Below are 57,671 nucleotides of genomic sequence, written 5' to 3' on the forward strand. Positions count from 1 at the left end.
TAATTTTAGCGCATTACTATCAAGAAGATGACATACAAGACATAGCCGATTTTGTAGGAGACAGTTTAGCTTTAGCTCAAAAAGCAGCTACTACTAAAGCAGATATTATAGTTTTTGCTGGTGTACATTTTATGGCTGAAACAGCTAAAATATTAAACCCTAAAAAGAAAGTTTTATTACCCGATTTAAAAGCAGGTTGCTCATTAGCAGACTCTTGCCCTCCAGCAGACTTTGCTGCTTTTAAAAAAGAACATCCAAACCATTTGGTAGTTTCTTATGTAAATACTTCTGCAGAAATTAAAGCTTTAACCGATATTGTTTGTACATCGTCAAATGCTGAAAAAATAATCAATTCTATTCCAAAAGACCAACCAATTATTTTTGCTCCAGATAGAAATTTAGGCGCTTGGTTAGTTAAAAAAACAGGTAGAAATATGGTACTTTGGGATGGCGCATGTATGGTACATGAAGCTTTTTCAATTGATAAAATATTACAATTGCATGCTGAAAATCCTGATGCTGAAATTATTGCTCATCCAGAATCTGAAGCACATTTATTAAAAGTAGCCAAATATGTTGGTTCAACATCTGGCCTACTTAAATATGTAAAAGAAAGCAAAGCTAAAAAATTTATTGTTGCTACTGAAGTTGGAATTCTACATCAAATGCGTAAAGATGCTCCAGATAAAATACTAATTCCTGCACCAGTTGATGATGATAACTGTAACTGTAGCGAGTGTTTTTACATGAAAATGAATACCATGAAAAAATTATATCTATGTTTAGAACATGAATTACCTAATGTTGAAGTAGATGCTGAATTAAGTAAAAAAGCGTTGGTTTCAATTGAAAGAATGCTAGAACTTTCTAAATAAAATAATTGAATGAACGCCGAAAAAAAAATACAACATACCGATTTTTTAGTTATCGGATCTGGTATTGCAGGACTTTCATTTGCCTTAAAAACGGCAATACAATTCCCTAAAGCTAGAGTAGTAATTGTAACTAAAAATGAAAAAAACGAATGTAACACCAAATATGCTCAAGGTGGAATTGCTACAGTATGGGATAAAACTGTAGATTCTTTTGAACAACATATCGAAGATACTCTTAGAGCTGGTGATGACATTTGCGACGAAGAAGTAGTCAAAATGGTTGTTAAAAATGCACCTGCTAGATTGCAAGAATTAATTAATTGGGGAGCACAATTCGACAAACTAAAAGACGGAAGTTATTCTTTAGGTAGAGAAGGCGGACATTCACAAGATAGAATTTTACATCATAAAGATATTACTGGAGCTGAAATTGAACGTGCTTTACTAGAACAAGTTGAACAAAAAGAAAATATTGATTTCTATGATTTTCATTATTCAATAGATTTAATTACAGAACATCAAGTTAAAAAGAAACAAATAAAACGTTTAGAAAAAATCACCTGTTTTGGTGCTTATGTTTTAGATGTAAAAAAGAATATTGTTAAAACATTTTCTTCAAAAGTAACTATGCTTGCTACAGGAGGAAATGGTCAAGTATACAATACAACTACAAATCCTGTAATTGCTACTGGAGATGGAATTGCTATGGCTTATAGAGCGAAAGCTGAAGTTTCAGAAGTAGAATTCATTCAGTTTCATCCTACTGCACTTTTTAATCCTGGTGAATATCCAGCATTTTTAATCTCAGAAGCTGTAAGAGGTGAAGGAGCTATTTTAAGAGATTTTAATGGTAATAGATTTATGAAAAAATATGATGAACGAGAAGAATTAGCCTCTCGTGATATTGTAGCTAGAGCCATAGATAACGAATTAAAAATGAGTGGAGATCCACATGTTTATTTGGATTGTACACATATTGCGTATGATGAATTTAACAAACATTTTCCAAATATTAATGAAAAATGTTTAAGCCTCGGTATTGATGTTCGCAAAGACTATATTCCTGTTTCACCTGCTCAACATTATATTTGTGGTGGTGTTGATGTAAATAAAAAAGCAAAAACATCTATAAAAAATTTATACGCTTGTGGTGAAGTTACCAGAAGTGGTTTACATGGCGCAAACCGATTGGCTTCAAACTCGTTATTAGAAGGAATAGTATTTGCACACAATGCAGTTGAAAACCTTTCGAAAAGATTCCATAAAATTAATAGACCTACTAATGTTCCTGTTTGGAATGATAGTGGAATAGTTAAAAATATGGAGAAAATATTAATTACACATGATAGAAACGAAGTTAAAACTATTATGAGTAACTATGTTGGAATTGTTCGTTCTAATGAACGTTTACTTCGAGCTGAAAGAAGATTAAAAGGTCTATACGAAGACAATAAACGATTGTATGACCACTCTGAATTATCAGTTGACTTATGTGAACTCCGAAATTTAATAACAACCGCATATTTAATAACCCAATTTTCAAAAAATAGAAAAGAAAACAAAGGTGGATTCTATAGTGCAGATTTAGTATAACATTTGTATAGTTCTATTTGCTAAATTATTTTTTAAATTAATTGCTTTATTAAACTCTTCTAATTAAGTTTGTTTACATTTATAAATGTAAAATTTACTTTTATTAAAAAACAAACAATAGTAATGAGCATATTCACAAGAAATTTAGCAATTCTATTTGCTTTCCTCTTTATTAATAAATCTATAATTATTTCTCAAAATATTGAGAACGAACAATCAAAAGTATTAGAAAAAATATACTTACATACTGATAGAAACTACTATAACATAGGAGAATCTCTTTGGTATAAAGCCTACAGCTTAAACGCCCAAACAAATAAACCACATAAACTTAGTAGAATACTACACGTTGAATTAATTTCTCCCGACAAAGAAATTATCTCAAAAAGAAAAACCTATTTAGATAGTGGTATGGGAAATGGAGATTTTAAACTCACCGATTCAATTGGTATAAAAAAACCCGGAACGTATCAATTAAGAGCATACACAAATTGGATGCGTAATTTTGGTGATCACTTTATTTTTACTAAAAACATTGAAATTATTAATATAAACGATAAAAATAAAGCTATTGTTAATGTTAACGAAAAGAAAATAAAACCTAAAAAAAATATAGATAAAGAAACTAAAATTGAAGACTTTATAGATGTACAGTTTTTTCCTGAAGGAGGTTCTTTAATTGAAAATGTTTACAGCGTAGTTGCTTTTAAAGCTACAAAAAATGGAATTCCATTAGAAATTGAAGGAAAAATAAAAAATAGTAATGGAGAAATATTAGCATCATTAAAAACTGACCATGATGGAATGGGACGCTTTAATTTTCAACCAAAAAATGGAAATAAATATATTGCAGAAGTTACTATAAATAATAAAGTTAAAGAATTTGAACTTCCTAAAGCTTATATAACAGGGTTTACATTAGGAATTAAAAAAATTGAAAATAAACTTGTTGGAATTATTAATACTAACCCACAAACATTAGCAGAAAAACCTTCTACTAATTTTAAAATATTAATAAAAACACGCGGTATTATTTACTTTGAAGGGTTGGTTAAATCAAATAAATACTCTACTCCATTCTTAATTCCTAAAGATGTTTTACCTGAAGGAATTGCACAAGTAACAATTTTAGATGAAAAAGGAAAACCTTACGGTGAACGATTAATTTATATTGAAAAAGAAAAAAACTTTGCTATTAACTTACAAACTAATAAAACAAACTATAACCCAAAAGAAAAAGTTACTTTAACTGTAAACGCTAAAGATGAAAATAATGAACGTTTATTTTCTAATTTTTCATTAGCTGCAGTAGATGAAACTAGTAATGGAACTAATTCAGATAACTTTGAAAACATTTGTTCTTATTTTTTAATGCAAGCAGATATTAAAGGTTATGTTAACAATGCTGGCTATTATTTTAACCCTTCAAACAAAAAAAGATTAGAGCACCTAGATTTATTACTACAAACCCAAGGTTGGAGAGATTTTTTATGGAAAAAAGAACTTGAAACTACTAAAAGAAAGTTTGATCTAGAACTAGGTATTAACGTTACTGGACAAGTAAAAAAATTATTTGGAAGTGGACCAAAACCTCATAGCAAAGTACTTATGTATTATATAAATAAAGAAAAAACTGCTATGAATGTTGGTGAAGCTGATGAAAATGGTAAGTTTGCTTTTGAAAACTTAATAATATTTGGTGAAACAAAAATAATGTTAAGTACTAAAGATAAAAACAATAAATCTAAAGGTGAAATTGTTTTAGACTCTTTAGAAATAGCTCCACCAGCCATTCGTTTTGACATTCCTAAAATTAGTTCAGAAGAAAAAACAGCAACTGAAAAAGTAAAAGAAAACATTTTTAAAAAATTTATTGAATTTGATGTTCCTATAGAAAATCAATTAGACGAAGTTTTAATTCTTGGAAAAGCTAAAAAAGAAAAAGAAGCTAACAAGTTTATTAGCTTTAATCAAACATTTGTAGCTAATGAAAACAATACAAACTTTAATAGTGTTCAAGATTTAATTCAGTTTTCTATACCAAATATTCAAGTTGTAAGTGATACTATTAGTTTTACTAGACATAGAGGAAATCCAGCTTTAATTGTATTGAATGATATTGAAATTGAACTTAATGAGGTTTCTTCAATAATTCCGGAAAGCATTGATCGAATTGAAGCTATAAGCGACGGTTCTATGAGCAATTATACTAATGCAGCACATGGTGTAATTTTAATTTACACAAAAAAAGGTGTTAATGCTATTAGAGAAAAAAGAAAATTCCACACTTCAAAAAACATGATATTAGGAATTTATAATTGGAGAGCATTTTATTCTCCAAATTATGAGGAGAAAAAAGAAAAAGCTTGGAATGATTTTGCTGATATTAGAAACACACTTTATTGGAATCCTTATGTAATTCCAAATGAGCAAGGAACAACAACTATGTCTTATTTTAATAGTGAAGTTCCCACAAAAGTAAATATTACTTTAGAAGGAATAACCGCTGATGGAATTCCGGTTTGTATTAAAACCAATTACAAAATTGAATAAAAAAAAAGCCAACGATTAATCGTTGGCTTTTTTTTGCTATTTACCAAATTCTAACTCTATCATCAGGTTGTATAAACATTTTATCTCCTTCAACAATATTAAATGCAGTATAAAAGGCATCTACATTTTGTAAAGGCATATAAGCTCTATACATTCCAGGAGAATGTGGATCTGTTTTAATTAAATTACGTAAAGCATCTTCTCTCATTTTAGTTCTCCAAATAGTTCCCCAACTCATAAAAAAACGTTGTTCTGCTGAAAACCCATCAATAGGTTCTGGCTTTCCATTTTTTTCGTAAAACATTTGAAGACCTTCAAAAGCAGTATTTATACCACCTAAATCTCCAATATTTTCACCTAAAGTAAACTCACCATTTAAATTAACATCTTCTAAAGCTTCAACCTCACTAAATTGATTAACTAGTTTTTTTCCTAAAGCAGTGAATTTTTCTAAATCTTCATCTGTCCACCAATTATTTAGGTTACCATTCGCATCAAATCTAGCTCCAGAATCATCAAAACAATGTGAAATTTCGTGTCCAATTACAGCTCCTATTCCACCATAATTAACAGCTTCATCTGCTTGGTAATTATAAAAAGGTGGTTGTAAAATTGCTGCTGGGAAAACAATCTCGTTATTTACCGGATTAAAATAAGCATTCACAACTTGAGGAGCCATTCCCCATTCTGTTCTATCTACAGGCTTGCCTAATTTAGCCATTTTTTCATCAAAATTCCATTTTCCAATATTCATAGAATTTTGAAAATATGTTCCTCCATCTTTTAATGATTTTACATCTAAAGCTGAATAATCTTTCCATTTATCTGGGTAGGCAATTTTCACAGTCATTTTATCTAACTTTTCAATTGCTTTTTCTTTAGTTTCTGGACTCATCCACTCTAATGCATTGATTCTTTTTTCAAAACCTAACATTACATTTTGAATCATTTCTTCAGCTTTGGCTTTAGCTTCTGGCGGAAATTTTTTATCTACATATAACTTACCTAAAGCTTCTCCAATATTTCCATTTAATGATGCTAATGCGCGCTCATTTCTTGGACGTTGCTGTTGCGCACCACTCAATTCTTTACTATAAAATTCCCAATTAGCAACATCAATATCACTACTTAATAAACCAGCTGCTCTATCAATTGCAGTCCAGCGTAAATACAACTTAATATCTTCAATAGTACTAGTTTTTAACAATTGCTCTACAGCCGCCATATATTTTGGTTGCATTACAATTACTCTATCTAAATTTTTAGCTCCAATTCCTTCAAAATAATTTTTCCAATTTATTGAAGGTACTATTTCTGTTAATTCTTCTATAGATTTTGGGTTGTATAATTTTCGAGTGTCTCTAGATTCTTCCTTTGTAAATCTAGGTTCAGCTAAACTATACTCATACTTAAATATTTTATCTGCATTACTAATTGCTTGTTCTTCAGAATCTCCAAAAAATTGTAACATTCTTGCAATGTGCGCAATGTATTTTGTTCTTTTCTCTTTAGTATTTTCATCTTGATCTACATAATAATCACGAGATAAACCTAAACCAGCTGGAGTTACATATCCAGCATTCATATTACTATCTTTTAAATCGTTAAAAACTGAAAAATTAAAAAATCCAGCACCACCATAAGGAGCCATTTCAGTTAATAAAACTTCTAAATCTTTTACATTTTTAACAGCATCAATTTTAGCTAAAAATGGTTTAACGGGCTCAATACCTTGCTTATCTCTTGTAACAGTATCCATAATAGATTCAAAGAAATTTACAGCCTTTTTTTGATCTGATTCAAACTCATTTCCTTGAGCATCTTTTAACATTGGAAAATTTCCTTGTTCAATAGCTTCCGATAAAATAGCTAAAACATCAGCATCTGTTTTTTTACGAAGCTCGTCAAAACTTCCCCAACGTGTCCTATCTGCTGGTATTTCTGCATGGTCTAACCACGCTCCATTTACATATCTAAAAAAATCATCGTTTGGACGAACAGAAGTGTCCATGTTTTCAACAATAATTCCTGGTATTTTTTCTTCTTCTACTTGTTTTTCACTTTTACATGAAACAGCAGAAACAGCTACTAATATAGATAGTAGTGTAATTTTTTTAATCCAATTTTTCATAATAGTTTGTTTGTTGATCGTTTAATTTATAAAATAACGCTATTTAGTTATTATTTCAGCTTAAAATATTGTTAATTTTATTATTTTAAAATACTCTCTATGTTTGGTTTAAAGTAATTTGGTCCTTTCATAACTTTTCCATCTTCTCTATAAATTGGCTTTCCATCTGTACCTAATTTACTCATATTACTTCGTTGAATTTCATTAAAAACCTCCTCTATTTTATGCTGCATTCCATGTTCTAAAATTGTGCCACACAATATATAAAGCATATCGCCTAAAGCATCTGCAACTTCCACCAAATCATTATTTTTAGCAGCTTCTAAATACTCCTCATTTTCTTCAGTCATTAAGTTAAAACGTAATTCAACCTTATCTTTTGAAAGGTTAGCCATTGGTTTTTGTTGTACTCCTAATCCAAATGAGTTATGAAATTCTTCTACAGCTTTTAATTTATTCTTCATCTTTAATTTTTTATGTACTTTTGAGGTTAAATATACACATTAAATATGTTTACAAAAGGTCAAATGATTTTTGCAGCTTTTTTTGTAGTTGCATTTACACTTGCAATGATTTGGAGTTATAAAAAGGATATTAAAATTCATAAAAAACATTATAAAAATACTTTTATAATTTTAATTGCTATTTTTCTTATAATAACTGTTTTTGCATTAATTACTTTTTCTTTACATTAATTTCTTAAATTTATACTTCAAACTTAAACAGATATGAAAGCTCTAAAATATATTTTACTTTTAGCATTGGTAGTAATTATTGGTGGATCCATTTATATTGCAACTCTAGATGGTGCATACGATATTAATGTAAAACGAACAATTAAAGCTCCAGCAGAAGTAATTTTTAATGATATTAATGATTATAAAAATTGGCAAGATTGGGGACCTTGGTACGAAATGGATTCTACAATTGTTGCTTCTTATCCGGATATAACATCAGGTGTTGATGCATCCTATACTTGGACTGGAAAAGAAGGTGGTGGCTCTATGAAAACTCTTTCTTTAATTCCAAATAAACAATTAATACAAGAAATTCAGTTTACACAAGGAAGTCCTTCAGAAATATATTGGGATATTACACGTACAGATTATGGTAACGAAGTTACTTGGGGAATGAAAGGTGAAAGTACTTTTGGAGAAAAAATATACTGGCTAACTCAAGGAGGAATAGATAAAAATTTAAAACCTATGTTTAACAAAGGTTTAGAACTTTTAGACAATCATTTACAAATAGAAATGGACAAACATTCTTTTGAATTTAAGGGTGCTGTTGACCACGGTGGCGGATTTTATTTGTACCAAACTACTGCCTGTAAAGTTGAAGAATCTGATGTAAAAATGCAAGAAATGTTAAAAGCCGTTTCAACTTTTGTAAAAGAAAACAACATTCAATCTTACGGAAAACCATTTTTAATTACTCATAAATGGGACGAAGCAAATAATACAACTATGTTTTCGGTTTGTTACCCAATTAGTGAACGGTTAGAAACAAATGGTGACGTTCTAACTGGTTATTTAAAGCCTCAAAAAACATTTAAAACAGTTTTTAAAGGGAATTACAAATATTCAGAATTAGCATGGAATTCAGCCTTTAAAGAAATGAGTAAACAAGGGTATACATTTATTGAAACTAGTGAACCTTTTGAAGTTTATATGGTAAGCCCAAGAGATACTGAAAATCCAGCACATTGGGTTACAGAAATTTATTTACCTATTGAATAAAATTTAAAAAGAGGTTTCAAAATTGAAACCTCTTTTTTTATACTTCATTATATCTAAAACAATCTGTAACGTGGTCGTTTACCATTCCAGTTGCTTGCATATGTGCATAAATAACTGTTGAACCTACAAATTTAAATCCTCGTTTTTTTAAATCTTTTGAAATTTTATCTGAAAGTTTTGTGGTTGCAGGAACTTCATCCAAGGTTTTTGCTTTATTTTTTATAGGTTTACCACTAGTAAATCCCCAAATATAATTAGAAAATGTACCAAACTCTTTTTGAACTTTTATAAAAGCTTCTGCATTTGATATTGTAGCTCTAATTTTTAATTTATTCCTAATTATTCCAGCATTATTAATTAATTCATTGAACTTATCTTCTCTATAATTTACAATTTTCTTGTAATCGAAATTATCAAAAGCCTTTCTAAAGTTTTCTCTTTTTTTAAGAATTGTAATCCAACTTAACCCAGCTTGAAAGGTTTCTAAAATTAAAAACTCAAATAATTTTGCATCATTATATACCGGTACTCCCCATTCAACATCATGGTATTCAATATAAAGTGGATCATTTCCACACCATGCACATCTGTTTTTTTTCATTATTTAGTTTTTTATAACTAATATATATTAGTACCTTTTTTTATTGAAAACACTCAAATTTAAGTTAAATAAAATTAAAAATTAACACCATTTACAATAAAAACGGAACGCTATTTGTACCTTTAAGTTATAAAACTACATAATATGAAAAATTTAATAGGTATACTTATAATTGGTTTTTTAGTTTTTGCTTGTGGAAGTAGTTCAAAAACTATAAAATTAGAAAACGACCTTCCAGAACATGCTGTTAGAATTGCAAATGATAGTTTAGAGTACGAAATAATAATTATAGATATAGGTTATGATACTTATTTAAATTCTATTGCTAAACCTATGAATTTCTATTCTCAAAGTTATTATGAAACTAAAAATCGATTTTATGTAACTGAATGGAATTTAAGAAACATGAATCCTTTAAGATACAATAGTAGTATTTACGAAAACCAAATTGATTATGATTTTAATATAGATTATGGTTTAGAAGTAAATTATAAATTATACAACTATTTTAAATTTGTTGAATACAAATACAAACAACGCTTTTTTAATTAACTTGTTTAGTTGTGGTATACCTTAATATTAAATAACCTAAAACTCCAGCTACAATAGAACCTATAATAACTCCCATTTTTGCAGCTGCAATAAAGTTTGGGTTATCGTATGCAAGGTTTACAATAAAAAGAGACATTGTAAATCCTAAACCACCTAATAAACTTACTCCAAAAATTTGTTTTAAATTAACACCATTTGGTAAATCTGCCAGTTTTAGTTTTAAAGCAATTAAACTCATTATTGAAATACCAAAAGCATTCCCAAAAATTAACGCTAAAGCAATATTTAAACTTAAATGACCTGAACCTCCAGAATCTGAAAAACTTAACACTACACCTGCATTTGCGAGTGCAAAAATTGGCATAATAACATAAGATACCCAACCATGTAAAGCGTGCTCTAAATGTTGTAATGGAGAATGAACTTCATCATTTATACTTTCAATAGTATCAATAGCATGAATTTGGTCATAAGTAAGAAGTTTAGCTTCATTTTTTCCCTTTTTAAAAACTGAAATTTCTTCGGTAATTTTAGTATAGTATTCTTTCAAATTTACACTTCGTTGAATAGGTATAGAAAAAGCCATTAAAATTCCTGCAATAGTTGGATGTATTCCTGATTTTAGAAACAATATCCAAATTACAAACCCAACCATAAAAAATAAATATTTTGAATATATATTTTTATAACTTAAAACTGAAATAAATCCAAACAAAACAAGTGCATAAGCAATTAAATCCCATTGAATATTAGCACTATAAAAAATAGCGATTACCAAAACTGCTCCTATATCATCTACTATGGCAAATGCAGTTAAAAATATTTTAAGACCTAAAGGAACTCTGTTACCCAATATTTTTAAAATACCCAATGTAAATGCTATATCTGTAGCCATAGGTATTCCCCAACCTTCACTTCCACTTTTACCATTATTTAACACTAAAAATATTAATATTGGAAATACCATACCTCCTATAGCTGCAAAAATTGGAAGCGATGCCTTACGAAGTGTAGTTAATTCACCTACTAATATCTCTCGTTTAACTTCTAAACCAATTACAAAAAAGAAAATAGCCATTAAACCATCATTTATCCAAAGTATTAATGACTTTGATAAATAAAAATTAGTGTCTGTAAATCCTACAGAAAACTTATGATTCCAAAACTGTTGATAAACATCTGAAAAAGATGAGTTTGCCCAAATTAAAGCAAGTATAGATACAGCAAAAAGGATAATACTTGAAGATGTTTCAAGTTTTATAAAATGTTTAATGGAAGAAGCTATTACTTTCATTTTATCTCAATTTTTATATAAAAATACAATTATAATTGAGGGCATAAAAAAAAGCCATTCAAAAATGAATGGCTTTCTTATTAAATAAAAACTACAATTATAATTGTGGACCAGCCGCAACTAATGCTTTACCTTCTTCGTTATCTGTATATTTCACGAAGTTTTCAATAAATAAACCTGCTAATTTAGTAGCTTTTTCAGTCCATTCACTTGTGTTTTCATATGTATCTCTTGGATCTAAAATTTCAGTATGAACTCCTGGTAAAGAAGTTGGTACTTCTAAATTGAAAATTGGAATGTTTTTAGTTTCCGCTCTTTCAATAGAACCATCTAAAATTGCATTGATAATTCCTCTTGTATCTTTAATTGAAATTCTTTTTCCAGAACCATTCCATCCTGTATTAACTAAATAAGCTTCTGCTCCATTAGCTTCCATTTTTTTCACTAATTCTTCACCATATTTTGTTGGGTGTAAAGATAAGAAAGCAGCTCCAAAACAAGCAGAGAATGTTGGAGTTGGTTCAGTAATACCTCTTTCTGTACCAGCTAATTTAGCAGTAAATCCAGATAAGAAGTGATATTTAGTTTGTTCTGGAGTTAATTTAGAAACTGGAGGTAATGTTCCAAATGCATCAGCAGATAAGAAAATTACTTTTTTAGCAGCACCTGCTTTTGAAGGAACTGCAATGTTTTCAATGTGATTAATTGGGTAAGAAACACGAGTATTTTGAGTTACAGAACCATCAGTAAAATCAATTTTACCATCAGCATCAACTGTTACGTTTTCTAATAAAGCATTTCTTTTAATTGCTCCAAAAATTTCTGGTTCAGCATCTTTATCTAAATCTAAAGTTTTTGCATAACATCCACCTTCAAAGTTAAATACACCTTCATCATCCCATCCATGCTCATCATCACCAATTAATTGACGACTAGCATCTGTAGATAATGTAGTTTTACCAGTTCCTGATAAACCAAAGAAAATAGCTGTATCACCATCTTTACCAACGTTAGCTGAACAGTGCATTGCAGCCATACCTTTTAATGGTAAAAAGTAGTTCATCATTGCAAAAATTCCTTTTTTCATTTCACCACCATACCAAGATCCACCAATCACTTGCATTTTTTCAGTTAAATTAAATACTGTAAATACTTCAGAATTTAATCCGTGCTCTTTCCATTTTGGATTTGTTATTTTAGATCCGTTTAATACTGTAAAATCAGGTTCTCCATAAACCTCTAACTCTTCAGCAGTTGGTCTAATAAACATGTTTGTTACAAAGTGAGCTTGCCAAGCAACCTCAACAACAAAACGTACTTTTAATCTTGAATCTGCATTTGCACCACAAAAAGTATCAACTACATATAATTTTTTTCCGTTTAACTCTTCAACAACTAACTCTTTTAAATCATTCCAAACAGCTTGTGTAGTTGGTTTATTATCATTAGGAGCTTGTTCAGAATTCCACCACATAGTATCTTTAGTAATGTCATCCTTAACAATAAATTTATCTTTAGGAGAACGTCCTGTAAATTTACCTGTCATTACATTAACAGCATCTAACTCTGTTAATTGAGCTTTTTCGAAACCTTCTAAAGAAGGATCCATTTCTGCATCAAATAATTCTTCGTAAGAAGGATTGTAAATAATTTCGTTCTTTTTGGTTAAGCCAATTTTTTTTAAGGCTTCTACAACTGAATCTCTTAATACTTGCATGTCGTATGTTTTTATTTATGGTTATTTTGTTTATTTCTATTACAAATTTACGCATAAAATTGCGTTGGTTAATATGATATTTATCATCAAAAGAGCACTATTTACTAAAACGTTTTCGGCTGCAATATATTGATAAACAGACAGTTAAAAGACGTTAAAATTAGCTAAAAACTCGAAAACCTTTTCGAAAAACGTCAATTTTACATTTATACTCAAAATATTACTCAATTATTTTTAATCTGTTAAATTACACATCTTAATTCAAGCTTATTTTATTAAGTTTATATTTTCAACCCCTTAAACAAGTCAAATCCTAATTTTATCCATCCTATAATAAAAAGCAAACCACCAAATGGAGTTATAAACCAAATATTTTTAGATTCAACACCTAAAGTGATTGCGTAAATAGAACCTGAAAAAAATAATATTGCTAAATAAAATATACTACTAATTATTTTTTTTGATTTTTTATTCAAAAATTGAGTTGTTAAAACAAAAAGTAAAACCAAAACATGATACATTTGATATCTAACACCTGTTTTAAAATTTATTAATTCCTCACTTGTTAGCACTTCCTTAAGTCCGTGAGCGCCAAACGCCCCTAAACCTATTGTTAAAGCACCTAATACACAAACAATTAACAAATTAACTCTCATATTTAAATTTTAGAAACACAAAGTTAGTATAATATTTGACTTTTTTGTATATTTAATAAAACCTTAAAATTATGGATGAAACTACTAACAAATTGGTAACAGTTTTAGATACTGCATTTATTCATGAAATTCAAATAGCTAAAACTTTACTCTCTAAAAAAAATATTCCTAGTTATATTTTCAACGAAAATATGAGCAATATAATAGGTACAGCAATTAGTGAAGGCTATATGCTAAAAGTTAACTCGGCAGATGAAAAAAAAGCGCGAAAATTATTGATTGTATTAACTGAAGATGAAAATTAGTTGAGACTTAACCTTTTTTATACTTTAGCTTATCTAAAATTTAACTAATGCAACATATTTTAATTATTGGCGCAGGTAAATCTGCATCATCATTAATTTCATATTTACTTAAAAAATCTGAAACGGAAAATTTTTGTGTTACTATTGGAGACCTTTCATTAGAAACTATTCAAATTATACTCAACAATCACCTTAACGGTAAAGCAATTTTATTAAATATTTTTGATGAAAATCAATTAATTAGCGCTATTGAAAATGCCGATGTTGTAATTTCAATGTTACCTGCTCGGTTTCATATGTTAGTAGCTATAAAATGTTTAAACTTAAATAAACACCTTGTTACAGCCTCTTACGTTTCAAATGAAATGAAAGCATTGCACAAAAAAGTAAAAGCTAAAGGTTTAGTTTTTATGAATGAAATTGGTTTAGATCCTGGAATTGATCATATGAGTGCCATGAAAATAATTGATGAAATTAGAGATAGTGGTGGTAAAATGCTCTTATTTGAATCTTTTTGCGGAGGATTAGTCGCTCCCGAAAGTGATGACAATCTTTGGAACTATAAATTTACTTGGAACCCTAGAAATGTTGTTTTAGCAGGACAAGGTGGAACCGCTAAATTTATTCAAGAAGGAAAATATAAATACATTCCATATCATAAGTTATTTAGAAGAACCGAAATATTTAAAATAGACGAATATGGGAAATTTGAAGCCTACCCAAATAGAGATTCTTTAAAATACATAAAAGAGTATGGATTAGAAGATGTTTTAACGCTTTACAGAGGTACAATTAGACGCGTTGGGTTTTCTAAAGCTTGGAATGTTTTTGTTCAATTAGGAATGACTGATGACAGTTATACCGTTGACGATTCTGAAACTATGAGTTACCGCGATTTTACAAACTCCTTTTTAGCATACAATCCAAACGATTCTGTTGAACTAAAACTACGCCACTATTTAAAAATTGACCAAGATGATATTATTTGGGAAAAACTATTAGAATTAGATATTTTTAATCCAACTAAAGTAGTTGGATTAAAAAATGCAACTCCTGCTCAAATTCTTCAAAAAATATTACAAGATAAATGGACTTTAAAAAAAGAAGATAAGGATATGATTGTTATGCAACATCTTTTTGGGTTTGAAAAGGATGGCAAAAAACAACAAATTAAAAGCAGTATGGTTTGTGTTGGAGATGATCAAACTTATACTGCAATGGCAAAAACAGTAGGTTTACCTGTTGGTATTGCTGCATTAAAAATATTGAAAGGAGAAATTAATAGTCCAGGTGTTCAAATTCCAACTAAAAAGGATATATATGAACCTATTCTAGAAGAATTAACAAAAAATGGAATTATTTTTAAAGAAAAGTATGTACAATATTTTGGGTATAATCCAGAACAAATTCATGGCTAGTTTTATTTAAAAAACCCAATTCTATAAACCATAGTTAGATAATAATTAAAAAATATTATATATTGAAGGAGATATATCCTTACAATTCTAACTATGAAAAATAGAAAAAGAGCATCTCTTTATTGGGGTAGTTTAATAGTATTAATATTAACTTTTAGTCCGTATTTATTATATATTTATAGATTAATACCTGAAGATATAGAAAGTTATCGTACTATTTTTGGTGAAATTAAAGCAGGATATTTTGGTGATGTTCAATTATATGTGCATTGGGTTTTTAATAAATTTGTACCTCTTTTATTATTATCTATACTTTATATAACCAATAAAAAATGGTGGAGTCTTGCAATTCTAATTCCAATCTCCGTTTATTTATTTCAATTAATTGGAGTTTTAAATGATGGTAATGAATTTGTTGATGAAATTGAATTTATTTACACTATTCCAATATTAATTATTGTATCGTTAATTTTATTTCTTATAAGAAAAAAACTATTAATTTATACTAAAGCTATAGATTTAAAAACTGAAATGGATGAATTAATGAAGAAAACTGAAAATGAAACAAAATAGCCTAATTTATTACATTTTTAAATAAAAATCTTTTACCAATTCTGTATATTCATCAGTATAATTATGCCTACTAATTTCAATACATAGCTCACTTAATTCAACTTTTGTTTTAGTAAAAGAGAACTGTACTAGACTTCTTTTAATTTCTGAATTTATTGAACCTTTAACTCTTGCTATTCTTTGAGGAAACAATAAATAAGTTTCTGCAATTTCAATAAATGTTTCTTCTTCTGAAAAAGGAATTACCACTGAAAATGATCCTTTCTCCGAAAGCAACAAAGAAACTCCTTTAAGCAAATCTTCAAAGGTTAAACTTTCCGAATGTCGAGCCATAGCTCTATCTTCTTCCAATTCTTTATAAGTTGAATTATAAAATGGAGGATTTGAAACTATTAAATCGTATTTCTCTTCTATTTCTTCAGTAAATTGCTGAAATGAAGCATGATAACAAAATAATCTATCTCCCCAATCACTTCTTTCAAAATTTTCTACAGACTGGATGTAAGCTTCATTATTTAATTCCACAGCGTCTATTACCTCCGCAAAACTACGTTGAGCCATTATTAACGAAATTAAACCAGTTCCAGATCCAATATCCAAAATACTATTTACAGTATCTTCTATTTTAGTCCAAGCACCAAGCAAAACTCCATCTGTACCAACTTTCATAGCTGTTTTGTCTTGATGAACTGTAAATTGTTTGAATTGAAAAGGTTTACTCATAGTTTTTAAAATTTAATAAGAATGAAATGTTTAGCAATTGATTTTAAATAAAAAAGCCAAATATAAATATTTGGCTTTTTTTATGTATAAAATGTTATATCAACCTGTACCTTTTAAACCTCCTGACAAGGCATTTACAAGCAGTAACAATTCCATTAGGTAATCATCACTTTTTTTCGAGTTCGTTTCTTTTAACGCTCTCCACTTGGTTAAATAATCTATTTGGATTTCGTGTAAGGCTCTTAAAGAGTTATTTCTTAATTTATTATCATCTAATTTTGAAATTCTTCTAAATTCAGCAGATGTACCCATAATTTCAGCAATTTCATCTAGACAATTTTTATAATCAGATAAAACCAATCCCATTAATTCTTTTTTAACATCAGCATTTTTAACAAATTCAGCAAAAGCATTCATAATATCACTATCAGAATTCAACAAATTTGATTCAATTTGAATAAGGCTATATTTTAAGAAAGGCCAATCTTTAGCTAATTGTTTTAATTGTTCAAAATCGTTTGGATGTTGCTTTTGAAATTCTCTTAAAGCTGTACCTGTTCCAAACCAACCACTAATATTAAATCTAGATTGATTCCAACTAAACACCCAAGGAATAGAACGTAAATCTTCTAATGAACGTTGCCCTGTTCTTCTAACAGGTCTTGAACCAATTTTACTTTGTTCCAATACATCAATTGGGGTTACTGCCGTATAAAATTCAATAAAATTTGGATGTTCTAATAGTTTAACATAAGTATCTCTAGTTAGCTCAACTATTTGATCCATTATTTTATAGCGCTGCTCATCTTTAGTTTCCGATTCTTCAATCATAGCTTGTCTAGCTGTTCCAGCAACAAACATTTCTAAATTATAGGTTGCCGTTAATCTATTTGCAAAAAGGTTTGCAATAGTTTCACCTTGAACCGTCATTTTTATATGTCCGCTCATTGAACCTGCAGGCATACTATCTAAAAATCTATGAATTTTACCACCACCTCTACTTATGGTTCCTCCTCTTCCGTGGAAAAAACATAATTTTACATTAAATTCTTTAGCAGCTTTTGTAAGATTCTCTTCAGCTTTATAAATATTCCATCTACTTGTTAAAATTCCACCATCTTTATTACTATCGCTGTAACCTAACATTACTTCTTGCGTAAAATTTTCAGAATTTAAACGTTGTTTTTTAACAATTGGATGATTTAAAAATCCTTTTAAAATTTCTGGACCTGCAATTAAATCATCAACAGTTTCTAAAAGTGGAACCACTGGAAGATTTGCATCTTTTAATCCAACTTCTCTTAATAACAAGAAAACCACCAATAAATCACTTAAACTACGAGTCATACTCACAATTATAGAACCAATACCTTCAGTACCATAAAGATCTACGTAGGTTTTAATTTCTAGCAAGTAACCTAAAACGTTGTCAGCTTCTTTTCCACAAGATACTCCTGAAACTAAAAACGGGCGTTTACTTTTTAATTCTTCATTTAAAAAAGTTAATCGTTTCTCTTCACTCCAACTACCATAATTATAATCTTCAAATCCTGAAGCAGCTAATATTTGACTAATAGCCTTCTCATGATAAGCACTATTTTGTCTAATATCGAGTTTTGTTAAATGAAAACCAAAACATTGAACCAGTCTTTCAATAGGAAATAACCATTGTTTTGCTATTTGAGTAGCTCCTAAATTTATTAATAAGTGTCTTAACTCTTTTAATTCTGAAGCTAAATCGTTAGCCGTTTTAAAATAGCCTTTCTCTCCTAAACTACAATTATCTTTTATGGTGTTATTTAACCTAACTAACAATAAATTTATAAATTGACGTAAAGGTTCAGATGGATTTCGGTCAAGTGCTTTTTGCCCTTTAGCACCAAATAATTCAGCCTTTACCTCTAGTTCAGCAAGAAAAACTTTAGAGATAGAATTTTGATAGCTTGAAAAACTTAATTTTGCAGCCAAATCAATTAATTGCTTTTTAATCATATCTAACACCAACTTACGGTGCAAACGTAATGTTGATGCAGTGAATTCTGGTGTAACAAATGGATGTCCATCTCGATCACCACCAACCCAGCTTCCAAATTGAATTAACGGAAAGTGCTCTGGCCATTCTAATAATTCAGGAGAAAACTCCATTTCGTTCCAAGCATCTTTTAAACGTTGATCAGTTAATTTAACAGCTTCAGGAAATACATTATTAAAATAGTGCATTAAATTATTTCTTTCATCCTCTAAACGAGGCTTTTCAAGGTAAATTTCTCCTGTTCTCCACCAACGCTCCATTAAGCTAACAATTTCTTGCTTTAATAAGGATTGTTCTGAAGTTGACCAATTTGGATTTTCTTTTTTTACTAGCAATAAGTATAATTCACGATGAATATCAATTACAGTTAAACGCTTTGCCTCGGTTGGATGTGCAGTTAAAACTGGTACAACTTTAGTTTCTCTTAACTTTTCAGCAATTTTACATTCATTTATTCCTGATACTTTCCATTGATCAAGCGTGTGACCCCAAGAACCTTTTGTAGATTTTATTCCAAATTGTGTTTCAGATTTTCTTCGATATTGCGTTGCTGCATTTTCTTCAACCAAGTTTAACAACTCAAAACACATTCCAATTGCCTGCGTAAATTTTTCGTTAGAATAATTAGTTGTTTTTTTAACAGAAAAGTTATCTATAGGTAAGCCGTCAGCTAAATCTTTCTCTCCAATAGACACCAACATTTCTTTAAATAATTCAATTAAATATTGGTAGTCAACTCTTATTTTTTTCAATCCTTCTTTTTGAAGTTTTTCAGTTGTCATTTTTAATTAGTTTTGTAGTTTTCAATACCTAAAAATATATCGCCTTATTAAATTTTAGGCAACTTATAGTTTTTAAGATTTATTCAAAGTTAATTAAATTAACAATGATTATAAAATGTAGTTACGTAAATGTTTTCGTAAATAAAATAAACATCCAAAAAAGTTATATTGATGTTTTTTTTAGCAGAGAGGAAGGGATTCGAACCTTTGGAGATTTCTCTTTATTTATAAGGACTTCCCTACTCCATTAAATTTTTGTTGACCGATTTGTTGACCTAACCATTGATATCCATTGGTTAATTTTAACTTTCAATCTTATTACAAATATACGATTTTCAATACATTAAATAAGTTTAAACTTCAACAAATACTATGAAACTTTTCGTAAATATTCATTCACTATTTCCAATTTAATACCACTATATTCTGCAAATTCTTCTGAAGTAATGAACTGATGTTTTTGTTTCCCGAAATGTAATTTAATTGCATTGAGCAACTTTCTTCCATAGCGTTCACTTCTTCCTGTGATGCATTGAATGTCTTTTGGGTAAATACAAGCTCTTACTATCTTCATTTTAATACTCTATCTATACTTTATCCTACTAGTATTTATACTTTGTCTATATACCCTTATTGGGTTAAAAAGTATGTTTTTCGGAATGGATGGCTTTCGGTTTTTTTATTCTTTTATAAAGATAGCTTCATTTGTTGAGAATTTAAAATTTATACAATTATGGCTAAACAAACCGGTATTATTAAATTAAAAGGAACCATTGGTGGAATTTCCTTTTACAAAACAAGTGATGGACACCTTGCTCGTGAAAAAGGTGGTGTAGACAAATCTAGAATTGCAAATGATCCTGCGTTTCAAAGAACTCGTGAAAATGGTTCAGAATTTGGAAGAGCTGGTAAAGGTGGTAAAGTATTACGAAATTCAATTCGTATTTTATTGCAAAATGCAAAGGACAAAAGAGTTGTGAGTAGATTAACTACTGATCTTTTAAAAGTTGTGAAAACAGACACGACTAACGCACGTGGATTGAGAACTATTCAAGATGGAGTTTTGGGTTCTTTGGAAGGATTCGAATTCAATTTGAATGGTAAACTTGGCTCAACACTGTTTGCTCCTTTCTCAACTTCTTACGATAGAGTTAGTGGAGATATCTCTGTTGATTTAGCTGCCTTTGCTCCTGCTATAAGAATTGCTGCACCATCTGGAACGACACATTTTAAAGTAGTAACTGGAGCTGCTGAATTAGATTTTGAAAATGAAGTTTCATCTTTTGAAAATGATGAAACTGCTATTTTACCATATGACAGTGCAAATACAGCTGCTATCACATTAACAGCTACTGCTCCAGCAAACTCTACCTTACCTGTATTTATTGTATTAGGAATTGAGTTTTATCAAGAGGTAAATGGAGAAATGTATTCGTTGAAAAACGGTACTTACAATGCTTTATCAATTGTAAAAGTTGATACGGTATAATGGAATTGGTTTTACATAGAACCTATTTTGAAAAGGGCACGAATAGTGTCCTTTTCTTTAATTCTAAATTTTTAGGGTTTACTATTGAATTGCCCTGGAAAGAAAACAAGAGAATAATTTCTTGTATTCCTGAAGGTACTTATGAATTAAAACCTCGCTATTCTGATAAGTTTAAACATCATTTACTACTTGAAAATGTTGGAGGTAGAAGTTTGATATTGATTCACCCTGCAAATGATGCTTTGAAAGAATTACAAGGATGCATTTCTCCTGTAACTTATTTATCTGGAATTGGAAAAGGAACTACTTCAAAACCATTATTTCAAAAAATTGTATCGCTATGTTACCAAGCATTTGAACGAAAAGAAAAGGTAATCTTAACCATTAAATCTTAAAATTATGAACTTAAAAGAACGTTATAAAAAACCTACACCTCCATTTTTTAGAAAATTGAGAAATATTGGAATTGCATTGGCCACTGCAGGTGGAGTTATTATTGCTGCTCCAATTTCATTACCTGCTGCTGTAATTACAGTTGCAACTTATTTAACTGTTGCCGGAACAGTAGCTACCGCTGTAAGCCAAGCTGTTGTTTCTGACCAAAAGAAAAAACAAGAAGAAATTATTGATTAGCTTCAATGAATAATGATATTCAAATAAAGTCTGGGGTTTTTGGCGGGACTTTGCTATCCACTGTTTTAAATATAAGCTTAAACGATGTGATTTTTACTATTGTTATGGCGGCTATTGGAGCAGTGGTTAGCTTTTTTGTTTCTTCTTTTTTGAAGCGATTATTTTCTAATAAATAAAAAACCCTAGCTAAATTTTTAACCAGGCTTTTTTTATATGCATTGTTGACAACTGGTTTTTACTATTAGTCTAATTTATCAAATAATTTTGTTTCAAGACTACCTACAAGTACTGAATACGGATAATTTTCCGTATTTAAGTTATATCCTATAATTAAATATCCTCTAATGTTTTTTTGTTTTTCTATAGAACTAATAATATCATTTATAACTCCATTCCTCGTTTCTTTGTCGATATTTAAATAAGGGTAACCTACAAGTATATATTCTCTTCTTTTTGGACCAAAATTCATTTGTAGAAAGTTATGTTCCTTTTCACATTCATCATTCAGAATCATTCTTTTCAGTTTCTTTAAGTTCTTTTCGTATTTTATTTGGTCTTCTATAGGTTGATTTAATAAAATGAAAGATGCGACAAGCCAATTTTTGGAAATTGATTCAATTCTTTTCAAAAGATCAGCCCAATATTTTGTTTTTTTTAATTTAGGCTTTAAAACGTTTACATTTCTATGTTTTCCAATAAAATATGGGTCTAATTCTTTTGATTTAAGTGTTAAATTAATATGAAAGTCATCATCATATTCTGTTTCTCCAATATTAAAACCATTATCAAGATAAAAACCGAATAAATCCATTTCATCTCCTTGAAAGTCAATATGAGCCTCAAACTCTCTTCTCCTTGATAAGTAATGTATTTTCTCTGCTTGAGTAGTTAAAATTTCAAAGATTATCTCTAAATCGGTATAACTAATTGATGGAGCAAGTTCATCAAGTTTATGTGAAATTATTTTTGCAGAAATAAGTTTTTTTAAATTACAACCAATAGAACCTAAATTAGAAAGAGTAATACCTAATGGTACATAGTACTTAATTTTAGAACTATCAATGATATTTTCTTTTCCTGACTTTGTTTTAAATTTATGAAGTTTAGGGTTTTGTTTTAAAAAGTTTTGAAATCGAATTGCTTGCTCTGATGGTTCAACTACAAGCTCTTTCATTGTTTTAAACAAGCGTTTTGGAGCACCGCGTTTTGCCGGTGGAGAAATAGTTCCAGATTTACACTCAACTATAATTGCAAATTCATCTACTAATACAATAAGGTCATTTTCATATATTTTATCCTCTTCATTAATACTCCACACGCTACTTGAAAGTATTTGAGATTTTGGAAAAGATTTTTTAAATAACTTTTCAACTTTATCTTCAAGATATTTACCTTTCTTTTTAATGTAAAGGCTTTTTAGTTTTGTGTTTTGTGTTAAAAATGTTTCAAGTACATCAATAGCAATGTGGTTAAACATATGTGGTGTGATTGAAAAGTATTTATTCTCACCTAAACTTATGAAAGGTTTAGTTTGTATAGGGTTGTTTAAAAATATAAAATCCTTATTTATTTCTGATAATTCTCCAAATTTTAAACTTAAGTTTTCTAATATATTTGAAATTTCTTTTTTCGATATTTTTTTCTCTAAATGATTAAATATTTCATCAACATTTTGGGTATAGATTTCCTTTAAAAAATAATCAGAATGAGCTAAAAATATTGATTTGAGGTTTTTTAAATTTTTGTTTACTTTATTCCAAGTATATTCTCGTTGAGTTTTTTCACTTTTGTGCACTTGAGGAAACGATAATTCATATTTATTAAACGTATCGTTGTAATTTTTTGCCTTTAAAAAAGAGTGAGTTTTTTTGTAGTGAATATTTAGTTTGTCTTCTGTTAATTTAACAAATCCCAATAGAACATCTAAAAGGTTATTAGATTTAAACCCTGTAGTATCAGAAAAAAGAGGTTCAACAAAATTTGCTAATTCATAAGCAATAATTTCCATTTGCTGAACATAAGCCCAGTTTCTAACTGCTAATGTGTTGACCATCATTTCTGTTCTCAACATTACAACTCCTATATCATCTTGATTATTTGCTTCCTCTCCTAAAACGAAATACTTTCCTGACTGTGCGGAATTTAGTTCTTGAATAGTTGATTTAAAATCTAAAACGTTATCCTTTAAAGGTTTACTTGATACAGTTTGTTCTTTTGTTAATGAAAGACACTGTAATATTTCTAAAAAAAAAGGAGGGAATTCAAGATGTCCATCAATAGCTTCTCTGTCAATACCTTCCTCTTGTCTAACAAAATAATATGCGCAGAAAGAACAAAGATATAACGGGTCATATTCATTGAAATAATCAATTAATTTACGGTACTTTTCTTTGTATTTAATTTCGGATTGTTTTCCTACTTGAATTAATACTTCTAATCTTTTTTCAAATGATATGTTTTCTGGGAAAGGATTTTCAAACTTTACAAAATTTTGTTTTACAACTTCGTAAGGTTTATAATTCTTTTTTCTAGTCTTTTTCTTTTTAGTCTTTACCTTTCTTTTTCTGCTTTTAGGCATCTCTTATAATTTCATAGATTTTTTTGGAACTTGTTGCCAACGTGTTTTTATAAGATTTGTGCGACTGGAAAATCGAAGATTTTTCGGACGTAGCAAATCGTTAGTTGAATGTTAGTCTGTACGTTATTTAGTTTAAGTGTAGGCATAAATTTTATGAGGTGTTAGCGGTTCGGCTTTTTTTCGTGTTCTTTTCTGTTTTTATGAAATGTACTTATTCGGCCATTTTTCTCTATATGGAAAGTATAATAATCTCCTTGATAATAAAGACTATATTTTCCATACCTGCTAAATCTGTTTTCAGGGTTATTTTCCCTAAAATCTTCATATTCATCTTCAATTTCTCTAATGACTTGACTCATAACTGAAAACACATCATTTTCATCCCATTGAAAATTGTCTTTATGTTCAAATTGATTATTAATCTGAAACTCTTCAACGTGTCTCATATAAATATGAAGGTAACTATCTAAGTCAATATAAATCGGGTGTTTACCTCCAACATTTAATCTTCTTTCGTGAAAATGCATTACTTTCAAAAATAAGTCAGCAGCTTGATCTATATTCTCTTTCGATAATTTTTTTAAACTGCTTCCAGCATCATTTAAATATTTATCAAGGACATTAAAGCTTTGTTTTTTCTTTTCTACATATAATTCAGCTAATCGTTTTTTCTCATTACCTGTTATTTCTTCACGTTTATATTTAATTTGTAAATACTCCCATTCAATGGGTTGATAGATTTGGTTTTCTAAGTTAATTTCCTCTTTTTCAATATCAGTCAAGTTTTCAGGTTCATAGAACATCCTTCCAGCTAAATAAAAGAACCTCTCCTTTGGACACAAACCTATTCCATCATTTACTAACTTTTTACTAAAACCGTACATCCAATCATAATCACCTCCTTTTTGTTGTATTCCCGTTTTAATTTCCAGTTTTTTTATTTGTCTTTTTTCAATTGAATGAAATGTGTTTTTTTGAGATACTTTAAAATACAAGATTTCAGCAATATCCTCTGAATTTATTCCAGTTGTTAGTAACACTTGAATTTCCTTTTCTTCTAAATCACGACTTAAATTTTTGGCTCTTATGTACCCTTTATGGCAGTATGGCTCATTTTGAATAAGTTTATCCATTTCCTCTCGTTCTTCTTGAGTATAAAGAAAAACAACAGTAATAAACGAACCATATTTTTTATATGAATCACTTTCATATTTAAAAGTCAATCCAGCAGTTTTATCCTCTTTACCTACTAAACAATATATTTCTTCGAGTGTATAATCCAAAATTTGAGTTTTTGCTGACCGCTAGCTTGTTATATACAAACTAATTCCACTAGTTAATAGGTTAAAACAAGACATAAGCCAAGGTTTTAACTATTTTAATATGATATAGCTTGCAATTATTTTGCTACTAAATTACAGTAAATGAAATTAGATATCAATAAAATCTCAATATTTAAATTGATATTCATACTATTTATTTTAGGGTGCTTTTTAATAACAATTAATTATTAATTGTAAACCCAATTGTTCCGCCAAATCAATCATATGTTTAGTTCCTTTGCTTTCTCTATCCCAAAAGGCTATTAATGCATCTGCATATTCTGCCATTTGTTCATTTCGTTTTGGTCCTGCAGCTCTTCCAAATTTATCCCAATCTGCAGGGAATCTAGTTAATTCATATCCTCTCTCTTTCGCGTATTGCTCTCCAATTTTATCGGCTCCTCTGTAATAGGCTCCTGATACAATTTCAAAATTATTTTAATCCTGAAACAGTAGGCGGATTTGCTATCCACTGTTTTAAATATTAGCTTGAATGATGTGATTTTCACCGTTGTTATGGCTGTTATTGGTGCAGTGGTTAGTTTTTTTGTTTCTTTGATTTTAAAGAGGTTATTTGGAAATAAAAAAAAGCCTAGCTAAATTTTTAGCTAGGCTTTTTTATATGCATTGTTAGCCTTTCGTTATTAATTTCTTCTAATGAGTTTAAAGCTTATCTAAATAAACTCTTGTTCCAAATTTCATAATAATTAAAGAAGTAATTTCATTTGTACTATCTCTTATAAACTCTCCTTTAAAGTAAATATCAGTTTGGCCAAATATCTTATCTGCAGTTTCAAAATAGAAAAGATCTACATCTTCAAGATCTCCATTCATAACGCCTATTAAGTCATTGTCTTGTATCTGAATTTTATAGTTCATATCAGGAAATTCACCATCAAAACCTTCAACCTCTACAACCTTAAAAGTACCCACATATTCTTTTAGTTGTGCCGTTGTTAGATCAACTAAATTATGTGGTATAAAATCGGGAAGCGGTTCATTACTTTCTATAAGTGTGTTAATTTGTTTGTATGCATTAATTGCATTTTCTCTGAATACAGTAACATGATTTGACAAGTGAGTCCAGCTAGCATTTTGGTATAGATATACATCATTTTTATAATAAGGGTCATTCAGAAAAAAATCAATCATTTCATCTTCTAATTGAGGCCAATCTAATCTGTAATACCAATCTTTACTTTTGGCTAAATCGTCCCTCACTCTATCTGTAATAAAGTCCATTCGATTATCGAACTTATCTATTTCGTATTTGTTATAAATATAAATCTCGTTTAATGGCTCAATAACTGCTTTTAGCTTTTTTGGAACATTATCAACATTTTCTATGAGGTTAGTATATCCATTTGCATGAATCTTCATATGAAAAGCGTTCATAATAGCATATCTTAAAGCATTTTGATAATCATTCTTATAATCATCATAGGTTAGTTTATCTGTTTGTATTAAGTTAATGATTGAATCTTTTGTTTTATAATATGCAATTAGTTCGTCCGATTTTTGAATATCTAGTCCTAAATCATGTTGTACTTCTTTTAAAATAGAAACAATCTTATTTTCGGTTTTACGCTGTTCGTTTTTATTATTTATTTGAAGTGCGATAAGAATTCCAATAATAACAAGCACAATTTCTCCTATTGCATAAAGTAGATATTTGCTAAATTTATTTTCTGAGAGTAGGTTTTTGCGAATTTTTCTAAAGAATTTTATCATTTGGTTAATGGTTGGTCTTAATGAAGGCTAACTTTCTAATATACTTATAATAAGTAAGTTTATCCAGTCAAATTTTCAAGATAAAAGTATATTTTCTATTATTGCATTATTGAAGTTCGCAATTTTTCAATCGCAATGTAATAAAAGTTACATATATATACAAATGGTTATCAGCGGTTTGAATAAAAAAAATCATTATATCAAATTTCTACTTTTTACCAATTCTATCATATTTTCAGTCCCGCTACTTTTCCCATTCCAAAAGGCAATTAAAGCGCCAGCGTAGTTTGCCATTTGTAGTTTTTTTTAGTGAGTTTTGTGCTGCTAAAATAGTACTGAAACTTATAAATAGAATGAATGTAATTTTTTTCATTTTAAAAAAATTTTCTTTTATGCTATTTGCGGTTAATACAAGTCATATCTTTTGTTTTCATCATTCCCTTTTACCACTACTACGTTATTTTCAAAAGTGTTTTGTTAGCTAATAGAACTATCTAAATCATTTTTTGTAGTTGAGAAATAATACTTTTACTATCTATTCCAGCTTTATCTAACTCTTTAAATTTAACTAAAGCATTTTCATATTCTTTTTTATTAATTGCATCCCAAGATTGTTGTATTAATTCTTTTTTAGAGCAATATTTTGAGTAAAGCTTATTAATGTCATAAATTTTCTTTAATTTCTCTAAAGGGACATCATTTTCGAAATTATTAATATATGAGCCACATAGAAGGTTAATTGAGTCCACAGTGTTTAACCAATTACTAATAACATAGATGCCTTTTATTGCTTTTGTATATTTTTCATCTGGAGGAAAGTCCTCAATGGTTAAATCTTCTCCTTTTTGTAGTTTATTTATTAATTTTATAAAGGGATGATTAGCATCTTTATTGTTTACGAGATTTAAAGCGTTTTCATAGGCCTTAATCGAAAAAGTTTTATTCGAATTTGTGTAATTTATTCCTTTTTGTAGTGTAATGATATATTTTTTGTCTTCAATAAATGAATTAGAAAAAGTATTATATTTCTCCAATTTATTGGCTTTAGATAAAATTTCTAAAAACATGACTCTAGCATTAGTGCTGCCTAATAAACTTTTCACTTCTTCAAGGTGTTCTAGAGCCTTTTTATAGTTATTATTAGAATAAGCTTCCACTGCATAGCTGTATTCAATTTTTGCTAGTGAGTTTTGTGCTGCTAAAATGGTACTGAAACCTATAAACAGAATGACTATATATTTTTTCATTGGAAATATTTTTATTGTTAATCACAGTACTTTAGATCTAATGCGCAAGCTTTCCTCTTAAATTCTTTACCTTTCTTTTTATCTCTGGTAATCCCATACTGTTCATGTGAAGGGAGGCTTATCTTTTTAAAATATATATTTCCAACAAAATTACAAGAGAAAGCATGCCCTTTTCTACAGGCAGTTTCGTAGTATTTAAAAGCTTGGGGATATTGCCCTTTATCATATAGTAAGTGACCCTTATAATGATTGTAAAGACCGCTATTAGGGTTGTCTTCTAACCAGTTATTTACTGCCTCTTCAGCAGCTTTGAGAACGTCAGTGTCAACTAAATTAAAATAATAACTCAAATAAAAAGCTGAATTATTTTGTTTCATATGTTTATAAGAAAAATCGAATAACTCTTTTGCTCTTTTTCTATCTGATGAAAGGTAATGCACTCCTAATATGCCTGAAGCCCATAAAAAACCAGAATTGTATGTCTCTTCTATTAACCTAAAACCCCTACTTTTTTCTAGACTGTATCCATTGACACCATAATAAAGATAAAGTCCTTTATTAAATTTTGCATCAATACTTCCTAGATCCATGGCTTTTTCATTAAACTTTTTTGCATTATCAAAATCCTTTTTTAAAACATAGACATTAGCAAGGTTTTTGCATGCTTCTGGATTTCCTGCTTCGCAGGCTTTAGAGTAATGTATTAAGGCATCATCATAATTTTTCTCATTTTGATTGGTCTTTCCTTTCATTAAGTGTTCTGCTTCAATAGCATAAACTTTGTATTCTTTTTGAATCTCGTATACAGTTTTAATTTTTTCAATAGGTACATCATTTTCGAAATTAATTAAATAAGAAGAAGTCAAATTATCTAATTTTTTATAGATGATATAATCCTCTAAAGTATTTTTAGCTACTGAAAACATTTTAGACAAGGCCATGATTTCCAAATACATGACTCTAGCATTAGTGCTACCTAATAAACTTTTCACTTCTTCAAGGTGTTCTAGAGCCTTTTTATAGTTATTATTAGAATAAGCTTCTTCAGCATAGCTGTATTCAATTTTTGCTAGTGAGTTTTGTGCAGAAATAATGTTTGTTTGCAATAACATAAAAAGTATGCAAATTAATATGCTTCTAATCATTCGTTTTTTGTTTTTATTGTTTTACCCCAAAAATCTTCCTTTTTAGAAACAGAATCTTTCTTAATTACTTTTTTTGTACTCTTATTTTTTTTTGTTTTAACCGATTTTCCCCAAAAGTCTTTTTCACTTTCGGTATTTTTGGAACTACCTGTTTCTTGTAATTCACTATTATTTTTATTTGCTTTTAAAAAGAGTAATTTCACACCGCCTTTGCCAAATCCTTTAATTGAATTTCCTAGTTTTATAGCAACACTTTCATAATTTGAAAAACCAACAATATATTTAATTGGTTTTGATGACAATTTTTGTAAATCAGCTTTAAAATCGTTCTCAAATGGCCATGTGCCATCTTTATACTTTCTAACTTCAATAATATCTGTAATATCAACCTCGGGATAATCTGTGTTTAAAATATCTTGATTGGTATATATGGCAAAGTAATAGAATTTTGAAATTGCTTCATTGGTTAAATAATTTGGGTATGAATAGTTTGGGAAACTATTTAGAACTAATTTTCTCTCTCTTTTAAGACCATTCAAAAACTTTTGCCTTTCTTCTTCTCTTTTTCTGTCTTCTTCTGCAATTTTTGCTTTAAGAGCTCTTTTTTTAGCTTCTAATTCCTCTCTTTCTCTTTTCTTCTCACCTAATAAATTAATAACACTTACAACTGTACCTGTAATTGAGTTAACGTCTATTTTCCCAGCCACGGCCGAACCTAATGCATATCCAAATTTTTGTGAAGCAGCTATTAAATGATTGCCATTACTTGCAGCGTCGACATTGTTAACAAAATCAAGGCTTTGTTGATTTAAATAATTATCTCTTTCTATTTTCGCTTTCACTTTGGCCCAGTCATTTTGATAATTTTGTCTAGAATTTACACTTTTAATATTCGCATCAATTTTAGCTCTTTCTGTTGGGTCTGTAGTGTAAGCTTTTTGTAATTTCAGGTCTTTTATAACCTTATCTAAATTTCCATTACCTATATTTTCAATGGCAGATTCATAGTGTTTTTTTGCATTTTGAATACTGCTTGCGCTCTGATTTATAAAACCTGTATTGTTAGTTGTATTTGATTGAGAATTATCGTAGTTGTTGTTAGAACCTGATATAGCAGATGAGTTGTTAGCACTTGAAGAAGAGTTACTCGTATTACCAAAACCTAAACTCACTTCTTTTTTAGATTCCTTTCTATCAATTTCAGTAATCAATCCCTTAGCATTAAAAATATCTCCATCTACATATTGTATTTTGGGATTGATATAAGTTTCTATCCTATTCTGAGTACTTCTAGAAATTAGTTTTGCAAGTTTGTTTAATTCATTATTCAATTTCTTGAATTGTGAATTATTTTTTAAATCAGTTTTAAATTTTTCTGCTTGATTAACAAAGCTCGTTAAATTATCTTTTGATATATCTCCATTAGCTCTGTTAAATGTATTTTTAAATAAATTAATATAGAATTTATTCCAATAGTTTATAAGGTCGTTTAATTCCTTATCTAACTGCCTATAACTATTATCATTTTTCTTCCATTCTTCACTTGCTTCTTGATCTTCAACCCAAACCTCATTGTTATTTCCTTCTTGAGCGTAAAAGGAAATGCTAAAAAATGTAAAAAAGAAGAGTAAGATGTATTTTTTTAATTTCATAAGTTAGTTTAAATTGACTTTCAATGTCTATAATAAAATATAGAATTACAATACTCAATATGAGTAATTTTAATCTGTTATTATTTCATAATGTAGGCTAACGTTTTGTGTATAATTAATCAAATGCCTTTTTTTGAGGCAAACCAGTAATCAAATATAAAAATATAGAAACTGTCCATTGGAAACAATACCTAATATTGGGGGTTTTTCAAAGCTATTACAGAATATCAAGTATAAAAAAATTATTAATTCCAGTGATTTATATTATTGATTTTTAGTTAGTTATAATCACATCTAACGTATTACATCTCAATAAACATAACATATCCCCCTTAATAATTTACGGGAAACCATATGTTAGGATTATTTTATCAAATTAGTCATTCATAATTTTTTAGAATTACTGAAATACTATAAATAGATTTAAAATTTAAGGTATTTTTCAATTATGAATAGTTATTGGTCTGGATTGTTTTTTGGAGAGATGCTAATCAAAAGATTCCGGATCATCCATCAATTTCATTTCGAATCTGCTCTTTGATGACATTCAAATCAGACTATTTTTATTAAAATTTGACAATTGTAATTCTTAAGTTTTTTTGCTTTGCCAATTCAATCATATGTTTAGTTCCTTTGCTTTCTCTATCCCAAAAGGCTATTAATGCATCTGCATATTCTGCCATTTGTTCATTTCGTTTTGGTCCTGCAGCTCTTCCAAATTTATCCCAATCTGCAGGGAATCTAGTTAATTCATATCCTCTCTCTTTCGCGTATTGCTCTCCAATTTTATCGGCTCCTCTGTAATAGGCTCCTGATACAATTTCAATATTGTTTTGATTCTGGAGGAATTGGTCACAGATTTGTTTTAGTTTATTGTAGTCGGTGAAGGTTCGGGATCCTGCTATAATTAGTTTCATTTGATTTTAGTTTTTGATGGTGAGACCCTGAATCAAGTTCAGGGTGACGTAATTTTTGATGGTGAGATTCCCAGTCAAGCTGGGAATGACGTTTTTCACCCCCTGTGTCCCCCTTGAAAAGGGGGAAATATTTTTTATACTAAGACCTCAACAAGGCAATTTTTAATTGCGCTATTGTAGAAAGTTGCTGTTTGAGATTTTCTTCAAAAGCATTTATTTTTTTGAGTTTTTCAACTTTAATTTGCCATTGTTGCTCTTGGTAATTTTGTAATGCTGTATTAATCACATTTTTAGCATCTGAAATACAGATAAAAGGGATAACACTTCCTTTTAAATAGTAGCCAAAAAACTTTCCAATTTTTAGAGATAGGCATAAATAATAAAGTGACTCCCGGCTAACTTCGGAATTAGTTGTAATTACAAAACAGTTTGGACAAGGTTGCTCCATCGGCTTACCACTGTTTAATCCTTTATTTAAAATAAAAAAGTGCGGTTTAGTGTAGGTTCTTCCTACGTTGTGAGTTTTAATTTCAAAATTTGACATAGCTACGCATTAAAAATTGCTTCGCTACGCTTCGCACATAAATTTTGAAACAAAAAGAAAAAAGAAAGCACGAGTGTTGGTTGTGTGGCAAAGGCTGTCAAGGTTTTTGAGAAAAATACAACCTGTGTAGAATGTTGAAACGAAACCGAATGTATATGAGGTGGAGATTTTTTTCAAAACCCATAGGGCTTGACCTTGAAAGGCTATGTGTGGCTGATGAAGGGAACAACCTATATTAGCTGACTTTTTTATTTTTACTTTGAACTAAAATTATTGTTTTATGTACAAATCATTTTGAAATTATTATTGAAAAACTAACAGCTATCTATTGAAATCCAAATATGCTATAAACACCTTAAATAAAGTCGTAGAATATAGATAATTAGTAATAATGACACTTGATATACTATTAATAAAACGTTTTAAAGTTGATATAAGCAGGTAATGTGCGAAGCATTCAAGCGAGCCGCCTAGCGAGTTGAACGAAGGGTGTTGGGGCAAAAGTACGTTGCCTTCGGCATAAGTACGTGCAACAATTACGTGGTACACGCAAGGTGGCGGTGTTTTTGAAGCTTTGGGAAAAGCAAGTGCAATTTATGTAGTGAGGAATGTAGAAATGTTGTGTACTTTATTTTGCCTGTTAGTTGTTGGTTTATTGTTGTTGGTTGGGTTGGAAACTAATTTAGGTTTTAAAATCAAATTTATAAAGTACCATAATGACGAATGAGGAACAGAATACATTGCTCTTGTACGCGTTTGCAATATGTAATAAAACCGTTGTGTGATTTAAAATCGGATTGTTATTGAATTATTTCAATATCAATTTTACTGAATTATCCTATTTACTTGCAACGGTTTATTTTATATGCAAAATGGCTGCCTTCAAAAACTGTGACAACTTGATTAGCCCGAAGTGAGCGGCAGGCGAGCGAAAATAGTGTAATAGCGGTTTACCCCTAATTAAAATGAATTTATACCTTATTGGGTTTTAGGGGTAAAAGATAGCTATGCGTGAGTAATGCGTGGAATGTGTGAAATAAAATAAATTAACTAGTGCTAAATGAGGACTGTGGACGAATTAGTGCTATTTATGGTATATGCAAGGGTTTGAAACTATATTTATCTTTTTAATTGATGAGATTCTGAAACAAGTTCAGAATGACGTTACTACTTAAATTTACCTTGCAGATATATTTTATGAAACAAAATGGAGCGTATTGCGAACACCTTATTACCTGCACGAATGTTTGTACTTTGTTCTATTGTTACTTATGGAAACGGATTTAAAAAGCGCAAAGGCAAAAAGTAAGTGCTTTTTTCAAGCTCTTACTGTGCGGAATTGAAAGCTGTATTTTGTGGTTTGTTTTATATTGAATTATACTTAAAATGGTGAGATTCTGAAACAAGTTCTGAATGATGTTTGGTATTAAAATACTGCTGTAAATGGGGTGTTGTTAAAAAAAGAGCCTTCCGAAAAAGACTCTTTTAATTATTGACTTAATGATTATGACCTGAATGATCATCTGTGTTTTTTGAAGCTTTTTTCAAGTCCATTTTACAAACTGGACAACTTCCTTCTTTATCGTAGGTTTTACCTTTTTCACAATCCATAGGACATTGGAAAACTTCCATAGCCATTTCTTTTTCTTTTTTAACAGGTTCTTTTTCTTTTTTATGTTCGGTTTTACAGCTTGTTGCTACAAATAAAGCTACTAGAGCCAAACATAAAATTACTTTTTTACTCACGCTTTTTAAATTGTTGTTTTTGTGTTCGTGATTTTTCTTTGAAAAGTTCATTTTTTAAAAATTTAATAATTAATAATTGTTTTATATTTATTCTATTACTTGTTTTACTTCTCCACATTTCAGCATTGCATCACCGAAATACGGGTTTAGAATTTTTTCTTCTTTACTTAACCAAGATGCACCATTATTGTTATCTGCCATTGGGCAAAATTCTACATAGACTTTTTCATTAACACCAAATAGTTGAATTGCTTTGATTAAATGATTTGATAATTGTTTGAAATGATTTCTATGTTCTTTAATGTCTGATGCATTGGCAATAGATTTTGCAGAAGATTTTATTTCCTTTTCAAAACTCATCCAATGATTATGTGCTTCACCTTTAACTAATTTCATATCTACTTGACTTAATTCATTAAGAAGATTGTTACTATTTTCGGATGCTTTTTTTACATCATCATTTACTAATGCATCCTTCAAATTTATATAGCTCTCAAATACCTTGTTTAATTGTTGTTGAAATGTTTTAGATACTTCCAGTCTTTTATTCATTTCAGAATGGTCTGCATCAGTATTATCAGGTTTGTTATCCATACCTAAATGACCTTCGTGACCTGTCATAGTTTTACCACCATTTTTATTCATCATTGACTTTTTACCTTGTAGTTGTGCTGCTGCATCAATTGTAAACGTACCGTTTGAAACTATTTCGTCACCAATGTTTAAACCTTTTAAAACACTATAACTTTCGCCAAATTGATTACCTAACTCAATTTCTTGCATTTCAAAAACAGGCTCATTAGGATTGGTTTTTAAATACACAACAGAGCGTTCACCTGTCCAAAGAATAGCTGAAGATGGAACCATTATATTTTTATCGTTATTCAATTTTCCCGATTCAACTTTACCAGTTACAAACATTCCAGGTTTAAAAACATTATTAGAGTTTTTGAGTACAACTCGTAATGTTACAGTACGTGTATTTGTATTTAAAATTGGGTCTATAAAGTCTACTTTTCCCTTAAATTCTTTATTTGGATAAGCATTGGTTGATACTTTAACTTCCTGTCCTTTTTTGAATAAGTCTATTTGATTTTCATAGACATCAAAGTTTGCCCAAACTGAATTTAAATTTGCTATCTTTAATAAAGGTTGACCTTGTTTAATATAATCACCTTGTTCAACTAACTTTTCAGTTACTGTTCCAGATACTGTTGCATAAACAGGAAAATTTTCTTTAACTTTTCCAGTTTCTTCAATCTGATTAATTTGGTTATCAGATAGCTTCCATATTTTTAGCTTATTACGTACAGCTTTATATAACTCTGGTTGTGATTCTTTTAGTGAAGCTGCTGTAATCAATTCTTGTTGAGCTGCGTATAATTCAGGTGAATATATAGTTGCCAATAATTGACCTTTACGAACTTCTTCACCAGTAAAACTTACATTCAAACGTTCAATTCTTCCAGAAAAATAACTGACTTGAACAGTATTAGCTTCTTCATTTTCAGCAATCTTTCCAGAAAGTTTAGTAGTGTTATCTTCTATACTTGCTTTTCCAACAATTGTTGTTTGGATATTGGCTAAAGCCATTGCATTTTTTGTTAGCTTGAATTGGCCTGCCGATAAACCATCTGCTCCAGATGCAGCTGGAATTAAATCCATACCACATATTGGACAATCTCCTGCTTCGGGTTGCATAATTTGTGGGTGCATTGAACACGTCCACATTTGATTAGTTTCTACCGTTTCATTGTGATTATGCTCTTCTTTTTCATTAGAAGAATTACCGAATAACAGCCAACCTAATAGTAGACCTACTGCTAATATTCCTGTATAAATTATATATTTTTTCATTTTAAAATTTGTTTAATAGCATTAATATTGCCATTACAATCATAATGGCATTTTCTATAAAAGTTGCTTCTGTCATTGGCAACTTTAAAGCAGTACCTAAACAAGCGCATCGTATTGACTTTTTATCTAATAGTGTTTTTGTCACTCCAATTGTCGTTATTCCTAAAACAACAAGTGTAATTATTAAAGCAATGTTTACTTCAAATCGCATTAAGAACATTAAACCTAAAGCGGTTTCTATAAAAGGATAAATCCAACCATAAATGGGAATACGCTTTGCTAATGGGTCATACATTCTGAACGAATCTGGAAATCCTTTTAGGTCTAACATTTTAAAAAAGCTAAATACTATGTAGAATAAGCCCATAAAATCGAGCATAAACTCACTCCAACTCCAATTCTTATAATGTAATAGTACACTTGCTGTAGCGATATAAAAGATAATAAGCAATAAAGGTTTTAGCTGTTGCAATTTGCTTTTTTCCTCTTCCAGTGATTTAGAAGATATGCTTGAAGATGCAAATACATTTTTCTCTTTCTTTTTGGATAAATTATACTTTTCAGGTAGTGCTTTTTGCAATGTTTCAGTATCAATATGTTTGCTCATTATGAGTTCTGCTTCTCCCTGTTCAAGATTTACAGTAACATTAGTTATATTATCTAATTCACTTAAATATTTTTCTACTGATGCTTTGCAGTTATTACAAGTCATTCCTTCAATTTTATACGTATGCTTCATTATTGTTGTGTTAAATAATTAATGATTGAACTTTGAACGTAATAGGTTTTAATAGACTCTATTTGGTTCATTTGAAACTTTAGCTGCAACTCTTGAATATCCAAAACATCATTAAAATCAATCGTTCCTGTTTCATAGCTTTTGATTAAAATATCTTCTGCATCTTTGGCTTGTTTTAGGTTTTTAGTTTGAGTAGTATAACTTATTCTTGCAGAAATACGCTCATTAATCGCCTTGCTTAAAAGTGTTTCCAAAGTGTTTAATCGTTCCTGTTTTTGAGCAGTAATTTCCAGCTGTTGCAACTCATTTTGTTTGGTTTGGGATTTATATTTCTTATTGAAAATTGGGATAGATACGGAAACCATTGGCATTACAATATCCTTTCCGTTATCGCTAAAATCCATATTTGGTCTTTCAGCAACATTGATATAATCTAATCCGAAACCAATCATCGGACTGCTTTCTTTTTGATTCAATAATTCTGATTGCTCTATGGACTGGTATAGTTTATCATATTTCAATAATTCAGGATGTAATGCTAAATTTTCAGAAGTAATATCAAAGTCTTCTGAAGGTATCAGTAAACTATCTATCACATTCACGGTAACATCATTACCTCTATTCAATAGATTATTGAAGTTAGTTTGTTCTGCTAAAAATTGTTGTTGCAATACGTCTTTTAATTGTTGCATTTCGTTTTGACGCATTTGTAAACGCAATACATCAACCGCTGATGCTTTACCAACCTCAACAGAAGTCAAAGCCATTGTTTCATAAGTTTCTAACAGATTGATATTCTCTGTTAATACCTTTTGTTTTGCTTTATTAGCATATAGTCTATAATAAGATTGTGAAACTGAAGACATTAGTTTTCGCTTCGCAATTACAATATCTTCATACTTAACATCTGCTAACGAACTAACGTAATTTTCTCTTGCCGAAATATTACCAAACCACGGTAACATTTGTTTTGCAGACACCTTAAAGCGTTGAGCACCTGTTCGAGTTTCTGGTTCACTTACAAAATAACCAACTCCAAATTCTGTATTAGGAACCGTATTTACTTCATTTACTTTTTCTGAAACCCTTTTGTATTGCAATTCAAATTTTTGAATTTCAGGGTTGTTATCTAATGCTTCATTAATGAGCACATCTAATTGTTGCGCATTTCCTTTGAGAACAAAGATTAAAAAACAAAGAAAAATGACTGACTTTATGTGTGATTTTATATGTTTCATTATACTGTTCTTTTAAGTTTAACTTCTGCTTTCCAACTATATAAAACAGGGACTACAAATAGTGTTATTAAAGCGATTAACATTCCACCAAAACTTGGTATTGCCATAGGTATCATAATATCACTACCTCTTCCTGTAGATGTTAATACTGGTAATAATGCCAATATGGTAGTAGCAGTTGTCATTAAACAAGGTCTAATACGTTTTTCTCCTGCTTCTACTACTGATGCTCTGATTTCTTTTTTATTTTCTGGTGTATTTCTATCAAATGTTTGTGTTAAATAAGTTGCCATTACAACTCCATCGTCTGTTGCAATACCAAAAAGAGCAATGAAACCAACCCAAACTGCTACACTTAAATTAATTGGATGTATTTGAAATAATTCACGTAGATTCTCTCCAAAGAAATTAAAGTTTAAAAACCAATCTTGACCATAGAGCCAAATCATTAAGAAACCACCAGCAAATGCTACTGCAATACCTGTAAATACCATTAAGGATGTTCCAACAGAACGGAATTGGAAGTACAGTATCAAAAAGATAATTGCCAAAGCTAATGGTACAACAACCGATAAAGTTTTTTCTGCTCGTAATTGGTTCTCATACGTTCCTGTAAATTGATAGTTAATGCCTTTTGGTACAACCAATTCGCCATTATCTATCTTTTCTTGAATTAAGGTTTGTGCATTTTCAACCACATTTACTTCTGCAAAACCATCCATTTTATCAAATAACACATAGCCAACTAAAAAAGTATCTTCACTTTTAATTACTTGTGGACCTTGTTCATATTTTATAGTCGCCAATTCACTTAACGGAACAGGGCTTCCTTTTTCAACAGGCACATAGATTTGTTTTAAATCGGTTGGATTTGCTCTTAATTCTCTTGGGTAACGAACTCTAACACCATAACGCTCACGACCTTCTACTGTTTGTGTTAATACCATACCACCAACAGCCACTTTTAAAACATTTTGAACTTCCTCAATGGTTACACCATAACGAGCAATTTTCTCTCTATCAATGTCTATTAACAAATATGGTTTACCTACTATACGGTCTGCAAAAACAGCTTCATCTTTAACACCTTCAGCTTGTTTAAGTATATCTTCTAACTGAACACCAAATGCTTCTATTTGTTTTAAGTCTTGACCTTTAACTTTTATTCCCATAGGTGCACGCATACCAGTTTGTAGCATTACTAATCGGGTTTCAATAGGTTGCAATTTTGGTGCAGATGTAACGCCTGGTAGTTTGGTAACTTTAACAATTTCATTCCAAATATCATCTGGTGATTGTATTTCAGGTCTCCAATTTCGATAGAACTCACCATTATTATCTTTTATTAATTGAGACCTTGAAACAGTATTGAAAGGTGTGTTTTTAGTATTATTTGGGTTCGTTATAAAACGACCATCTTTTAATTCAAACAAACCATCATCATTGACTTTGTAACGTTGACGTTCTCGATTTTCATTCAGCACATATTCTGACTTATACTGAATAACATTTTCATACATTGATAGTGGTGCTGGGTCTAAAGCAGATTCTGTACGACCTGCTTTTCCGACTACTGTTTCAATTTCAGGAATACTTGCAACTGCCATATCTAACTGCTGTAAAACACGCTTATTTTCTTCTACACCAGAATGTGGCATCGAAGTAGGCATCAATAAAAACGAACCTTCATTTAATGATGGCATAAATTCTTTACCTGTGTTTTTCATAATGAAAAAACCAGCAATGACAATTGCAGTTGGAATTGAAAGAAATAGTAATTTATTATCTAAACACCATCTTAAAATTCGAGTATAATACCTGATAAACAATGAGAAAACACCCAATAAGCCAAAGCAAATGACACCAACAAAGATGAGGTTCCAGAAGATACTTTTATCAACTCCTAAAGGTCTCCAATATTCCGCTAACAGAAATACTATTGCAGTTGTACATATTATGATATTAATTAAGTTGGATTGTTTTTCTGTTATTTTATTTTGAGTACTTAACAATGCTGTGATACCAAAAGCTATCAATATTAATCCTAACCAATAACCATAGATTATTGCTATTATCCCTAATACTATTAAAACGCCATTTAAAGCATATTTAAAATGCGTTTTTATGCTTTTCTTTCTGAATAAAAACGCTGCAAAAGGTGGAATTAAAAACAATGCTACAATTATTGAAGCTGTTAATGCAAAGGTTTTTGTGAATGCTAATGGTCTGAACAATTTACCTTCAGCGCCAATCATTGTAAATACAGGAATGAAACTTATAATTGTAGTCATTACTGCGGTTACGATTGCACCAGAAACTTCGGCTGTTGCGTTGTAAACTACTGTATTAATGGATTGTGTTCCATCATCTTCATCTAAATGCCGAATGATATTTTCTGATAGTATAACACCAACATCGACCATTGTTCCGATAGCAATTGCAATACCTGATAAAGCGACAATATTAGCATCGACGCCAAAGAGTTTCATTGCAATAAATACCATTAAGACTGCAACTGGTAATAATCCTGAAATCAAGACAGAAGCTCGAAGATTAAACACCATAATGATTATAACCAAAATGGTAATCAATATTTCAAGAGTTAAGGCTTCATTGAGTGTACCTAAAGTTTCTTGTATCAGTTCTGTTCTGTCATAAAAAGGCACTATGGTTACTTGCGATGTTCTTCCATCTGCCAAAACTTTTGAAGGTAATCCTGCGCTTAACTCGTTAATTTTCTCTTTTACATTATTGATGACTTCCATTGGGTTTGCACCATAACGAGCCACAACAACAGCACCAACAACTTCTGCTCCTTCCTTATCTAATAAGCCACGTCTTGTTGCAGGACCTAATGAAACTTTACCAATATCCTTTATCTTAATAGAAGTATAATCTTCGGAAGTGACTACTGCATTTTCGATGTCTGAAATGGATTTCACATACCCCAAACCACGAACTAAATATTCGGCTTGATTAATTTCCAATGTCTGTGCGCCAATGTCTTTATTGCTTTCCTTAACTGCTTTTACAACGTGATGTAATCCAATATTATACTGACGCATTAGTTCTGGATTCACGTCCACTTGATATTCTTGAACATAGCCACCAATAGAAGCAACCTCGGAAACACCACTTGCAGATGATAACGCATACTTCACATAGTAATCCTGAATACTGCGTAACTCTTGCAAATCCCAACCACCTGTTACATTACCGTTCTCATCACGACCTTCAAGTGTGTACCAAAATATTTGTCCTAATCCTGTGGCATCTGGACCTAACGCTGGATTAACACCTTCGGGTAATAAACCACTTGGTAAGGAATTAAGTTTTTCGAGAATACGACTTCTGCTCCAGTAAAATTCTATATCCTCTTCAAAAATGATATAGATGCTTGAAAACCCAAACATAGAGGAACTACGAATGGTTTTCACTCCAGGAATACCCAATAATGATGTGGTTAATGGATAGGTTATTTGGTCTTCTATATCTTGTGGGGAACGACCATCCCACTTGGTAAATACGATTTGTTGATTTTCACCTATATCGGGAATAGCATCTACTGCTACAGGGTTACTTGGCAAAAATCCTGTATCCCAATTAAAAGGTGCATTAACAGTTCCCCATCCAATAAAAAGGACAAGTAGTAAAACTGCAACGAGTTTGTTTTCTATTAAAAATTTGATGCTTTTATTTAGCATATGATTGATTTTAAACAATTAGACAATAGTGTTGTAAAAACACCGAATACAGTAAATTATCCTTACGACATTGCAGTCATAGGATAAAAGAGTCTATTGTTTAAAAATCAAATTAAGTATGTCTCGTCAATCTTGTAGAGTTGCCTTATGACGAGTGGTGGTTTGTATTCTTCGTAGGTAGATACATTACTGTCTAAACCTTCAAAAAGGTTAATGTAAGTATAAACAAATGAAGCGATGAATACTTGTTGCTCAAACGTGATTTTGTCAACTTGCAATTGTAATTCGTCTTGACCTTCAATTGCTAATTGTTTATCATCACAACAATTTTTCTTGGTAATAGAACATCCTTCGGTTGAAGGCTTTTCCATTTCCATTCCGCACCCTTTGGCCTTCTGAAAAATAGCAGTTTCGACTAAAGTTTCTCCGCAATAATGCATATTCACAGTAAATGACATTGTAGAGAATAACACTACAAAAGCCATTGCTAAAGACATTATTTTATGGAAAAATTGCTTCATACTGTTTGCGAAGTTACGAAATTTTAACAACTATTGATTTTGTTTAACAGAAGTTTAATTGACTAATCTGCTTAATCCCAACTCATTCGTTGTAATCGAACTGCATTTAAAATTGCTAATAATGCTACTCCTACATCTGCAAAAACAGCTTCCCACATTGTGGCTAAACCACCTGCTCCTAAAATCAAGACAATAACTTTAACACCAAATGCTAAAATGATATTCTGCCAAACAATTTTACGTGTAGAACGACTAATCCTAATAGCCCTCACTACTTTTGATGGTTGGTCTGTTTGAATAATGACATCTGCTGTTTCAATAGCTACATCACTACCTAAACCACCCATTGCAATACCAACGTTACTTGCTGCTAAAACAGGTGCGTCGTTTATACCATCACCTATAAAAGCTATTTTGTTTTCAGGATTTTTCTTTAAAATTTCAACTTCGTTTAACTTATCTTCTGGTAATAAACCACCTTTAGCATTTTCAATATTTAGTTCTTTAGCGACTTGTTGAGTAATGGAATCTTTATCACCAGAAAGCATCATAATATTTTTAATGCCTACTTTGTGTAATGCTGTAATAGTTTCTTTTGCATCCTCTTTTAATTCATCTGCTATTACTACATAACCTGCAAATTGATTATCGATTGCAACTAATACTATCGATTCTACAATAGATTCCGTTTCAGATGGAACATTTATATTATTCGCAGTCATTAAGGCTTTATTTCCTACTAAAACTGTTTTATCATTAACAACGCCTTTTAAACCTTTACCTGCAATTTCAGAAACTTCGGAAGCTTCATAATCTTCACCTTCTGCTTTATACTCTAAAATGGCTTTTGCAATTGGATGCGTGGATTGCTCTTCCATCGCCATTAAGTATCGCATAAATTCGGTTTCATTCCAACCGATTGCTTTTACTTCTTTGATTTTAAAAACACCTTTGGTAACGGTTCCTGTTTTGTCCATTACCAAAGTATTTATCTTGGTCATTGCATCTAAAAATGAAGCACCTTTAAATAATATTCCATTTTTGGAAGCTGCTCCCAAACCACCGAAATAACCTAATGGTATTGAAATCACTAACGCACAAGGACAAGATATTACCAGGAAAATTAATGCTCTGTATAACCAATCTCGAAATACATAATCATCTACAAAAAAGTAAGGTATAAAAGTTACGCCAATAGCTAAAAACACAACAATTGGTGTGTAGATACGAGCAAACTGCCTAATAAATAATTCTGTTTTAGATTTACGTGCTGTAGCATTTTGAACCAAGTCTAATATTCTCGCAATAGAACTATCTTCAAAGGTGTTGGTTACCTCAACTTCAATAACACTTTCCAAATTGATACTACCTGCGTAAACCTTTGCATCTTTCTGAATAGAATCTGGTTTGCTTTCTCCTGTTAAAGCTGCTGTATTTAACGATGCTTTTTCGGATAATAAAATACCATCCAATGGAATTTTTTCACCTACTCGAATTTGTATTTTCTCGCCAATATTTACAGCTTCTGGCGACGCACTTATATAATCACCATCACGAAATACATTAGCTTCTTTTGGTCTAACATCCAATAAGGCTTTAATGTTTCCTTTTGCTCTATTAACTGCTGCGTTTTGAAATAATTCTCCTACTGCATAAAATAGCATTACTGCAACACCTTCAGGATATTCACCAATAATAAACGCACCAATTGTGGCAATAGACATCAAAAAGAACTCGGTAAAAACATCGCCTTTTATAAGGCTTTTCCATCCTTCTTTAATTACAGGAAACCCAACTGGAATATATGCTAAAGTGTACCAAACTACTCTAATCCATCCTTCAAATTGAGGAATCGCATCAAAATAATCTACAGCGATACCTACCATTAACATAACAAAACTTATAATAGCAGGAATGTATGTTTTGAATGCACTTCCATTTCCGTGGTCGTGACCATCATCGTGAGAATGTTGTTCTTCTGAATTTGGTTTTAAATCTCTTAAATTGACTTTCTTTTTTTTCATTTAATATCTAATAATTTTTCAATGTCATTGGGAATAGGCATCCGTTTTAATGGTGGCACGTTTGCTCCACCTGTATTACCAAGTGGAACGTGATTTATAAATGATTTCCAGCCACCCACAAACAACCTAACTATTTGACCTATTACTTCTTTAGTATCTTTTTGTCTAAATCCAAATTTTAGCATTAACCAATGTGAATAGGTATGTTCTATTGGATAAGATTGCCCTATGATATGACTGCGTTCTAAATGATACCAAGCATTGCCAAAATGCTTATTTTCTAAACAGAAACTGTATAGTTTTAATTCTTCGTTATACGCCTGTTTAAGATGTTTAGGTATTTTAGTATTAAACTTCATATCCACTAATTTTGGATAAATGTACTTTAATAGTAAGTGCAATGGAAGTGCAATTATTAGCCACTACACTTATCGCAAATACCTTTTACCACCAAATTTACATTCTCTGACACAAAACCATCAGGTACTTTAATTTGCGGTATTTTATGTTCTGTTAGGCAAATGGTTTCATTGCAATTGTTACAATGGAAATGTAAGTGTAAATCGGTTTTTATATCACAATTACATCCCTTTTCGCATAACGCATATTTTGTTATCCCTGTGCCATCGTCTATTTGATGCACAATATCCTTTTCTTCAAAAGTTTTAATAGTTCTGTACAAGGTAGTTCTATCTGCTTTTTCAAAAGCATTTTCAATATCACTCAATGTTACCGCTATCTCTTTCTCAACTAGGAACTTATAAATTAACATACGCATTGCAGTAATGCGTATGTTTTTTGATTCTAATACTTGTTCTATTGTTTCCATAATTAATGTTCGTGACCTGCTTCCCCTTTCATCATTTCAGCAATGAGGTAGTAGGCGTTATTATAAGCAAATTTTGTTTTTGCTTCTATTTCTTCGGCAAATTTAATTGACACCCAATTATCACTTTTTTCACCTATAATTACTTCGATAGGTTTAAAGCTCCATTTGTTATTTTCTTTTTCTACTGAAAAAACATAAAATTTATCTCCATCATTGATTACAGCACTTTCAGGTAATGCTTTTGTTTGGGCACTTTTAACTTGTATTTTACCTTGAATATACATTCCTGGAATTAAGTTTCCTATTTTATTTTCTATTTCTGCGTGGAGGTGAACTGCTTTAGGGTTGTCTTCAAAGGTTTTTCCTACTGAATATATGGTTGCTGTTAATTCTGTATCGGGAATTGATTGTACCATAAAGCTAACTTTTTGTCCTTTTTTTACTTTATATACATCTTTTTCAAAAACCATAAAATCTGCGTGAACGTGAAGTGTATTTACAATTTCAAATAATTCGGTTTGTGGTTCAACATATTGGCCAATTTTCACCTCTACCTTTTGCACAAAGCCTTCAATTGGGCTACGCAATGCGATTTGTTGCGCAATAGTTCCGTTACGGACAGAAGTTGCATTGACGTTTAATATTTTTAATTGTGCTGCTAAACCATTTACCATTGCTTTTGAAGCATTGTATTCTGCCTCTGCCTTTTGGAAATTAGCACCAGAGCCCACACCAGCATCATATAACTTTTGTTGACGTTCATAATTCTTTTTTTGAAAAACACTATTACTATAAGCATTTAAGTAATCTGTTTGGAGCTTTATAATATTTGGATGTGAAAGGTAAGCTACTACTTGACCTTTATTAACTTTATCTCCTTCAATTACCTTTATCGATACTACATTAGCACCTACTACAGAAGTAATTGCAGCTTCGTTTTGTGGAGGTACCTCCAATGAACCATTCACTTCAATATAGCCACTCATATTGCGTAATGCGAGTGTATCTATTTTCATTTTAAGTGCTTCAAACTGTTGTTGAGAGAGCATTACTTCTTCCTCATCGTGGTGTTCTTGGTTTGCTTCAGTTTTAGGCTCTTCATTATGTGAATCACCATCATTTTCGTTGTGTTTTTCTTTATTGCCACAGGCTGCAATAAAAACGACTATTATTGCTATAGTTAGGATTTTATATAATCTATTTTTCATTGTCTTATTGATTAAAATATTGTAATTGAAATGTACTTTGTAAATAATTGATTAATGCGGTTTGGGATTCCAATTCAGATTGAATAGCTTCTTTTATCAATTGTGTAAATGACGTATAATCAATTTCCCCTTCTTTATATGCTAATAAAGCACCCGATTTCTGTTCTTTTGTTACTATTAGTACTTTATCTTTATAAAATTCCCAAGTAGCTTTCCATTTTTTATAATTCTCGTGTGCTTGTACATATTTCGATTGTACTTCCCTTTTTTTGAATTGCAGATTTGTTTCAGCAATTTCTTTATCTATTTTAGTTGTTTTTATTTGCGCTTTGTTAGTGCCAGATAAGAACGGAATTGAAATACCAGCTTGATAGCTATAAAATCCTGAATTTCCATCAATTTTTTGATTACTACCTTGTAGATTAAATTTAGGTAAATTATTTGTTTTAGCAGCTTTGTAATTTGCTTCTGCTTCGCTTACTTTATTTTGTGATATGCTATATAAAGGGTGTTGTTCAATTTGAAAAGTCTCATTAGTTTCCAAATTAACGTCCAACTCATCTGAAACGGTATAGAAGTCTTCTGAAATTAACCATAGATTTAATTGCTGTAATGCAATTAAATAATCACTATATGCTTGTGCTTTTTTACTTTGCACTTGTAATGCTTGGTTTTTAGCTGCCGAATACTCTAATTTTGAAATCGCCTCTACTTCATAGTTTAAAGCTACTGCTTGTTCAAAGTTGGAATAAATTGAATCTAATTCTGTAAAAAGATTGTATTTTTTTTTCATTTGGTAACAGTATGCCCAAGCTTTTTTAACTTCTAATTCTAAATCCATTTCAGATAATTGATAGGCTTTTTGTGCTAATTGAATACGTTGTTCCTGTAATCGTTTTTTTGCACCTATCCCAAATATGTCTATGTCAGATTGACCTAACCCAATGGTTGTGTAGATTCCAGAACTGCTGTTTAATTCTTCGCCACCCGTAAAAATATCAGTTGTTCCAAAATCATAAGCAGTGCTTTTTAGTTGTTCTTGTTTTGAAATTTCTAATTGCTTTTGTTTTAAAAGAGGATAGTTTGATTTCGATAATTTAACAGCTTCGTTTAAAGAAATTTTGGGAAGCGTATCTATTTTCTCTTGTGAAATTACCTGTGTTGGAATGGCTAATGTAAATACCAATAAAGCTGTAGCTATTACTGCCTTTTTATTCAGTTTAAACTTAAAAGATTTACTTTCTACCCAATGGTATAATATAGGCAGTACAAATAAAGTTAGTAGTGTAGAAGTTAACAAACCACCAATAACCACTGTTGCTAATGGACGTTGTACTTCTGCGCCGGCTGATGCTGAAACAGCCATAGGTAGGAAACCTAAAACATCTGTAAATGCTGTTAACATAATAGGTCTGATTCTTCTTTTTGTACCTTCTAAAATTCTATCTTTTAAATTGGTCACGCCTTCATCTTTTAATTCATTTAAACCGCTTACCATTACTAAACCATTTAAAACAGCAACACCAAATAGAACAATAAAACCTACACCTGCTGAAATGCTAAAAGGCATATCTCGTAACCATAAAGCTACAACACCACCAATGGTTGCCATTGGAATTGCGATGTAAATCATTAATGTTTGCGGTAAGGATTTTAGTGCAAAGTATATTAAAATAAAAATAAGAAATAATGCAATAGGTACAACTGTTTGTAAACGATTACTGGCGCGTTCTAGATTTTCGAAAGCACCACCATAACGAATAAAATAACCCGAAGGTAATTCAAGTTCTGCATCTAATTTTGATTTTAATTCTGTAACTAGTGATTTTACATCACGACCTCTTACATTAATACCTACATAGGTTCTTCTGTTTGTATTATCTCTGCTTATTTGCATAGGTCCTGCTTTATAGGATATTTCAGCAACTTCACGCAGTGGAATTTGAGCACCAGATGGCAAATTGATAAACAAATTTTGAACATCGGTTATATCTTTTCGGTTTTGAGCGTTCAGCCGTACTACCAAATCAAAACGTTTCTCACCTTCAAAAATTACACCTGCGTTTCCTCCTGCAAATGCTGATTGAACCATTTTGTTGAGGTTGTTTATTTGAAGCCCATATTGTGCTAACTTATTTCTATTATAAACAATGGTCATTTGTGGTAAACCTGTAGTAGCTTCTGCTTTCATATCGCCAATACCTTCAGTACCTGCAATAATTTTAGCTATTTCTTCAGCTTTTTGAGATAGGATGTGAATGTCTTCGCCATAGAGTTTAATTGCAATGTCCTCTCTAACACCTTCGAGCAATTCATTAAAACGCATTTCGATAGGTTGGGTAAACTCATAATTTACACCAGGAACGATTTCAACCGCTTCTTTCATTTTCTCTATTAATTCATCTTTTGATTCAGCTGTAGTCCATTCGCTTTTAGGTTTCAGAATTACAAATACATCAGCTAAATCCATTGGCATTGGGTCTGTTGGTATTTCAGCAACACCAATACGACTTACAATTTTATCTACCTCTGGAAATTTTGATTTTACAATTTGCTCTATTTTAGTGGTAGTTTCAATAGTTTCTGTAAGTGAACTACCTGGTTTTAGAATAGCGTGAAATGCAATATCTCCTTCATCGAGTTGTGGAATAAATTCACCACCCATTCGGGTAAACATAAAAACAGCAACTGCAAATAGTCCTATAGCAATACCCATTATAAGTTTTCCTTTTTTCAAGGCTTTTTCTAATAATGGTTGGTATTTGTTTTCTACCCAATGCACAAATTTATCACCATATGATTTTTTATCTGATTTGGGCACTCTTAAAATTAAAGCAGACATCATTGGTACATAGGTTAGGCAAAGTAACATTGCGCCAATCATAGCAAAAATAAAGGTTAACGCCATTGGTTTGAACATTTTACCTTCTATACCTTGTAACGCTAAAATTGGTAGAAATACTATAAGGATGATTAACTGACCAAAAAACGCTGCATTCATCATTTTTTTAGATGCTGAAGATGCCATACTATCACGTTCTTTTGAGGATAGCTTTTTCTTTTTAAGTACTTGTGATGCGATTAAAAACACTGTAGTTTCAACTATAATAACAGCGCCATCCACAATAATTCCAAAGTCGATTGCTCCTAAACTCATTAAGTTAGCCCAAACATCAAAAACATTCATCAAGATAAATGCAAATAATAAAGACAATGGAATGGTTGAAGCTACGATTAAACCCCCACGCCAATTACCCAACAAGAAGATTAATACAAAAATTACAATTAATGCACCTTCTATTAAGTTGTTTGATACTGTAGAAGTAGTTTCGCCTATTAATTTGCTTCTATCTAAAAGCGGTTCAATAACTACACCTTCAGGCAAGGATTCTTGAATTAGTTCCATTCTTTCCTTTACATTGTCTATTACATCATTGGAATTAGCTCCTTTGAGCATCATTACCAAACCACCTACAACTTCGCCTTCACCATCTTGTGTTAAAGCACCATAACGAATTGCAGCACCGAATTGTACTGTTGCAATATCATTAATAGTAACAGGAATATTATTAACAGTTTTTACCGTAATCTTTTTAATATCTTCTAAACTACGCACCAATCCTTCACCACGAATAAAATTAGCTTGATGATTTTTTTCGATATAAGCACCACCAGTATTTTGGTTGTTTGCTTCAAGAGCTTCAAATACATCAGAAATAGTTAAGCCTATTGACTTTAAATCGTTAGGGTCAACAGCTACTTCGTATTGTTTTATTTTGCCTCCTACTGCATTTACTTCTACAACACCATCAACCATTGCCATTTGGCGTTGTACTATCCAATCTTGCATTGTTCTTAAATCGGAAATTGAATACTTATCCTTAAACTCTGGTTTTACTTTTAGTGTATATTGATATATTTCTCCTAATCCTGTTGAAATAGGCCCCATTGAAGGTTCCCCAAAACCTTCAGGAATTTGTTCTTTTACTTCATTTAGTTTTTCTGCTACTAATTGACGAGGAAGATATGTTCCCATATCATCATCAAATACAATGGTAACAACTGATAAACCAAAACGTGAAATTGAACGAATTTCTTCAACATTTGGAAGGTTACTCATTGCAACCTCCACAGGATAGGTGATTATTTGTTCAATATCTTCTGTTCCTAAATTTGGGGATTGTGTAATTACTTGTACTTGATTGTTTGTAATGTCTGGAACGGCATCAATGGGTACTTTGGTTATACTCCAAACACCTGCTCCTATTATGGTGAGCGTAAGCAAACCAATAATGAATTTGTTATTGATTGAGAAATCAATGATTTTATTAATCATAAAAAATGTATTAATTCAGTTAAACTATTTGATATTAGCCACTATTAAAGCTAAATATCAAAATGATAAAAGACCTTTTATGGTTCTTTTGAGGATATAATTATCCTATAAAAACTGAATTAAACTTGCGGTGGTTGTAGGATGGTAGGATGGTAGTCTTTTTCCAACCTATATGAAAAATGAATTTCTTCTGTAGTAGTAACTGGACTGAAAACAGCATAATCCATTACATTGTAATTTGTAAAACTAATTTGGCAACATTGACAACTGCAAAAAGGCGAACAAAAATCACCATCTTGATGTTGATGATTGTCATCCGTAGCTTGTGATATTTCTACTTTCACTTCCTCATTAGATGAGTTAGAATCTTGACAAGGCACTAAATTAAGTGCAAAGATATAAATTGATAATATAGCTGCTATTATTTTCACTGATGCAAATATATAAATAATTTGATGCAATGCTTGTGCAAATAACTTAAGGTTGAAAAAACATATTTTGTCATAATTTTCAGCAATTCTAGTGATAGTAATCAAATTCAGGGAAATGATTAGTTGTAGACAATTATAAATAAAGTTTCATTTTAGATGGTTTTCAACTAAAATTAATGAAATTACTTATTTTGAAATATTATTTAACTAATTCTATGCAAGCATTGTTAAAGTTACATTTAAGAAGTTTATTTAGACTAATAATCGTTACATTTGAATTGTTAGGTTTTCATAGACCTAATCTTTTTCATAGCAATTTTCCCCATCTTTTAAGATGGGGTTTTTATTTCCTTTTATCTATTGAACATTCATCAAAGCTGATAAGATTGAACATTGCACGCATTCGGCTTCTTACTCGGTTTCCGTATCGTTTTTCAATTTCTTGAGCGTTGAGGTTTGTGGTGATGTGAGTTATGCTTCGACTCCGCTCAACAACCAAACTATTATTTATAAATAAATCATATCTAGATAATAGAATTTCTCCCATAACATTACACTCTTTTGCGTAATGGCTTCCTGTTGGTTCTACCCCTAAATCGTCAAAACAATAGTTTTGGTTTTGGTTGTACTTTTCTAAAACATCATAGCCTTTTGCATTGAAATTAAAAACAATATTCCTGGTTGGAATAATTTCATAGCTTGTTTTATGTGGTGCTAAATGCAGCAATAATTTCATTAAACTTGTTTTTCCACAGCCTACTGGACCAGATAGTAATAACCCTTTATTAGTATCTATCCCCATTTGTGCACAGCTGTAATGATCCTGGATAAAGTAATTGCATAGTTTGAACAATAGTGGTTCGTCTTCTTTGTGGATTTTGAAGTTTTTTCCAAATAACAAATGGCCTTTGATGTTGAGGTAGGTTTTTATTTTTTCGAAATCGTAATGAACGGTGTTGTTTTTTATTTCTCCTATTTGGAATTTTGAGGTTCCTTCAATTTTTATGTGTGGTTGTGGTTTCATAATAATTTTGGTTCGATTGATGAGATTCTGAAACAAGTTCAGAATGACGAGCTAAAGTGGTTCGTTGTAGTTTTTATTTTGGTTGGTATGGAGGTTGTCTTGATTTTGGTCAAGTGGCAAATCTGTGTTTTGATTTGTTTTTGATTTTTTTCGTGTTGATATTTTAAAATCATCAGTTTTTAGCATCCAGCTTTCTGCAGCTGCCTGCCAATTTTCAATTGGAGTGTTTCCTTTTTTCCAACCTACAGATTCGTAATAGTTGAAGAATTTTTCAGCTTCATTTTCTGACCAATTCTTTTTTTTGAAAAAATTTAAAACCTCTTTTATAGAGAGAGGTTTGTTATTGTTTATATTATGTTTATTAATGTTTATATTAGATACCAGTGCTTGTCCATTTATGGTAGAGTCTAAATACAACTCTTGCTTATCACTTGTACTGAAATTAAACAACTTCACTTTGCTGCCTTTAAACGGATTATGAGAAGGTTTGTAAAGAATATATTTCCAATGGCTTAACTCTTTAATACAGCGGTGATATGTTGTATTTGAACCTATTTTAGAAAACTTCATTACTTCTTCTCTGTTTATATAAAATTCATCTGGAAATCGACTAAAATTCCAAAATTGAAATAATGCAACATACAGACTTATATGTGTTGGATTCAAACGTGTATCTTTTGAAAATTGATGAAAGATACCGTTGAGATGTTTTATGTAATTCATAGGTTAATTATGATGAGATTCTGAAACAAGTTCAGAATGACGTTAGAATTAAAATTTGTTATGAACACTGTTTTCTTTCATCACTTTTTCAATTTCTTCTGCATCGTAAAAAATGATACCACCAATTTTTGTGTATGGCAGTGTTCCATTGATTCGTAATGTTTGAAGTGTTCCTGGGCTTACTTTTAACAGCTCCATCAACTCATTTGATTTTAAATATTTTTTTTGTGGTACAGCAGTCGTTTTTTGAAGTAGACTTTTAATGTCATCTAATAATTCAATTTTAAACTCTCTTAAATCATCTGTGGTAATAATTTGTGTTGGCATTGATTCAGCATTTTTTAAATTAATAATTGTTTATAGCGATTTGACTTTCGTGCTACAAAGCTGAATAGTTTTATTGAGAATCTTTAGGTAGTCATTAGGTAGTACCTAAAAAATTTAACATTTTAAAAATGTCAACTCACTAAATATCAATACTTTAAAAATTTTATATTTTTTAAAAAGTTAGAATTTAGAATTACAAAGAATTCAATTTCAAAAAAAAGGTATGTTTATCAATGAAAAAAGACGCTTTTTTAATAAAAAACGCCTCTTTTTTTAATTTTAGGTAGTCGTTAGGTAGTCCTATTTATTTTATAACATTATAAAAATATAGGCAACTAGAAAACAGATAGTTAAGTGATGAAATATATTATGATTCAATTCTATTAATGAGTCCTATTTTTAAAGAATCTAAAAATTTTGTTTGATCTTTCTCTCTAGCTTTAATCTGCTCAAAAATTTTATAAATATTACCTAATTCAATTTCAAAAAGTAGCTCAATTACATTTTTTATTTTTTTAAGTTCTGCTCTTCCATTTCTTAAAACGCCTGATTCTTTTAAAGCGAAAATTAATTCAACCAAATCTGTTTTAGTTCCTGTCCAATTTAAATCTTTTAAAATTGCGGGTTTAACCTCTTCGATAACTACTGCATTTGATTTCTTATTTTTAAGAATTTCTAACTCTTTAGTAAAGAATTTAATTAATAAATCGTGTGCAATAATTTTAGATACAAGGTAATCGTGACTGGTTGTAAATTCTGGGTCTTTAAAATGATGTGATCTATCCACAAATAAATCTAACTGCTCAATATCTCTTAAAAAATAAAGGTGATCTAGTTTATTTTCTTTTAACCTATAATACTTTACAAATTCCAACTGTTTCCATTTTCTTCTATCTAACTTGTTAAGTTCATTGCTAATGTACTTCTGTTGTTTTGAGTTACCAGAAATTGGTTTTTCAAGTAAATAATTGTGTAACCATTTAAAGTACTGAAGTCTCCCTTCTACATACGGTTTTTGGTATTTAAAAAAGGTAATTTCTTCTTTTTTTGAAGTAAATTTTTTAGACCTTACTAGACTGCTAAATTCATTTAAACATTCTCTTGATAGTGTAATACCTTGTTTTAAAACTGTTATGTCCCTTAAGTTCGATTTTTCAATTAATAGAATAGATTTTTTATACCTATTAAAGGTTGGGTTAATTCTTTTCATAATGGGTTTTTCAATTTTTTTAGCCGCCTAAAAATAATAAAAAAACCCAAATAATAGTTAACTACTTGATTTACTCTGAATTTCTTCTGAATTTTGCTTTGATTTATTATTTAATAGTGTTTTCAAAGCATTCATATCATCACTAACTTTTCTTTCAATAACACGTGCATAAATTTGTGTTGTTGCAATTTTTGTATGCCCTAGAATTTTCGAAACTGTTTCGATTGGAACTCCATTTGTTAATGTTACTGTAGTTGCAAATGTATGTCGTGCCATATGGAATGTTAGGTTCTTTTTAATTTTACAAGCATCTGCAATTTCTTTTAAATAACTATTCAATTTTTGATTAGACAGAGATGGAAATATGGTACCATTTACAGCTGCTCTTTCATTATTTTTGTACTTCTTAATCAAGCTTTGAACCGGATCAAGAATTGGAACTTTTACTGGGGTGTTAGTTTTTTGTCTTTTAGTTATTATCCATTTACCCCCATCAATACCCAAAACAATATTATCCTTTGTAAGTTTCATAATATCTACATAGGCAATTCCTGTATAACTACTAAAAATGAATAGATCCTTTACTAAATTTAATCTTTCAATATCTGTACTATAATCTTGAATGCTTTCAAGTTCTTTCTTCGATAAAAATTCACGTTCCTTCTTGATAAATGAAGGCTTATATTTTACAAAAGGGTCTCTTTCAATCCATTCCATATGAAAGGCCATTGTAACCATTTTTCTTAATCGCTGCATATGTTTAATAATGGTATTGTTTCCAATTCTTTTCTTATTTCTTGAAAGTTTATACCCCCTTAAGAAATTATCAAATTGAACTAGAAACGAATAATTTAGTTCTCTCAAATAAATATCAGTGGTTTTATACTCCTTTAATACGAATTCCATTAAATAACCTTGTGTAGTTTTATAAAGACCTAGAGTGGCTTTGTGTAGCTTGTGAGCAAAATTTGTATTGTGGTAATCAATAATATTTTGAAGTGAGTAATGTTGTTGGTCAATTCCTAAATAACGCGCTTTAATAACTTGTGAAGTGATTAATTTATTTTCAGAAACTAAATCCTGATACGCTTTAAATATTGCTGCTTGTGTTTGATCAATATAATTATTGAGAGCTCTAGCCTCTTGACCGTTCCCTTTCAATCGAGATTTAGATTTATCCCAAGATTCAATGGAAACTTTTCTTTTCAGGCTAATATTAACTCGCTTTTGATTTACAGTAATTCTAGCGAAAAGGTCTGCTTCATTATTTTTTGCACGTGAAGCATTTATCCAGAATAGGATTGAAAAAGTGTTTTGGGTTTTCATAGTTACGTCTTTTTTAAGTTAAACTTTTTATAAGACGAAAGTCAAATCAACTATGGATATTTGCCCTGGTTACAAATCTATAAGATTTGTTGACCAAATCCTATCAAATTCATTACAAACTACTTATTGAATATACATTATTTATAAATACAAATTATCAGTATTTATAGTAGCTACAGCAACAAATCGGTCAACAAATTTACTTTTTTTATTTGTTGACCGATTTGTTGACCTATCTAATGTGTTTAAATCAATTTATCTGTTAACTCCTAAAATTCAAAACCCAGTAAAACCAATGGTTTGCTGTGTTTTGATTCAATTTGTGTTTCTTCTAGCAGAGAGGAAGGGATTCGAACCCTCGATACGCTTTTGGCGTATACGCACTTTCCAGGCGCGCGCCTTCGACCACTCGGCCACCTCTCTAATTTAGTTATCTAGATATAGGTTTATTAAACCTTCAGGAGCTTCAACGGTAATTGTTTTTTTAGATCGATTTACTTCTTTAATAAAATCGTCAATCATAGGAATAAAAACCTCTTTACCATTCGAATTTATTTCAAATAATGGTTGTGCAGAACTATCATTAACTCCAACTATTTCACCAATATATCCAAAATTAACATCCTCTATATCAAAACCAATAATTTCATGAAAATAAAACTTATTTCCTTTTAGTTTTGGAAGAAACTCTAGTGGAAGATATAAGCCTGCTCCTAGTAATTCTTCAGCTTCTTCTTCAGAAGATACATCTTCAAATTGAATACGTAATTGGTTTCCTTTTTGTAGCAATGTTTTTTCCATAAAAAATGGAACCAGATTGTTGTTTAATTCAACAAATACTGATTCCAAATTTTTATATAATTCAGGTTCGTCTGTATCTAATTTAGCTACAAGTTCACCTCTAAAGCTATGTTTTCGTACGATTTTGCCTAAATAAAAACAATCTTCTTTACGCATCTATCGAACTAAAATTACTCTGCTTTTCCTTCTTCGCTAGCTTCCGCTTGAACATCGTCAATACTTTTAGCAGCTTCTTCTTCAGTTGGTTCTGCGTTAGCAGCAGCTTCAGCAGCTTTTGCATCTGCAGCAGCTTTAATAGCATCGTTTTCTGCTTTTTGAGCAGCAGCTTCACGCTCTTCATTAACTTTTACTTCAGCTTCTAAAATTTTAGCTTTAGCATCAGCATCTGCTTGAGATAAACCATCTTTTTTAGCTTGAATTTTAGCTTCTTTTTCTGTTAACCAAGCTTTGAATTTTTCTTCTGCTTGCTCTTCAGTTAAGGCTCCTTTTCTAACTCCACCTACTAAATGGTTTTTTAGCATTGCTCCTTTATAAGATAAAATTGCTTTTGCCGTATCAGTTGGTTGTGCACCATTTTGTAACCAATCTACAGCTAAATCAACATCTAATTCGATATCTGCAGGGTTAACATTTGGATTGTACGATCCAATTTTTTCTAAATACTTACCATCTCTTTTTGATCTTACATCTGCTGCAACAATCCAATAGAATGGTTTTCCTTTTTTACCGTGTCTTTGTAATCTAATTTTTACTGGCATCTTTTTAAATTTTAAGGTTCTCGACCTTGATTATTAATTTTGAGTGCGCAAATATAATGCGATTTTT

At 30.4% G+C, this 57,671-nt stretch carries 48 protein-coding genes, 1 tRNA gene and 1 pseudogene (1 of these 50 cut by a window edge); 12 read left to right on the forward strand and 38 right to left on the reverse strand.

The window, feature by feature from the left end:
* The 3 genes from nadA to R3X25_RS10455 all read left to right on the forward strand — a co-directional run.
* Positions 1 to 875 carry the 3' portion of a quinolinate synthase NadA gene (nadA, locus tag R3X25_RS10445; protein WP_317674546.1) on the forward strand. 121 nt of this gene lie to the left of the window's left edge, so the window shows 875 of its 996 coding nt (coding positions 122-996); the start codon falls outside the window, past its left edge; the stop codon is at positions 873 to 875.
* 9 nt (positions 876 to 884) lie between these two features.
* Positions 885 to 2,468: an L-aspartate oxidase gene (nadB, locus tag R3X25_RS10450; RefSeq protein WP_317674548.1), complete on the forward strand. Its 1,584-nt coding sequence runs from the start codon at positions 885 to 887 to the stop codon at positions 2,466 to 2,468.
* Positions 2,469 to 2,591: 123 nt separating this feature from the next.
* Positions 2,592 to 5,021: a hypothetical protein gene (locus R3X25_RS10455; RefSeq protein WP_317674550.1), complete on the forward strand. Its 2,430-nt coding sequence runs from the start codon at positions 2,592 to 2,594 to the stop codon at positions 5,019 to 5,021.
* A gap of 40 nt (positions 5,022 to 5,061) precedes the next feature.
* Here the strand turns inward: R3X25_RS10455 and R3X25_RS10460 are convergent, their stop codons facing one another.
* Together R3X25_RS10460 and R3X25_RS10465 are read right to left on the reverse strand one after the other, a co-directional pair.
* Positions 5,062 to 7,152, reverse strand: a complete 2,091-nt coding sequence (locus tag R3X25_RS10460; RefSeq protein ID WP_317674552.1) for a M13 family metallopeptidase — start codon at positions 7,150 to 7,152, stop codon at positions 5,062 to 5,064.
* A gap of 80 nt (positions 7,153 to 7,232) precedes the next feature.
* Positions 7,233 to 7,616, reverse strand: coding sequence for a nucleoside triphosphate pyrophosphohydrolase family protein (locus tag R3X25_RS10465; protein ID WP_317674554.1), 384 nt, complete (start codon positions 7,614 to 7,616; stop codon positions 7,233 to 7,235).
* Positions 7,617 to 7,661: 45 nt separating this feature from the next.
* Here R3X25_RS10465 and R3X25_RS10470 point away from each other — a divergent pair, with 45 nt between their 5' ends.
* Both R3X25_RS10470 and R3X25_RS10475 read left to right on the forward strand, forming a co-directional pair.
* Entirely contained in the window at positions 7,662 to 7,847 is a 186-nt protein-coding gene (locus tag R3X25_RS10470; protein ID WP_317674556.1) for a hypothetical protein, read from the forward strand.
* Positions 7,848 to 7,880: 33 nt separating this feature from the next.
* Positions 7,881 to 8,891, forward strand: a complete 1,011-nt coding sequence (locus R3X25_RS10475; RefSeq protein ID WP_317674558.1) for an SRPBCC family protein — start codon at positions 7,881 to 7,883, stop codon at positions 8,889 to 8,891.
* Between the two features lie 37 nt (positions 8,892 to 8,928).
* Here the strand turns inward: R3X25_RS10475 and R3X25_RS10480 are convergent, their stop codons facing one another.
* Positions 8,929 to 9,492, reverse strand: coding sequence for a DNA-3-methyladenine glycosylase I (locus tag R3X25_RS10480; protein ID WP_317674560.1), 564 nt, complete (start codon positions 9,490 to 9,492; stop codon positions 8,929 to 8,931).
* Between the two features lie 144 nt (positions 9,493 to 9,636).
* On the opposite strand from R3X25_RS10480, the gene R3X25_RS10485 reads away from it, so the two are divergent.
* Positions 9,637 to 10,044: a DUF6146 family protein gene (locus R3X25_RS10485; RefSeq protein ID WP_317674562.1), complete on the forward strand. Its 408-nt coding sequence runs from the start codon at positions 9,637 to 9,639 to the stop codon at positions 10,042 to 10,044.
* On the opposite strand, the gene nhaA is transcribed toward R3X25_RS10485, so the two are convergent.
* From nhaA to R3X25_RS10500, 3 genes are all read right to left on the reverse strand, one after another.
* Positions 10,037 to 11,338: a Na+/H+ antiporter NhaA gene (gene nhaA / locus R3X25_RS10490; RefSeq protein ID WP_317674564.1), complete on the reverse strand. Its 1,302-nt coding sequence runs from the start codon at positions 11,336 to 11,338 to the stop codon at positions 10,037 to 10,039. The genes R3X25_RS10485 and nhaA overlap by 8 nt on opposite strands.
* 97 nt (positions 11,339 to 11,435) lie before the next feature.
* Positions 11,436 to 13,055, reverse strand: coding sequence for a phosphoenolpyruvate carboxykinase (ATP) (gene pckA, locus R3X25_RS10495; protein ID WP_317674566.1), 1,620 nt, complete (start codon positions 13,053 to 13,055; stop codon positions 11,436 to 11,438).
* 281 nt (positions 13,056 to 13,336) lie between these two features.
* Entirely contained in the window at positions 13,337 to 13,711 is a 375-nt protein-coding gene (locus R3X25_RS10500) for a DUF423 domain-containing protein (protein ID WP_317674568.1), read from the reverse strand.
* A 71-nt stretch (positions 13,712 to 13,782) separates the two neighbouring features.
* On the opposite strand from R3X25_RS10500, the gene R3X25_RS10505 reads away from it, so the two are divergent.
* The 3 genes from R3X25_RS10505 (at position 13,783) to R3X25_RS10515 (ending at position 16,007) form a co-directional block, all read left to right on the forward strand.
* On the forward strand, positions 13,783 to 14,016 hold the full coding sequence (locus R3X25_RS10505) for a putative signal transducing protein (protein WP_317674570.1): 234 nt from the start codon (positions 13,783 to 13,785) through the stop codon (positions 14,014 to 14,016).
* Between the two features lie 47 nt (positions 14,017 to 14,063).
* On the forward strand, positions 14,064 to 15,434 hold the full coding sequence (locus R3X25_RS10510; RefSeq protein WP_317674572.1) for a saccharopine dehydrogenase family protein: 1,371 nt from the start codon (positions 14,064 to 14,066) through the stop codon (positions 15,432 to 15,434).
* Between the two features lie 93 nt (positions 15,435 to 15,527).
* Positions 15,528 to 16,007 carry a hypothetical protein gene (locus tag R3X25_RS10515; RefSeq protein ID WP_317674574.1) on the forward strand — a complete coding sequence of 160 codons (480 nt, stop codon included), beginning with the start codon at positions 15,528 to 15,530 and terminating at the stop codon, positions 16,005 to 16,007.
* A gap of 9 nt (positions 16,008 to 16,016) precedes the next feature.
* On the opposite strand, the gene R3X25_RS10520 is transcribed toward R3X25_RS10515, so the two are convergent.
* The 3 genes from R3X25_RS10520 to R3X25_RS10530 form a co-directional block, all read right to left on the reverse strand.
* Entirely contained in the window at positions 16,017 to 16,730 is a 714-nt protein-coding gene (locus R3X25_RS10520; RefSeq protein ID WP_317674576.1) for a tRNA1(Val) (adenine(37)-N6)-methyltransferase, read from the reverse strand.
* A gap of 99 nt (positions 16,731 to 16,829) precedes the next feature.
* A complete protein-coding gene (locus tag R3X25_RS10525; RefSeq protein ID WP_317674578.1) occupies positions 16,830 to 19,544 on the reverse strand; it encodes a phosphoenolpyruvate carboxylase in 2,715 nt (904 codons plus the stop codon).
* A 370-nt stretch (positions 19,545 to 19,914) separates the two neighbouring features.
* The gene (locus R3X25_RS10530; protein WP_240226568.1) at positions 19,915 to 20,118 is read right to left on the reverse strand and encodes a hypothetical protein; all 204 of its coding nucleotides are present in this window, start codon (positions 20,116 to 20,118) and stop codon (positions 19,915 to 19,917) included.
* 159 nt (positions 20,119 to 20,277) lie between these two features.
* On the opposite strand from R3X25_RS10530, the gene R3X25_RS10535 reads away from it, so the two are divergent.
* The 3 genes from R3X25_RS10535 to R3X25_RS10545 are packed head-to-tail and all read left to right on the forward strand — an operon-like array spanning position 20,278 to position 21,666.
* The gene (locus R3X25_RS10535; RefSeq protein WP_317674582.1) at positions 20,278 to 21,033 is read left to right on the forward strand and encodes a hypothetical protein; all 756 of its coding nucleotides are present in this window, start codon (positions 20,278 to 20,280) and stop codon (positions 21,031 to 21,033) included.
* Positions 21,033 to 21,428 (forward strand): DUF5675 family protein, encoded by a 396-nt coding sequence (locus R3X25_RS10540; RefSeq protein ID WP_317674584.1) that lies wholly within the window; start codon positions 21,033 to 21,035, stop codon positions 21,426 to 21,428. The genes R3X25_RS10535 and R3X25_RS10540 overlap by 1 nt, the downstream gene beginning before the upstream one ends.
* A gap of 4 nt (positions 21,429 to 21,432) precedes the next feature.
* Complete coding sequence (locus tag R3X25_RS10545; RefSeq protein ID WP_317674586.1) at positions 21,433 to 21,666, forward strand: hypothetical protein; 234 nt, start codon at positions 21,433 to 21,435, stop codon at positions 21,664 to 21,666.
* A gap of 241 nt (positions 21,667 to 21,907) precedes the next feature.
* On the opposite strand, the gene R3X25_RS10550 is transcribed toward R3X25_RS10545, so the two are convergent.
* From R3X25_RS10550 to R3X25_RS10685, 29 genes and pseudogenes are all read right to left on the reverse strand, one after another.
* A complete protein-coding gene (locus R3X25_RS10550; protein ID WP_317674588.1) occupies positions 21,908 to 24,244 on the reverse strand; it encodes a hypothetical protein in 2,337 nt (778 codons plus the stop codon).
* 161 nt (positions 24,245 to 24,405) lie between these two features.
* Positions 24,406 to 25,527, reverse strand: a complete 1,122-nt coding sequence (locus R3X25_RS10555) for a hypothetical protein (RefSeq protein ID WP_317674590.1) — start codon at positions 25,525 to 25,527, stop codon at positions 24,406 to 24,408.
* A gap of 375 nt (positions 25,528 to 25,902) precedes the next feature.
* Positions 25,903 to 25,992, reverse strand: a pseudogene (locus R3X25_RS15245) (hypothetical protein); the annotation flags it as partial.
* 237 nt (positions 25,993 to 26,229) lie between these two features.
* Positions 26,230 to 27,210 (reverse strand): DUF6090 family protein, encoded by a 981-nt coding sequence (locus R3X25_RS10560; protein ID WP_317674592.1) that lies wholly within the window; start codon positions 27,208 to 27,210, stop codon positions 26,230 to 26,232.
* A 581-nt stretch (positions 27,211 to 27,791) separates the two neighbouring features.
* Positions 27,792 to 28,544, reverse strand: coding sequence for a hypothetical protein (locus R3X25_RS10565; RefSeq protein ID WP_317674594.1), 753 nt, complete (start codon positions 28,542 to 28,544; stop codon positions 27,792 to 27,794).
* Between the two features lie 17 nt (positions 28,545 to 28,561).
* Positions 28,562 to 29,689 (reverse strand): hypothetical protein, encoded by a 1,128-nt coding sequence (locus R3X25_RS10570; RefSeq protein WP_317674596.1) that lies wholly within the window; start codon positions 29,687 to 29,689, stop codon positions 28,562 to 28,564.
* Entirely contained in the window at positions 29,686 to 31,341 is a 1,656-nt protein-coding gene (locus R3X25_RS10575; protein ID WP_317674598.1) for a hypothetical protein, read from the reverse strand. Before R3X25_RS10575 ends, R3X25_RS10570 begins: the two co-directional genes overlap by 4 nt.
* A gap of 566 nt (positions 31,342 to 31,907) precedes the next feature.
* Entirely contained in the window at positions 31,908 to 32,258 is a 351-nt protein-coding gene (locus R3X25_RS10580; RefSeq protein ID WP_317674600.1) for a DUF2493 domain-containing protein, read from the reverse strand.
* A 139-nt stretch (positions 32,259 to 32,397) separates the two neighbouring features.
* Positions 32,398 to 32,802, reverse strand: coding sequence for a DUF6943 family protein (locus R3X25_RS10585; RefSeq protein WP_317674601.1), 405 nt, complete (start codon positions 32,800 to 32,802; stop codon positions 32,398 to 32,400).
* 1,497 nt (positions 32,803 to 34,299) lie between these two features.
* Complete coding sequence (locus tag R3X25_RS10590; protein WP_317674603.1) at positions 34,300 to 34,599, reverse strand: heavy metal-binding domain-containing protein; 300 nt, start codon at positions 34,597 to 34,599, stop codon at positions 34,300 to 34,302.
* Positions 34,600 to 34,635: 36 nt separating this feature from the next.
* The gene (locus tag R3X25_RS10595; protein ID WP_240226556.1) at positions 34,636 to 36,405 is read right to left on the reverse strand and encodes an efflux RND transporter periplasmic adaptor subunit; all 1,770 of its coding nucleotides are present in this window, start codon (positions 36,403 to 36,405) and stop codon (positions 34,636 to 34,638) included.
* 1 nt (position 36,406) lies between these two features.
* Entirely contained in the window at positions 36,407 to 37,144 is a 738-nt protein-coding gene (locus R3X25_RS10600) for a heavy-metal-associated domain-containing protein (protein WP_317674605.1), read from the reverse strand.
* The gene (locus R3X25_RS10605) at positions 37,144 to 38,382 is read right to left on the reverse strand and encodes a TolC family protein (protein ID WP_317674607.1); all 1,239 of its coding nucleotides are present in this window, start codon (positions 38,380 to 38,382) and stop codon (positions 37,144 to 37,146) included. Before R3X25_RS10605 ends, R3X25_RS10600 begins: the two co-directional genes overlap by 1 nt.
* Positions 38,382 to 42,086: an efflux RND transporter permease subunit gene (locus R3X25_RS10610; protein ID WP_317674609.1), complete on the reverse strand. Its 3,705-nt coding sequence runs from the start codon at positions 42,084 to 42,086 to the stop codon at positions 38,382 to 38,384. Before R3X25_RS10610 ends, R3X25_RS10605 begins: the two co-directional genes overlap by 1 nt.
* A 107-nt stretch (positions 42,087 to 42,193) precedes the next feature.
* Positions 42,194 to 42,607, reverse strand: a complete 414-nt coding sequence (locus R3X25_RS10615) for an HYC_CC_PP family protein (RefSeq protein WP_317674610.1) — start codon at positions 42,605 to 42,607, stop codon at positions 42,194 to 42,196.
* Positions 42,608 to 42,678: 71 nt separating this feature from the next.
* Positions 42,679 to 44,631: a heavy metal translocating P-type ATPase gene (locus R3X25_RS10620; protein ID WP_260096178.1), complete on the reverse strand. Its 1,953-nt coding sequence runs from the start codon at positions 44,629 to 44,631 to the stop codon at positions 42,679 to 42,681.
* Positions 44,628 to 44,990 (reverse strand): DUF3703 domain-containing protein, encoded by a 363-nt coding sequence (locus R3X25_RS10625; RefSeq protein WP_079738442.1) that lies wholly within the window; start codon positions 44,988 to 44,990, stop codon positions 44,628 to 44,630. The genes R3X25_RS10620 and R3X25_RS10625 overlap by 4 nt, the downstream gene beginning before the upstream one ends.
* Before the next feature lie 56 nt (positions 44,991 to 45,046).
* Positions 45,047 to 45,460 carry a Fur family transcriptional regulator gene (locus R3X25_RS10630; RefSeq protein ID WP_317674613.1) on the reverse strand — a complete coding sequence of 138 codons (414 nt, stop codon included), beginning with the start codon at positions 45,458 to 45,460 and terminating at the stop codon, positions 45,047 to 45,049.
* A 2-nt stretch (positions 45,461 to 45,462) separates the two neighbouring features.
* Complete coding sequence (locus R3X25_RS10635) at positions 45,463 to 46,668, reverse strand: efflux RND transporter periplasmic adaptor subunit (protein WP_317674615.1); 1,206 nt, start codon at positions 46,666 to 46,668, stop codon at positions 45,463 to 45,465.
* A gap of 4 nt (positions 46,669 to 46,672) precedes the next feature.
* Complete coding sequence (locus R3X25_RS10640) at positions 46,673 to 51,004, reverse strand: CusA/CzcA family heavy metal efflux RND transporter (protein ID WP_317674617.1); 4,332 nt, start codon at positions 51,002 to 51,004, stop codon at positions 46,673 to 46,675.
* Between the two features lie 119 nt (positions 51,005 to 51,123).
* Entirely contained in the window at positions 51,124 to 51,540 is a 417-nt protein-coding gene (locus tag R3X25_RS10645) for a DUF6660 family protein (RefSeq protein ID WP_317674619.1), read from the reverse strand.
* A gap of 238 nt (positions 51,541 to 51,778) precedes the next feature.
* A complete protein-coding gene (locus R3X25_RS10650) occupies positions 51,779 to 52,459 on the reverse strand; it encodes an ATPase (protein ID WP_317674621.1) in 681 nt (226 codons plus the stop codon).
* 51 nt (positions 52,460 to 52,510) lie between these two features.
* Complete coding sequence (locus R3X25_RS10655; protein WP_317674623.1) at positions 52,511 to 53,182, reverse strand: hypothetical protein; 672 nt, start codon at positions 53,180 to 53,182, stop codon at positions 52,511 to 52,513.
* Positions 53,183 to 53,230: 48 nt separating this feature from the next.
* The gene (locus tag R3X25_RS10660; protein ID WP_317674625.1) at positions 53,231 to 53,509 is read right to left on the reverse strand and encodes a helix-turn-helix domain-containing protein; all 279 of its coding nucleotides are present in this window, start codon (positions 53,507 to 53,509) and stop codon (positions 53,231 to 53,233) included.
* A gap of 367 nt (positions 53,510 to 53,876) precedes the next feature.
* Positions 53,877 to 54,719 (reverse strand): RteC domain-containing protein, encoded by an 843-nt coding sequence (locus R3X25_RS10665; protein WP_317674627.1) that lies wholly within the window; start codon positions 54,717 to 54,719, stop codon positions 53,877 to 53,879.
* Positions 54,720 to 54,776: 57 nt separating this feature from the next.
* Positions 54,777 to 56,045, reverse strand: a complete 1,269-nt coding sequence (locus tag R3X25_RS10670) for a site-specific integrase (protein ID WP_317674629.1) — start codon at positions 56,043 to 56,045, stop codon at positions 54,777 to 54,779.
* A gap of 335 nt (positions 56,046 to 56,380) precedes the next feature.
* A tRNA-Ser gene (locus R3X25_RS10675) sits at positions 56,381 to 56,468 on the reverse strand.
* A gap of 3 nt (positions 56,469 to 56,471) precedes the next feature.
* Positions 56,472 to 57,002, reverse strand: a complete 531-nt coding sequence (gene rimM / locus R3X25_RS10680; RefSeq protein WP_317674631.1) for a ribosome maturation factor RimM — start codon at positions 57,000 to 57,002, stop codon at positions 56,472 to 56,474.
* Positions 57,003 to 57,016: 14 nt separating this feature from the next.
* On the reverse strand, positions 57,017 to 57,604 hold the full coding sequence (locus R3X25_RS10685; protein WP_317674633.1) for a 30S ribosomal protein S16: 588 nt from the start codon (positions 57,602 to 57,604) through the stop codon (positions 57,017 to 57,019).
* Between the last annotated feature and the right edge of the window lie 67 nt (positions 57,605 to 57,671).

It is taken from the genome of Lutibacter sp. TH_r2, from assembly GCF_033101135.1.
Taxonomy (GTDB): domain Bacteria; phylum Bacteroidota; class Bacteroidia; order Flavobacteriales; family Flavobacteriaceae; genus Lutibacter.

What these genes read in the sequence shown, in the direction of transcription:
- nadB (WP_317674548.1), top strand. Translation starts at nt 885, where the DNA reads ATGAACGCCGAAAAAAAAATACAACATACCGATTTTTTAGTTATCGGA.
- R3X25_RS10455 (WP_317674550.1), top strand. Translation starts at nt 2,592, where the DNA reads ATGAGCATATTCACAAGAAATTTAGCAATTCTATTTGCTTTCCTCTTT.
- R3X25_RS10460 (WP_317674552.1), bottom strand. Translation starts at nt 7,152, where the DNA reads ATGAAAAATTGGATTAAAAAAATTACACTACTATCTATATTAGTAGCT.
- R3X25_RS10465 (WP_317674554.1), bottom strand. Translation starts at nt 7,616, where the DNA reads ATGAAGAATAAATTAAAAGCTGTAGAAGAATTTCATAACTCATTTGGA.
- R3X25_RS10470 (WP_317674556.1), top strand. Translation starts at nt 7,662, where the DNA reads ATGTTTACAAAAGGTCAAATGATTTTTGCAGCTTTTTTTGTAGTTGCA.
- R3X25_RS10475 (WP_317674558.1), top strand. Translation starts at nt 7,881, where the DNA reads ATGAAAGCTCTAAAATATATTTTACTTTTAGCATTGGTAGTAATTATT.
- R3X25_RS10480 (WP_317674560.1), bottom strand. Translation starts at nt 9,492, where the DNA reads ATGAAAAAAAACAGATGTGCATGGTGTGGAAATGATCCACTTTATATT.
- R3X25_RS10485 (WP_317674562.1), top strand. Translation starts at nt 9,637, where the DNA reads ATGAAAAATTTAATAGGTATACTTATAATTGGTTTTTTAGTTTTTGCT.
- nhaA (WP_317674564.1), bottom strand. Translation starts at nt 11,338, where the DNA reads ATGAAAGTAATAGCTTCTTCCATTAAACATTTTATAAAACTTGAAACA.
- pckA (WP_317674566.1), bottom strand. Translation starts at nt 13,055, where the DNA reads ATGCAAGTATTAAGAGATTCAGTTGTAGAAGCCTTAAAAAAAATTGGC.
- R3X25_RS10500 (WP_317674568.1), bottom strand. Translation starts at nt 13,711, where the DNA reads ATGAGAGTTAATTTGTTAATTGTTTGTGTATTAGGTGCTTTAACAATA.
- R3X25_RS10505 (WP_317674570.1), top strand. Translation starts at nt 13,783, where the DNA reads ATGGATGAAACTACTAACAAATTGGTAACAGTTTTAGATACTGCATTT.
- R3X25_RS10510 (WP_317674572.1), top strand. Translation starts at nt 14,064, where the DNA reads ATGCAACATATTTTAATTATTGGCGCAGGTAAATCTGCATCATCATTA.
- R3X25_RS10515 (WP_317674574.1), top strand. Translation starts at nt 15,528, where the DNA reads ATGAAAAATAGAAAAAGAGCATCTCTTTATTGGGGTAGTTTAATAGTA.
- R3X25_RS10520 (WP_317674576.1), bottom strand. Translation starts at nt 16,730, where the DNA reads ATGAGTAAACCTTTTCAATTCAAACAATTTACAGTTCATCAAGACAAA.
- R3X25_RS10525 (WP_317674578.1), bottom strand. Translation starts at nt 19,544, where the DNA reads ATGACAACTGAAAAACTTCAAAAAGAAGGATTGAAAAAAATAAGAGTT.
- R3X25_RS10530 (WP_240226568.1), bottom strand. Translation starts at nt 20,118, where the DNA reads ATGAAGATAGTAAGAGCTTGTATTTACCCAAAAGACATTCAATGCATC.
- R3X25_RS10535 (WP_317674582.1), top strand. Translation starts at nt 20,278, where the DNA reads ATGGCTAAACAAACCGGTATTATTAAATTAAAAGGAACCATTGGTGGA.
- R3X25_RS10540 (WP_317674584.1), top strand. Translation starts at nt 21,033, where the DNA reads ATGGAATTGGTTTTACATAGAACCTATTTTGAAAAGGGCACGAATAGT.
- R3X25_RS10545 (WP_317674586.1), top strand. Translation starts at nt 21,433, where the DNA reads ATGAACTTAAAAGAACGTTATAAAAAACCTACACCTCCATTTTTTAGA.
- R3X25_RS10550 (WP_317674588.1), bottom strand. Translation starts at nt 24,244, where the DNA reads ATGCCTAAAAGCAGAAAAAGAAAGGTAAAGACTAAAAAGAAAAAGACT.
- R3X25_RS10565 (WP_317674594.1), bottom strand. Translation starts at nt 28,544, where the DNA reads ATGAAAAAATATATAGTCATTCTGTTTATAGGTTTCAGTACCATTTTA.
- R3X25_RS10570 (WP_317674596.1), bottom strand. Translation starts at nt 29,689, where the DNA reads ATGATTAGAAGCATATTAATTTGCATACTTTTTATGTTATTGCAAACA.
- R3X25_RS10575 (WP_317674598.1), bottom strand. Translation starts at nt 31,341, where the DNA reads ATGAAATTAAAAAAATACATCTTACTCTTCTTTTTTACATTTTTTAGC.
- R3X25_RS10580 (WP_317674600.1), bottom strand. Translation starts at nt 32,258, where the DNA reads ATGAAACTAATTATAGCAGGATCCCGAACCTTCACCGACTACAATAAA.
- R3X25_RS10585 (WP_317674601.1), bottom strand. Translation starts at nt 32,802, where the DNA reads ATGTCAAATTTTGAAATTAAAACTCACAACGTAGGAAGAACCTACACT.
- R3X25_RS10590 (WP_317674603.1), bottom strand. Translation starts at nt 34,599, where the DNA reads ATGAACTTTTCAAAGAAAAATCACGAACACAAAAACAACAATTTAAAA.
- R3X25_RS10595 (WP_240226556.1), bottom strand. Translation starts at nt 36,405, where the DNA reads ATGAAAAAATATATAATTTATACAGGAATATTAGCAGTAGGTCTACTA.
- R3X25_RS10600 (WP_317674605.1), bottom strand. Translation starts at nt 37,144, where the DNA reads ATGAAGCATACGTATAAAATTGAAGGAATGACTTGTAATAACTGCAAA.
- R3X25_RS10605 (WP_317674607.1), bottom strand. Translation starts at nt 38,382, where the DNA reads ATGAAACATATAAAATCACACATAAAGTCAGTCATTTTTCTTTGTTTT.
- R3X25_RS10610 (WP_317674609.1), bottom strand. Translation starts at nt 42,086, where the DNA reads ATGCTAAATAAAAGCATCAAATTTTTAATAGAAAACAAACTCGTTGCA.
- R3X25_RS10615 (WP_317674610.1), bottom strand. Translation starts at nt 42,607, where the DNA reads ATGAAGCAATTTTTCCATAAAATAATGTCTTTAGCAATGGCTTTTGTA.
- R3X25_RS10620 (WP_260096178.1), bottom strand. Translation starts at nt 44,631, where the DNA reads ATGAAAAAAAAGAAAGTCAATTTAAGAGATTTAAAACCAAATTCAGAA.
- R3X25_RS10625 (WP_079738442.1), bottom strand. Translation starts at nt 44,990, where the DNA reads ATGAAGTTTAATACTAAAATACCTAAACATCTTAAACAGGCGTATAAC.
- R3X25_RS10630 (WP_317674613.1), bottom strand. Translation starts at nt 45,460, where the DNA reads ATGGAAACAATAGAACAAGTATTAGAATCAAAAAACATACGCATTACT.
- R3X25_RS10635 (WP_317674615.1), bottom strand. Translation starts at nt 46,668, where the DNA reads ATGAAAAATAGATTATATAAAATCCTAACTATAGCAATAATAGTCGTT.
- R3X25_RS10640 (WP_317674617.1), bottom strand. Translation starts at nt 51,004, where the DNA reads ATGATTAATAAAATCATTGATTTCTCAATCAATAACAAATTCATTATT.
- R3X25_RS10650 (WP_317674621.1), bottom strand. Translation starts at nt 52,459, where the DNA reads ATGAAACCACAACCACACATAAAAATTGAAGGAACCTCAAAATTCCAA.
- R3X25_RS10655 (WP_317674623.1), bottom strand. Translation starts at nt 53,182, where the DNA reads ATGAATTACATAAAACATCTCAACGGTATCTTTCATCAATTTTCAAAA.
- R3X25_RS10660 (WP_317674625.1), bottom strand. Translation starts at nt 53,509, where the DNA reads ATGCCAACACAAATTATTACCACAGATGATTTAAGAGAGTTTAAAATT.
- R3X25_RS10665 (WP_317674627.1), bottom strand. Translation starts at nt 54,719, where the DNA reads ATGAAAAGAATTAACCCAACCTTTAATAGGTATAAAAAATCTATTCTA.
- R3X25_RS10670 (WP_317674629.1), bottom strand. Translation starts at nt 56,045, where the DNA reads ATGAAAACCCAAAACACTTTTTCAATCCTATTCTGGATAAATGCTTCA.
- rimM (WP_317674631.1), bottom strand. Translation starts at nt 57,002, where the DNA reads ATGCGTAAAGAAGATTGTTTTTATTTAGGCAAAATCGTACGAAAACAT.
- R3X25_RS10685 (WP_317674633.1), bottom strand. Translation starts at nt 57,604, where the DNA reads ATGCCAGTAAAAATTAGATTACAAAGACACGGTAAAAAAGGAAAACCA.